We start from the raw sequence: 57671 nt of genomic DNA, 5'->3' as shown, positions 1-57671 counted from the left end.
GCCCTGCACATATTTGCTACAGGCCGATATGAATTGCGGCAATTTCCGCTGCAACAACGCGCTTGACATCGCATTCGATCTCAACGACCGTAACATGCAAGCGTCGGGCAAGGCAGCCCGTCAACGCGACGAGTTCAAACCATTTCCAACGCCACGCATGAGCGTGTTTGGTTGGCGGCAAAAGCGCCCTCGGCTTGACAGCCGGCGGGTGCTTTTTTGTTTTTGGATCGAGTGATGACGCGGAAGCATTATCGGGTCGGTGTGATGTTCTCGACGACGGGCTCCTACAGCGTCGTCGCGCGCTCGATCCTCAATGGCGCGCTGCTGGCGTTTCAAGAGGTCAATGCGAGCGGTCTCGATATCGAGCTCGAGCCTGTCGTGGTCAATCCGTCCGGCGACCTCGCGCGCTATCGTTCGCTCAGTCTCGAGTTGCTCGGTTCCGGCATCCGCCAGGTGGTCGGCTGCTACACGTCATCGAGCCGCAAGGAGGTGATCCCGTGCTTCGAGAAGTTCGACGGGCTGCTGTGGTATCCGTCCCACTACGAAGGCTTCGAGAGCTCCGATAACGTCATCTACACCGGTGCCGCACCGAACCAGCACGTGCTGCCGCTGGTCGATTATCTGGCATCCCGAGTCGGCTCGCGCGCCTTCTGCGTCGGCTCCAACTACATCTGGGCCTGGGAGAACAACCGCATCTTCCGCGAGGCGCTGATTGCGCGCGGCGGCACCGTGCTCGCCGAGCGTTATCTGTCGGTCGGCGATACCGAGGTCGACCAGGTCATTGCGGCGATCATCGATCAGCGTCCGGACTTCGTCTTCAACAATCTGATCGGCACCAGCGCCTACGCGTTCTTCCGCGCGTTCCGCGCTGCCTGCCGGGCGCGTGGGATCGATCAGGCCGCGGAAATTCCCGTTGCCAGCTGTACATTGTCGGAACCGGAATTGCCGGAGATCGGCCCCGAGGCCGTCGACGGGCATCTGTCCTCAAGCGTCTATTTCTCGTCCTTGAATTCGCCGGAAAACGCCGCTTTCATCGATGCCTACACGCAATCTTTTCCGGATGGACCGGTCTCGTCGGCCGATGCGGAGTCGTCCTATATCGCCGTCAAGCTGCTCGCGTCCGCGTTGTCGCAGGCTGGGACCGACGACGCGCGCAAAGTGCGCGCCGCCGTGGCGGATCAGCGGCTGCGCGCGCCGCAAGGGGAAGTCCGCATCGACCGGCAGACTTTTCATGCCTGGCTCACGCCGCGGATCGGCCGTTCTTCTGCCAACGGGCAATTCGAAGTTCTGCTGGAATCCCGCGAGCCGATCGCGCCGGATCCCTATCTCGTCCAGTCGTCGCCGCGCTTTGCCAGCGCAATGCGCTCTCCGCTTTTGAAAGTGGTGCAATCATGAGCTCTCGACTGCTACAGAATTTCAAGGGCGGCCGCGCCATCGTCGTGACCCGGCGAGGCGGCTGGGAGAGCACGCTCGAAACGACGCTCGCCAAGCTCGGCGTCTCTACCGAATATCCTGAGATCATCGACGGTCGCGCGCAGATCGACGTGACGAGCCTCCAGGCCGACCGCGACATCCTGTTCGTCGACGGCGATCTCGAAGGCGCCGTCGCGATCGAGCTCAACCCGGCCTCGCATCTGCCGCCGGTGCCGGTGATCGGTCTCGTCGGCGTCGAAGCGCCGAGCCGGCTGAAGGCGCTCGTCAATCTCGGCGCGACGTCGTTCCTGCGCAAGCCGGTGCATGGCGGTGCGGTCTACACATCTCTGTTCATGGGCATCAACCAGTTCCTGCTGCGCGCCGAAATGAGCGAGCGCCTGCAGGACCTCGAGGAGCGCCGTCGCGGCCGTCGCGCGGTGATCCGGGCCGTGGTCCTGCTGATGCAGCAGGGCGGCCTCGACGAGGAGGGGGCCTATTCCCAGCTCCGTCGCGAAAGCATGCGCGCGCGGCAGAACATGGAACTCTATTGCGAGGAGTTTCTGAGCAAGCGGGCGAAGCCGCCCGACACGTCCGGCCGCACGACCGGCATCACGCTGCAAGGCGGCAACAAGCAAGCCATCTAGGAGAAGCAAAATGAGCAAGTCTGTATTGCGGGGGCTGCGTGCCGCAGCCCTCACGGGGACGCTTGTCCTCGGATCATCCATCGGATCACAAATTGCACTGGCGGCGGAAAACCCGATCAAAATGGGCGTGCTGGAGGATCAGTCGGGCGATTTCGCCGCGGCCACGATCGGCAAGGTCCACGCGATCCAGCTCGCCACCGAGGAGATCAACAAGGCCGGCGGCATCATGGGCCGGCCGATCGAGCTCGTTCCTTATGACACGCAGTCCGACAACACCCGCTATCAGGAGTTCATGCGCCGCGTGCTCCAGCGTGACAAGGTCGACGTGGTGTTCGCGGGCTTCTCCTCGGCCTCGCGCGAGGCGTACCGCCCGATTGTCGACCAGTTCAACGGCTTTGCCTTCTACAACAACCAGTATGAAGGCGGTGTCTGCGACGGCCACATGATCGTGACAGGCGCGGTGCCGGAGCAGCAATTCTCGACCCTTATTCCCTACATGATGGAGAAGTACGGCAAGAACGTCTACACGCTCGCCGCCGATTACAATTTCGGCCAGATCTCGGCGGAATGGGTGCGCAAGATCGTCAAGGAGAACGGCGGCAAGATGGCCGGCGAGGAGTTCATCCCACTCGGCGTGTCGCAATTCTCGCAGAGCGTCCAGAACATCCAGAAAGCCAAGCCCGACTTCGTGGTCACGCTGCTGGTCGGCACCGCGCAGGCTTCCTATTACGAGCAGGCGGCCTCCGCCAACGTCAACCTGCCGATGGCCTCCTCGGTCAACGTCGGACAGGGCTACGAGCACAAGCGCTTCAAGCCGCCGAGCCTGAAGGACATGTACGTCACCACCAACTACATCGAGGAGATCGACTCGCCGAAGAGCAAGGAGTTCTACGCCAAGTTCAAGGCGAAGTTCCCGAGCGAGCCCTACGTGAACCAGGAGGCGGAAAACTCCTATCTCGCCGTCTACCTCTACAAGCAGATGGTCGAGCGCGCGAAGTCGACCAAGCGCGAGGACATCCGCAAGGTGATCGCGATGGGCGATGTTTGCATGGATGCCCCGGAGGGCAAGGTCTGCATCGACCCGAAGAGCCAGCACATGTCGCACACGATCTACCTCGCCAAGGTCGGAGCCGATCATTCGATCTCCTTCCCGAAGACGTGGGAAGACATCAAGCCTTACTGGCTGGGTGAAGCCGGCTGCGATCTCACCAAGAAAGATCCGATGGCGCAGTACACGCCGTCGAATCCTCCGCCGAAGCCCTGACCCGGCGGATGATCGTCCCGGCGCTCGCGGCGCGCCGGGACGATCACGGACACCTGCGGCGGCAGTTTCTTTCCTCACACTGGTTGGTTCATGGACATCGCGACCCACGTCTTTTCGGCCCTCTATCAATTCGGCGACGCCTTCGCGTTCCTGGTGCTGTCGGCCTGCGGGCTTGCGGTGATCTTCGGCATGATGGGCGTGATCAATCTCGCCCATGGCGAGTTCATTATGTGCGGTGCCTATGTCACCGCCGCGACCGTGCATGCCGGTCTGCCGCTGCCGCTGGGCATCCTGGCGGGCACAATCGTATCGGCGCTGGTGGGCGTGTTGGTCGAGCTTGCGGTCATCAGGCATCTCTATGACCGGCCGCTCGACACCATCGTCGCGACCTGGGGGCTCAGCCTGATCGCCACGCAGGGTACGCTGATCATGGTCGGCTCGACCATGGCTGGCGTCGGCACGCCGTTCGGCAGTTTTCAGGTCGGTGATTACTCCTATTCGATTTACCGCATCGTGCTGTTCTGTTCGGCACTCGGCGTGCTCGCCGCGCTTTATGCGCTGTTCAACTGGACGCGTTTCGGCGTGCTGGCGCGCGCCACCATCCAGGTGCCGCACATGGCGGCAGCGCTCGGTGTCGATACGCGCCTGATCTACAGCCTCACCTTCGCCTGCGGCGCAGGCCTCGCCGGACTTGCCGGCGGGCTCTATGCGCCGACCATGACGTTGGTTCCGACCATGGGGGCGACCTTCATCATGGAGGCCTTCGTCACCGTGGTGATCGGCGGCGCCGATGTCTTCCTTGGAACCGCGCCCGCTGGCGGCCTGCTTGCGATCGTGAAGTCGGGGATGACGTCCTGGCAGGGACAGTTGTTCGGCCAGATCGGCCTCTTGGTCGCCGTCATCATTGTGGTCCGGGTTCTGCCGAAAGGCATCTCCGGCTTCGTGTTGCGCGAGCGCACCTGACGGAGTGATGGCGTCGTGACCGGTTTCGTTTCCTTCTTTCGTCGTCTCGAAGGCCCGCAGACCGTCGGTCGCGGCAGGGCCTTCTGGAGCCTGTTTGCCGTCGTGTTGCTGGTCGCGTTGGCCTATCCGCTATTCAGCGACGGCTACACCGTCGGCAACACCGTCTATTTCTTCGTCTGGGTCTTCATCGCGCTCAGCCTGTGCCTGATCTGGGGCTATGGCGGCTCGCTGTCCTTCGGCCAGACGGCGTTCTTCGGGATCGGGGGTTATGCCTACGGCGTCCTCACGCTCAATTTCGGATCGGCCTACGGCTTCACGCTTGTGGCGCTGGTGGTGGCGGTCGCGATCGCCGCGCTGTTCGCGGTTCTGCTGGGCTATTTCATGTTCTTCGGCCGCATCGCCGGCGTCTTTCTCGGCATCGTCACGCTGGCCGTGACCCTGATGCTGGAGCGTTTCATGGCGCAGACGGCGGGGCCGGAATGGCACATCGGCAGCGCGCGTCTCAACGGTTTTAATGGCATGAGCGCGATGCCGCCTCTGACCATCCCGTGGCCAGGCGAGCCGATCGTGCTGTCCGCCGATATCGGGCTCTACTACTTCGTGCTTGGTCTGCTGGTCGTCGTCTATCTCGCCTTGCGCATCCTGATGAACTCGTCGTTCGGCAACGTCATCGTTGCGATCCGCGAGAACCCTGAAAGGGCGGAGATGCTGGGTTACGACATCCGCAAGTATCAGCTCATTACCTTCGTCATCGGCGCCGCGCTGGCTGGAATCTCCGGCGTGCTCTACACGGTGTGGGGGCAGTACATCACGCCGTCGAGCATGGGCATGACGGCGGCGGCGCTGCCGCTGATCTGGGTCGCCGTCGGTGGCCGCAGCGATTTGACCTCGACCGTGGTCGGCACGCTGGTCGTGCTGGCTGCGTTCCAGGCGCTGACGATCTACGGCAGCCAGTATGCGCTCGTGTTCATGGGCGTGTTGCTCGTGCTCACGGTCCTGATCGCCCCGAACGGGCTGGTGCTCGGGCTGATGCACTGGCTCGGCCGCCTCGCGGTCCGTTTCAAGCAGAGGGCCGGCTGATGTCGCTGCTGGAGCTGCGCGAACTGAACAAGCATTTTGGCGGCCTGCACGTCACCAACGCCGTAAACCTCTCGCTCGAACCCGGCGAGATTCATTGCCTGATCGGCCCCAACGGTGCCGGCAAGAGCACGCTGTTCCGCCTGATCCTCGGCGAGCATCACCCCGGCAGCGGTGACATTCTCTTCGCCGGCGAGAACATCACGGCGCTGAAATCCTTCGCCCGGATTCACCGCGGCCTCTCGGTCAAGTTCCAGGTGCCTGGTGTCTTCAAGGGCCTGTCCGTCCGCCAGAACCTCGAGATCGCCCTGCAAAGCCGGCATCGCGGCGCCGAACTCGAAGCCGAGATCGGCCGGCTGCTGACATTCCTTGGCCTCGAATCCGAACAGGCGCAGATGGCGGGAAATCTCAGCCATGGCCAGAAGCAATGGCTGGAGATCGGCATGGCGATCAGCCTGAAGCCGCGCCTCCTGCTGCTGGACGAGCCGACCGCCGGGATGTCGCCCGAGGAAACCCACATGACCGGCGAGATGGTGCAGCGGCTCAATGTCGGCGGAATGACCGTGCTCGCGATCGAGCACGACATGGCGTTCGTGCGCCAGGTCGCCCAGCGCGTCACCGTGCTGCATCTCGGCCAGGTGTTTGCCCAAGGCTCGATCCAGGAGATCGTGGCCGACGAGCGCGTGGCGGCGATCTATCTGGGGCAGGCCCATGCTTGATATCGCACGTAAGGAAGTCATCCTCTCGACGCTGGCTCTGCGCGCCGGTTATGGCGGCAAGCCGGTGCTCCAGGGCCTCGAGATCGAGGTGCGGGAAGGCGAGATCGTCGCCGTGATCGGGCGCAACGGCGTCGGCAAGTCGACGCTGATGAAGAGCCTGATCGGGCTCGTACCGGCGATGAGCGGCTCGATCGTCTATCGCGGCGAGGCGGTAGACTCCCTGCCGGCGCACAAGCGGGCACGCCTCGGCATGGGTTATGTGCCGCAGGGGCGCGACGTGTTTCCACGCCTGACTGTCGGCGAGAACGTCGCGGTCGGCGCGGCGATCAAGGGCGGCGGCATTCCCGAGGCGGGCCGACGCAAGATCGTCGAGGCCTTTCCGATTCTCGAAGAACGCTGGAATCAGCGCGCCGGCACCATGTCCGGCGGCCAGCAGCAGCAGCTCGCGATCGGACGGGTCCTGATCGCCGATCCCAATCTGATCCTGCTCGACGAGCCCTCGGAGGGCATCCAGCCCAACATCGTCCAGGACATCGCGCGCAACATGGTCGAGCTCAATCGCAGGACCGGCGTGACCATCATCCTGGTCGAGCAGAATCTCGACATGATCCGCGCCATGGCGCAGCGCTGCTACGTCATGGACAAGGGGCGCATCGTCGCAAGTCTCGATCGTTCGGCGCTCGACGACGTGGCGGAGATGCGCCGCCATCTGGCGGTTTGAAAAGAAACGACGCCCAACCAAGGAGAACGGCAATGGCCTGGCAGAACGATTCCATCATGGCACGCAAAGGTGTCGCCAAGGGCGAGCGCGGCAAACAGTACTCTCTCACGGAGAGCGAACAGGGCAAGTACCACTACGTCTACGGTCCCTATGTGGGCCCGGTGCTGACCGTCGACCCCGGCGCGGTCGTCGCCGCCGAGACGCATGACGCGTTCGAGGGCGCGATCAAGCACGAGACGGACAGCCCGTCGAAAATCCTCAACTTCCCGTTCCTCAACCCGCAAAACGGGCCGATTCACGTCAACGGTGCGGAGAAGGGCGACACGCTCGCGGTCTATATCGAGAGCATCGTGCCGCGCGGGCCGCAGCCGTGCGGCACCACCGTGGTCATGCCTGACTTCGGCGGCCTGGTCTCGACCGGCCAGACCGCGCTGCTCAATCCGGCGTTGCCGGAGCGTGTCAAGAAGCTCGTGATTGACGCCAAGACCGGCACCAAATGGAACGACAAGATCACGCTGCCTTATGAGCCGTTCATCGGCACCATCGGCACTTCGCCGGAAATCGAGGCAATCTCCTCGCTGGTGCCGGATTATTACGGCGGCAACATGGACCTGCCGGATGTCGGCGTCGGCGCGGTCATCTACCTGCCGGTCAACACCAAGGGCGCGCTGCTCTATCTCGGCGACTGCCATGCGGCGCAGGGCGACGGCGAACTCTGCGGCGTCGCCATCGAGCACCCCACAGTGACCACGGTGCAGATCGACCTGATCAAGGGTTGGAAAATTGCATGGCCGCGGCTCGAGACCAAGGATTTCATCATGACCATCGGTTCGGCCCGGCCGATGGAGGATGCAGCCCGCATCGCCTATCGCGAGCTGTGCCGCTGGATGGCGGCTGATTATGGCTTCGACGAGATCGACGCCTACATGCTGTTGACCCAGGCTGGCCGCATGCGCGTCGGCAACATGGTCGATCCCAAATACACGCTCGGCGCCTCCATCAAGAAGTCCTATCTCGTTTGAGGCAAGCCGGATCATGCCCACCACCCACAAGGTCGCCGCCGTCCAGTTTGAGCCGACAATGTTCGAGCAAGAGCGCAACATCGCGCGCCTGCTCGAACTCTGCGAGCAGGCGGCGGCGGCCGGTGCGAGGCTCATCGTCACCCCGGAAATGGGAACGACGGGCTATTGCTGGTTCGACCGCGCCGAGGTTGCGCCCTTCGTCGAAGCGATCCCGGGGCCGACCACGAACCGTTTTGCGGCGCTGGCGCGCAAGCACGGCTGCTTCATCGTCGTCGGCATGCCGGAGGTCGACGAGGACGGCATCTATTTCAACAGTGCCGTCCTGATCGGGCCCGACGGCGTCGTCGGCCGTCACCGCAAGACGCATCCCTATATCTCCGAGCCGAAATGGGCCGCGGCCGGCGAATTGCACAACCAGGTGTTCGAGACGCCGATCGGGCGAATCGCGCTGCTGATCTGCATGGACATCCATTTCGTGGAGACCGCGCGGCTGATGGCGCTGGGCGGCGCGGACGTCATCTGCCACATCTCGAACTGGCTGGCCGAGCGCACGCCGGCGCCGTACTGGATTAGCCGGGCCTTCGAAAACGGCTGCTACGTTATCGAAAGCAACCGATGGGGACTCGAGCGCAGTGTGCAGTTCAGCGGCGGCAGCTGCGTGATCGCGCCGGAGGGGCAGGTGATGGCAGTGCTCGACAAAGGCGATGGCGTGCTGATGTCCGAGATCGATCTTGATACCGCACGCGCGCGCCGCGTGCTCGGCGAGACCGTGTTCGCGCAGCGGCGGCCGGAGCTCTATCCGGAGCTGCTCACCGACACATTCAGCTGGAATCCGCGCGACTTCTTCAGCCTCTACGGCCACGAGCCCTGGCCAACCGGAAAGACGTCGCAGGTCTCTGTCGCGCAATTTGCGCCCGGCGATCATGTCAGCCAGAATCTCGGGGAGATCGCGGCACTCGCGGGCAAGGCCAAAGCCGGAGGCGCGGAGCTCGTCGTCTTTCCAGAGCTTGCGCTGACGGGGCTTGCCGATCCCGCGACATCCGCGCAACCGATACCGGGAGCTGCGACGGACAGCCTTGCCACGCTCGCAAGAGAGCTAGATCTCCACCTTGTCTGCGGCCTTGCCGAGCGCGACGGCGATCTGGTCTACAACAGCGCCTGCCTCGTCGCGCCCGATGGAACCATCTCGGTCTATCGCAAGACGCATCTCGCTGCCGACGAACGCGGCTGGGCCACGGCAGGTGACGGATGGACCGTCGTCGACACGCCGATCGGTCGCATCGGACTGTTGATTGGTCACGACGCATCTTTTCCGGAAGCGGGCCGGGTGCTGGCGCTGCGCGGCTGCGATCTCATCGTCTGTCCCGCCGCGATCAAGGGGCGCTTCAGTTCGTCGCATGCCGGCACGGAGGTGGGGCAGCCGAAGCCTATTCCGACCGGCCCGGATCCGCATCACTGGCATCATTTCCGGGTCCGTGCCGGCGAAAACAACCTGTTCTTCGCCTTCGCCAATGTTGTCGACCCCAGACGCGGTTATCCCGGGCTGAGTGGCGTGTTCGGCCCTGATACGTTCGAATTTCCGCGACGGGAGGCGATCGTTTCCGGCGGCACGGGCCTTGCTACCGCCATGGTCGATACCACCAATCTCGACAGCGCCTATCCGACCAATGTCGTGCGGCGAAAGGATCTGGTCTCGATGCGAATGCCGCACAGCTATCGCGGATTGGTCAAGGCGACCGCGAGCAACTACTGAACCAAGAAAAGGAAACAGGCCATGGATCTGGGACTCAAGGGCGCAAAGGTTCTCGTCACGGGAAGCACCAAGGGAATCGGCCGCGCAATCGCCGAGACGTTTGCGGCCGAAGGAGCCGATGTCGGCGTCTGCTCGCGCAATCTGGCCGAGGTCGAGAGCACTGTCGCCGCGCTCAAGGCCAAGGGTGTTGCGGCCTATGGCGGTGCGGTCGACGTCGCCGACGCAGCCATGCTGAAGGCCTGGGTCGCTGACATGGCGGCAAAGCTCGGCGGCATCGATGTCGTCGTCGCCAATGTCAGCGCGCTCGCGATCGGGCAGGACGACGAGAGCTGGGAGAAGGAATTTTCAACCGACATGATGGGTACGGTCCGGCTCGTGAACGCGGCCATGCCCCATCTGGAGAAGAGCGCCGCCGGCGCGATCGTCACCATATCGAGCGTCTCCGGACGTGAGGTCGATTTCGCGGCCGGTCCCTACGGCACCTTCAAGGCGGCGATCATTCATTACACTCAGGGGCTGGCCAACCAGCTCGCGGCGAAGAACATCCGCGCCAATTCGGTCTCTCCGGGCAACACCTATTTCGACGGCGGCGTCTGGAACATGATCAAGGACAACAACCCCGAACTCTACAACACCGCGCTGGCGCTCAATCCGACGGGGCGGATGGGCACGCCGCAGGAAATGGCCAATGCCGTCGTCTTCCTCGCCAGCCGCGCCGCCAGCTTCATCACGGGCACCAACCTCGTGGTCGACGGAGCGCTGACGCGCGGCGTGCAGTTTTAGGCGAACGTATTGCCGCTGCCATGAGGGAGATCGCGCAAGCCATGCGTGCGGTTTTCCGACAAGGGCGCAAGACGGTGCGCGCAGGGTGACGATCGGGCGATGGTTGTATTCTGCTCCTGTTTTGCCCGACGTGTCAAAGCGATCGACGTGGTAAAATTCGCAAGCAAAAACAACCCTGTTCTACTGTGCATGGGGTTGTTTTCGCTTTTTTTGTTTGGTCACCCTCAGCCCTGGCGTCGCAGGAAGCCCGTGATCGTGACCTTTTCCCAGATGCCGGCTGCGGCAAATGGATCTGCATGATTGAAGGCCTCGACTTCGCTGCGGCCCGGCGCCTCGATCAGGAACAGGCTGCCGATCATGCTCTCGCCGTCGTCGGAGACGAGGGGCCCCGACATCACGATCTTGACGCCGAAGCGCGAGGTGTCACTGAGGAAAGCCTTGTGGGCGTCATAATGATCGAGCCGGGTCGGCAGCGCACCGGCGCGGTCGACGGCGTGAATTGCGAATAGCATGATGTCTCCGTTGTCTTGGGACGGCCGCAAGGGCGACCGTCCGTGCTTGTCGTGATGGACTGATTTACTTGGCGCCGAGCTTGCTGGCTTCTTCAAAGGTCGGGCACGTTCGCTGTTCCAGCGGCACGTCGAAAGGCTGGTAATTGTCCTTGGTGATAACGGTCGGCTTCAGCACGATCTCGGCGATGACAGGCTGGTTTCGCAAGGACCGGATCGCCATCATGGTGCCGAGGCAGCCTTGCGCAAAGCCGTTGTAGTCGCCGCTTGCGAGCAGCTTGCCGGACTTGATCGCGTCGATCGCCTCCTTGGTGCCGTTGATGCCGATCACCTGGGCTTTCCGGTTCGCGCCGTCGAGCGCCTCGATCGCGCCGACCGCCATGGCGTCGTTGGCGGCGAGCACGCCGTCGATTTGCGAATTCGACTGCATCAGGTTTTCCATCACCTGGAGCGCCTGGAGCCGCTGGTAGTTGCCGGGCTGCGAGGCCAGCAGCTTGGCGCCTACGTTCTCTTTCAGCGCGTCGTTGAAGCCGCGGACGCGGTCGACATTGGTCAGCGAGCCCTTGACGCCCTCGATGATGACGATGTTGCCCTTGCCGCCGAGCGTCTTCAGCATGAAGCGTGCCGTCTCGAGCCCGAGGCTGTAGTCGTCGGCACCGACGAAGGAGAGGAATTTTCCGCCCGCCGAGCGGTCGGTGATGTTGACGACTGGAATCTTGGCCTCGTTGATCTTCTCGACGCCCGGCACCATCGCTTTGTAGTCGACCGGCGTGAACACGATCGCGCTCGGCTTCTTCACCACGACGTCCTCGATCTGGCTGAGCTGCTCGGGGATGCTGTCAGGCTTGGTCGGGATGTACTGAAGTGTCTTCGCGTTCAGCGTCTTCGCCATGTTGTCGGCGCCGACCCGCACCGTCTGGAAGAACGGATTGGTCTGGTTCTTGGTGAAGACGGCGATGGTCTCGCCGTCCGCACGCACCTCTGTGGTGAACGCTGCGGCCATCAGCAGCGGCAGTGCGAGGTAACCCAGTTTCTGTTTCATGTAGTCTCCATCCCTCATTTTGGTTTGTTTAATTTTGCAAAGAACTCATGACGTCCGGCGGCGGGTCTTCATGTCGAGCCATACCGCGAGGATGACGATGATGCCGGTCACGAGCGGCTGCCAATTGGCGCTGACCGAGAGCAAATTCATGCCGTTCAGCACCAGCGTCAGGATCAGCGCGCCGATGAAGGTGCCGAACACGGTGCCGACGCCGCCGAACAGCGAGGTGCCGCCGATCAGCACGGCCGCGATGGCCGGCAGCGTCAGGCTCTCGCCGATATCGGCCTCGGCCGAATTGAGCCGCGACAGGAAGATGATCGAGGCGAGCCCGGCCATGGTCCCTGAGACCGCGTAGACCAGCAGCAGACGCCGCGCGACCGGGATGCCGGAGAGCCGTGCCGCGACCGGATTGGCACCGATCGCATAGATCTCCTGGCCCCAGATCGTGCGCTGCGCGAACAGTGTTCCGATCCCGAGGAACACCAGCAGCAAGTAGACCGGGATCGGCAGGCCGAATAGATAACCGCTGCCGATCTGGCGGAAGCCTGCGGGAAAGCCGTGAAGTGTCTCGCCCGCCATGTACCAATAGGTGAGGCCGTTCAGCACCCAGAGCATGCCGTAGGTGGCGATGAAGGAGGGAATGCGGAGCGCCGTGACCATCACGCCGTTTAGGAGCCCGACGAGGCCGCCGCAGGCAAGCCCTGCGAGGATGCCGAGCGCCGGCGAGCCGGTCTTGTGGATCACGGTGCCGGCGATGCAGGCCGACAGCGCGACATTGGCGCCGACGGAGAGGTCGAGGCCGGCTGTCAGCACCACCAGCGTCAGGCCCGAGGCGATGAAGAAGGTCAGGCTCGCTTGGCGCAGCACATTGAGGATGTTGCCGAGGCTCAGGAAGGAGTCGCTGAGCACGGCGAGCACCGCGCAGATCAGGAAAGCCGCCAGCAGGCGATAGAACACCTGAATGGCATCCTGCGACAGGAACGAGCGGGGCGGCATCATCGCCTCTTTGGTGATGTCGGTCATGCGCGGCTCCTGAGGCCATCGAGGAACAGGGCAACGATGACGAGGATTCCGACGCTTGCGACCTGCACCGAAGACGGCATCGAGATCAGGTTCAGCCCGTTGCGTAGCACGCCGACCGCGATCACACCGAGCAATGTGCCAAGCAGCCAGCCATTGCCGCGCTCGAACGAGGTGCCGCCGACCGCGACGGCGGCGATCGCATCGAATTCGAGGCCCAGGCCGGCGGTGGGATGGCCGGAATTCATCCGCGCGGTCATCAGCAGGCCGGCGATGCCGGCCATGGCGCCACCGAGCGCATAGACCGCGATCAGCAGCTTGTTCGGCGAGAGACCGGCATAACGCAGCGCCTCACGGTTGCCGCCGAGCGCGAAAATGTAGGTGCCGAAGCGGGTGTGATAGAGCAGGCCGTGGAAGGCCGCGTATGTCACCAGTGCCATCACGATCGGCACGGGGATGCCGAGCAGCGTCGACGAATAGATGTCGCGCACGCTGTGGGGGATGCCGACCACGCTCTGGCCATCGCTGACGATCAGCGACAGGCCCTGCGCCATGCCGAGCGTGCCCAGCGTCGCGACGAAGGGCGGAATGCCCAGGATCGCGACCAGCCAGCCGTTGGCGATGCCGAAGGCCGCGCCGACGAGGAGGCCGGCACCCAGGCCCAGCAGCATCGAGTGAGTGGCGAGCGAGACGATGGCGACGCAGAGCGAGGTCAGCGTCAGCACCGCGCCCATCGACAGGTCGAGCCCCTCGGTCATGATGATCAGCGTCATCGGCAGTGCGAGCATGGTCAGGATGGTGGACTGAACCAGCACGTTGGAGAGGTTGGCGACCGACAGGAAGCCGGGCGCGATCGCGCCGAACAGGGCGATCAGCAGCACCAGCACGATAGCAACGCCGGGAATGCGCTGCAGCGGATTGGGTTGAGAGACGACCGCGGCCTCACGCATGATGCATCCCCAGTCGCACGATGTTCTCCTCGGTCAGTTCGTTGCGGGTCAAGTGTCCCGCGATGCGGCCTTCGCGCATCACATAGGCGCGGTCGCAGACATGGCAGATCTCGACCTGTTCGGACGAAATCATCAAAGCCGCCGCGCCTTCGGCGACCAGCCGGTCGATCAGGGCAAAGATTTCGGACTTGGCGCCGATATCGATGCCCCGCGTCGGCTCGTCGAAGATAAAAAGCTTCGAGCCGGCCGCCAGCCATTTGCCGATCACGACCTTCTGCTGGTTGCCGCCGGAGAGCAGGCCTACGGTCTGGCGTGCGCTGGGTGTCGCAATCCTCAACTGCCGGATCAGGCAGTCGGAGGCGCGCTGCGCTGCACGCTGGTCGAACAGACCGCTCGGGAACAGCTTTCGCAGCGCCGACACCACCAGATTGTCGCTCACCGATCGCAGCAGCGCGAGGCCCTCGCTCTTGCGGCTCTCCGGGATCAGCGCGATGCCGCGGCGGGCGGCAAGATCTGGCTCGCCGGACATGCTCTTGCCGTCGAAGATGATCTCGCCGGCGCTGGTGGGATCGGCACCGAAGATGGCGCGGGCGACCTCGCTGCGGCCGGAGCCGACCAGGCCGCACAGCCCGACGATCTCGCCCCGGCGCACCTCGATATTGATGTCGGAGATGCCGGTCGACGAACTCAAGCCCTTGACCTCGAGCAGCAGCTCGCCCGGCTTGTCGGCGAAATTGCGCGGATAGGTCATATCCACGTTGCGGCCGACCATCATGCGAACGAGCTGGTCCGGTGTGACGTCGGCGGGGCGGACGCCGTCGATGCGGCGGCCATCGCGAAGCACCGTGATGCGATCGCCGAGCGCGAACACCTCGGCCATGCGGTGGGAGATATAGACGATGGACACGCCGTCGGCCTTCAGCCGCGCGATCAGCGCGAACAGCAGCTCGGTCTCGCGGTCGGACAGTGCTGCGGTCGGCTCGTCCATGACGAGGATGCGCGCGTTCTGGCTGATCGCTTTGGCGATCTCGACCATCTGCTGCTGTGCGACGCCGAGCTTGTCGACGGTGGTGGAGGGATCGATGTCGAAGCCGATCGTATCGAGCACGCGCTTTGCCGCGGCCAATATCCCGCGGCGGTCGATGGTGCCGGGGATGCGGCCCTTCGGCTCGCGGCCGAGGAAGATGTTCTGGGCGATGTCGAGATAGGGGACCAGCGAGAATTCCTGGAAGATCACGGCAATGCCGAGCTTCTGCGCATCCGCGGTCGAGGCGATCGCGACCTTCTTACCCTCATGGTAGAATTCGCCGGCATCGGCGCGATAGGCGCCGCACAGCACCTTCATCAGGCTCGACTTGCCGGCACCGTTTTCGCCGAGCAGCATGTGGACTTCGCCGGGGAAGATGGCAAAGGACACGTCGTCCAGCGCCTTGACGCCTGGAAACTCCTTGCTGATGCCGCGCAACTCCAGCAGCGGGACAGGCGAGGTGACCTCAATCGCGAGCGCGTCGCTCATGCCATCTCACTCATGTTTTGGCTCCGCTCGCAAAGATCTTTCCGGGGTTCATCAGGCCATCAGGATCGAGCGCGGCCTTGATCGAGCGCATCACATCGACGGCCTCGCCGAGTTCGTCGGTGAGGTAGTCGATCTTGCCGAGCCCGATACCGTGCTCGCCGGTGCAGGTGCCGTCCATAGCGATGGCGCGGGCGACCATGCGGGCTTGCAGCGCCTTGGCAGCCTCGGACTCCTCGGGCTTCGCCGGGTCGATCAGGATCAGCATGTGGAAATTTCCGTCGCCGACATGGCCGACGATCGGCGCGGTAAAGCCGTGCGCGTCCGCATCGCGCCGCGTTTCGGTCAGGCATTCCGCCAGCCGCGAGATCGGCACGCAGACATCGGTGATCACGGCGCGTGCGCCAGGTCGCAAGCCCAGGCCCGCATAGAGCGTGTTGTCGCGGGCGTGCCAGAGCCGGCTGCGGTCCTCCGGCGCTTTGGCCCAGGCAAAGCCATGCCCGCCATGGTCGGCGGCGATCGCCTGCGCGGCCTCGGCCTGCTCGGCGACTGATATCTCCGAGCCGTGGAATTCGAAGAACAGGGTCGGTGCCTCGCGATAGCCGAGCTTTGCATAGGCATTGATGCCGCGCATCATGACGTCGTCGACCAGCTCGATGCGTGCCACGGGGATCGCGGACTGGATCACGGAGATCGCAGTGTCCACGGCGTTGTGCAGGGTGTCGAAGCTGCAAACGGCGGCCGAGATCGCCTGCGGCACGGGGTGCACCTTCAGCGTGATCTCGGTGATGAGTCCGAGCGTGCCTTCCGCGCCGACGAACATGCGCGTCAGGTCATAGCCGGCGGCCGATTTGCGGGCGCGCTTGGCGGTGCGGATCACGCGTCCGTCGGCCAGCACCACCTCGAGCGCCATGACATTGTCCTTCATGGTGCCGTAGCGCACCGCCATGGTGCCGGACGCACGCGTGGACGTCATGCCGCCGATCGAGGCGTCGGCGCCGGGATCGATCGGGAAGAACAGGCCTGTATTGCGCAGCTCCGCATTGAGTTGCTTTCGCGTAATGCCGGGCTGCACCACGACATCCATGTCGCTGTCGTGCACCGCCAGCACCTTGTTCATGCGTGCGAAGTCGAAGCAGACGCCGCCGGCGACAGCGGCCGCATTGCCCTCGAGCGAGGTGCCTGCGCCGAACGGGACGATCGGCATATTCGCACCCGCGCAGAGCTTCACGATCTCCGCGACCTCCTGCGTCGTCTCGGGGAAGACGACGATATCGGGCGGCAAATTGCGATAATGCGATTCGCTCTGCCCGTGCTGATCGAGCACGCCGCGCGCGACGCTCGCGCGCGGGCCGATCATGCCGGTGAGGCGCTCGGCCAATATGCTCGTGCTGACCCGCGGTCCCATCCCTAGCTCCCGTCTGCTCCCTGTTGCCGGACTCTTGTCTGGTCCGTCGCCGCCTTAGCTTAGGCGGCCCTTGCGCTGCTCGCGACCTGCTTCAGGCCGAAATCGTAATTGAGGTGAAAATAGTCGCTGTCCACCATGCGACCATCCGGCGCACGGCCGGCGGGATGCCCAGCGAATTCGCGGATCAGGCTGTCCTTGACGCCGAACACCACGTCAGAGTCGAGATATTTGTCGCCGGCGACGAACACATGGGTCACGAGCTGCTCGAAGCCCGGCGCCGAGATCATGAAATGCACATGTGCCGGGCGCCAGGGATGGCGTCCCTGCACCTCCAGCATGTCGCCGACCGGGCCGTCATGCGGGATCGGATAAGCGGCCGGCTTGATCGACCAGAAATTGAAGCGGCCATTCTGGTCGGTGTGGAAGCGTGCGCGCATCGCGAGATCGCCGATCTTGTCGAGCTGCTGCACGTCGTAATAACCGTCATCGTCGGAATGCCAGACGTCGACGATCGCACCCGCGAGCGGACGTCCGTCGATGGTCGAGACCGACCCCGTGACCAGCATCGGATCGCCTTCCATCGGGCCAGAGATATCGTCGCCGTTCTGCTTCTCGGGCGAGGCCTGGACGAAGAACGGGCCGAGCACCGTGGTCTCGGTCGCGCCCTCCGGAACCGGATGGTTGATCGCGTCGACCAGCATGGAGACACCGAGCGTATCCGACAGCAGGATGAACTCCTGGCGCTTGTCGTCGCACATGTGCCCGGTGCGGGTCAGGAAATCGATGCCGTATTCCCATTCCTTCTGGGTCGGCCGGACCTCGCGGACGAAGGCATGCAGGTGACGCACCAGAGCTTCGCTAACCTGCTTGATGCGTGGATCGGTTGCCCCCGCGATCCGCTCCAGCACCGCGTCCGTGATGGTGGTCTCGTTGAAGTTGCGCATCTGTGCCTCCGCCGATCAGAGTTTGGGCTCGCCAAGCCCGGACAGCCGTTCCAGATGCTTGACGGTCGCGATGAAGTCAGTGTCGCCGTCGCCCTGCGCGACCAGCGAGCCATAGGTCTCGCGCACTTGTGCTGCGAGCTGAAGCGGCACGCCGACCGCGTGGCCGGCGCCGAGGATGAGGTCGAGGTCCTTGGCCATCTGCTTGCAGGAGAAAGTGGATTCGAAATCACGCGTCCGCAGCGGCGCGGTCTTGTACTTGACCATCGGTGAAGCGACAGCGCTGTCGTCGAGCACCTTCAAAATGTCCTGCCAGGCGATGCCGCCCTTGCGCGCCAGCGCCAGGCTCTCCGCCATCATCGCCGCCGACACCGCGATCATCAGATTGACCGAGAGTTTTGCGTAGCGCGCTTCCTCAGCCGGGCCGAGATAGGTCTGGGCGCGCGTGAAGGTAGCGAACAGCGGCTTTGCATTCTCGAAGGCGTCCTTCGGCCCCGAGACGAAGCAGCTCAGCGCGCCCGTGTGAACGATGCTGGCATTGCCGGAGACCGGCGAACGCAGATAGGCAATGCCGTGGGCCTGCGCGGCGGTCGCAACTTCGGTAGAGGCCTCGACGCTCACGGTGCTGGTCTCGATCAAGACGGCGCCGGGCGCCATCGCGGCGATAAGGCCGTTGGGACCGAGCAACGCTCCGCGCAGGGCCGCGTCATCGGGCAGGGAGGTCACGACCGCGGCCTTGCCGCTCACGGCCTCAGCCAGCGAAGCGGCAATCGAAATGCCTTGCGCGCGTGCTTCGTTGATCCGTGCCGGGCTCTGATCGAATGCGGTCACCGCATGGCCGGCCTTGGCGACGAGGGCCGACATCGGCAGGCCCATCTTGCCGATCCCGATGAAAGCAACGTTCTTCGAAGTGTCTGTCATTGGTCTTGTCCTTGGGCGCCTAGGCGGCACGTCCCTGTCGTTCGATGTCCTGCACCAGCCGCCGGCCGGATTGCACCAGCAGCTCTTTCTTCGTCTCCAGCCCTTCGACCAGCAGTCGGCCGTTCCGTTTTTTCCAGACGCCGCCGATCATGACAGACTCGACGTTGGCGAGGCTCGTCTGCATCACGACGGTGGCAACGGGATCGTGCACCGGGACAAGGTTGAGATCGGAGGCATTGATAATGACGAGGTCGGCCAGTTTCCCCGGCGTCAGCGAGCCGATCTGATGCTCGCGGCCGAGCATGCGGGCACCTTCCGTCGTGACCCAGCGCAGCGCTTCGCGCACCGGGATCGTGGTCGTGGCCGGAATGCTGCCGCTCTCTTTACGCGACTCCGCATTGTCCAGCGCCCGCTGCATCGACAGTGCGACGCGCGCCACGGAAAGGAGATCGCCGGCCAGCACGGATTCCAGATCGATACCGATGGTCGGCCGCACGCCGCGCTTGAGCAGGCGACCGGTGATCGGGAAGCCGTGGCCCTGGATCATCTCGTTCTCGGGCGTGACCGAGAACGACACACCGAGATCGACAAGACGATCAAGCAAGTCATCAGGCAGATCATTGCCATGGACGATGTTGATGCCGGCGCCGACGAGGCCGGCCTCGATCAGCTTTTCCCAACCATCAGGCGTCTTCGCCGGACCGCCGCCCTGATGCATCGACGCGATCAGCTTCAGCTCCCGCGCCAGGCGAAAATCGTGCATGGCGACGTCGAGTGTCGAGTAATGCGGGCCAAGGATAGCAAGCCCGAGGGTGACGAGCCCGTCGCGATCGGCGAGGGGACCGGCCAGCAGCCGCTCGACCTCGCGGCGCGGATGTGGGATCTCGGAGAAGTGCGGTTCGCCCGGCTTCGGCTCGGGTTTTGGCGAGCCATGGAAGAAGGCGGCGCGGATGCCGCTCTCGATCAGGCCGCGCACGGCGGCGTCGGTATGATCGGGCGTCGGGTTGTTGTGACACCAGTCGACCAGCGTCGTGGTGCCGCAATTGATCTGGTTCAGCGCGCCAACGAGAGTCGCGATATGAATATCCTCGGGCCGGAATACGGTGGCGAGGCCTGCATGCATGCGGCGGAAATATTCGAGCAGCGTCCAGTTCGCAGCATAGCCGCGCAGTGCCGTCTGCCAGGTGTGCATATGCGCATTGATCAGGCCCGGGATGACGATGCGCGTCCTGCCGTCAACGATCTCGGTTTCCGCCGCGCCGCTGCCGAGATCGATCGATGGGCGCACGTCGACAATGCGGCTGCCCTCGACCAGCACATCGCCGCTCGAAAAATCGCCGATCGCGTCATCCATGCTGATGATCGTGGCAGATTTGATCAGCGTGCGCCGCATCGCCTTACGCCGCCGCTTTGATGGTAACAGGCGGCTCGCCGGCCCAGGCGCGCGCGATGAGGTCGCGGATGGCATTGCGCTCGAGCGGGCGCGGGTTCCAGTAGGCATTGGTGACGGCAAGATCGGCCGCCTTGTCGATGCCGCTCTCGGGCATACCGACGTTGCGCAACGCCATCTTCGCGCCGAGCCGCTTGGCGAGTTCGAAAAGTCCCTGCGATGCATCGGGCGCGCCGATCGCGCGCGAGATACGGGCCATCGCATCGGGCACCGCCGGCGCGTTGTAGGCCAGCGCATGCGGCAGCACGATCGTATGGGTCTCGGCATGCGGCAGATCAAAAGTGCCGCCGAGCGTGTGGCAGAGCTTGTGATGCAGCGCCATGCCGACAGTGCCGAGGCAGACGCCGCACAGCCAGGCGCCGTAGAGCGCCTCGGTGCGGGCTTCGCGGTCATCGCTCTTTGCGGCAATGGCGGGCAGGGCGCGGGCGAGCGCGCGCATGCCTTCTTCCGCCATCAGCGACGTCACGGGATTGGTGTCGCGCGCGTAGAGGGCCTCGACCGCATGCGCGATCGCGTTGATGCCTGATGTTGCGGCGAGGCCCGCCGGCAGCGTCAAGGTGAGATCGACATCATAGATCACAGTCTCCGGCAATATAGCCGCGTCGCGCACTGTGGTCTTCAGGCCGTTCTCGGTCTGGCCGACGATCGGCGTCATCTCCGAACCGGCATAGGTGGTGGGGATACAGAGCTGGTTGATTCCGGTGCGCAAGGCCAGCGCCTTGCCAAGGCCCGTGGTCGAGCCACCGCCAAGCGAGATGACGCAATCGGCCTCGTACGCCTTCATCACGGCGAGCGCGCGCTCCGTGACGTCGACAGGCGTATGCATGGTCGCGCCGGGAAAGATGCCGGCATAAAGCGAGCCGAGTGCCGCGCCCAGGCTTGCGCCTTGCGCCTCCTGCTGCGGCGTGGTCAGCACCAGCGCGCGCTTGCCGCCGAGCCGCTCGACCTCGGCTTTTGCTGAGGCCAGCGTTCCGCTGCCGAACACGACACGGCAAGGCAGGTTTTCAAAGGTAAACGAACCGATCATGCGCCGGTCTCTTTGATGGGATAATCGACCTGGAAGCGCCCGATCCGCAAGTCGCCCAGCGCCTCGCGCACGCGCAAATGTTCCGGGTGGGTCGCGTAGGCCTTGAGCGAGGCCTGGTCGGTGAATTCGGAGAACAGCACGACGTCGCAGGCGTAGTCGACATCGCTGACATCGAGCCCGACTTCGATATGGGTAAGGCCGTCGATCCGGCCGCGCAGGCCCTCGAACAGGGTTTTGACCTTGACCCGGGCGGCGGAGCGCTCCGCAGGGGTCTCCCCGCGCAGCCGCCACATCACGATGTGCCTGATCGCGCCCGACATTTCCTGATTTCCTCGCCTGCCATTGTGCTTTGTTGCCGCTATTTTGCCTTGCAGAAATCGGAAATAAAGGCCAAACTTTGTAAGTCTCTTTTCCGATTTATGCAAAAATGGACCGGCTGCTCCAACTCGAAGTCTTCGCCAAAACCGCCGAGCTCGGCAGTCTGTCCAAGGCCGCCGAAATCTTGCGGATGTCGAACGCGGCTGCCAGCCGTCACCTCAGCGCACTGGAGGAACGGCTTGCGGTCCGGCTGATCGAGCGCAACACGCGCCGGCAATGGCTGACCGAGGCAGGGCAGGAGTTGTTGCAGCGTTGCAGCACACTTCTGAATGAGTTCGCCGAAGCGGAAGACGCCGTCTCCGACCGTGCGCTGTCGCCAAAGGGCATGCTGCGCGTGACGAGCTCGCTGTCCTTCGCGATGATCTATCTCGCGCCGATGCTGCCCGCCTTCCGTGCGCTCTATCCTGATCTCAGCGTGCAGATCATCAGCGCCAACCGCTATCTGGACTTCATCGAAGCCGGCATCGACGTCGCGATCCGTACGCGCGAGCAGGAGCCGGATTCCAACATCATCGTCCGCCGCATCGGCCAGATGCACCGCGTGCTCGCGGCGGCTCCGTCATATCTGGAGAAGCACGGTCACCCGGAGCACCCTGCCGATCTCGCCCGCCACAACATGCTGATCTACAATCTCGCCAACGATCCCTATTCGCTGCGGCTGAGCCAGGGCAGCACGACGCAGACCGTCCGGATCGCGCCGACGCTCGACAGCAATGACGGCCAGATCATCTGCGGCGCCGCGCGCGCAGGGCTCGGCATCCTGATCCAGCCACTTTACATCGTGCAGAATGATATCGCGGCCGGCCGGCTGGTGCCTGTTCTGATGGGCTGGGAGCTGCCACTGCTCACCATGAACATCGCCTACCAGAACCGCGTCAGGCTGCCCGCCAAGATCAGGGTCTTTTCCGACTTTCTCGTCACCCACATCCGCGAGCATTCCGAGCCGGGGATCTGGATCGACGCGACGAAGTGACGACATTTTCGAGCTCAGGCGGCTTCACGATCGCTAAAGCGCGATGACATTGGGATGAATCGTCATCGCGTTTTAGATTATTGTTTGCGCATGATCTTTTCGGAAAACCGATTCGCACTTTTCCGGATCATGCCTGAGAGTGTGCGGCCCGGCGGTTCCGGAATCTGGCAAAAGCCTGTTCGGCCTCCCAGCGTCTGCGACGGGTGCTCTCCAAACATCGCGAAATAATACTGCGAAAAGCGCCCCAATTCGTAGAAGCCTTGCTCCATCGCGACCGCCGCGATCGTCGTCAAGCCTGGAGCGCTCGCGTGCAGAATGGAATGCACCGCACACAGGCGCTTTTGCCGCAGAAAGGTGACGGGCCCCAACCCGAACACTTCCTGGAAGGCGCGATGAAGGGTACGGCGTGACACTCCCATCGCGGCGCAGATCTCGGAAACGTGGACCGGGCGCATGTCAGCCTCGTCAAGGTGCTCCTCAACCCTGCGGGTCAGTCGTCTCGCCGAAGGAAGCCAGCCGGAGTCGTCGGGTGGCAAGGACGACATGACGTTAATTGCCATGCATTCGACGATCGCTCGCTTCCAGTATTCCGCAGTCGATGGCGTCAATCCATCCTTGTGCGCGTGGAGATGTGACATGATTCCGCCCAGACGGTGGTTCGCGATGGCACCGGTTGCTCGATCCGCCCGGTAATGGCGACGGCTGCGCCAAGTGTCGGGATCGCTCAGCCTCGCTTCGCCGCCGAACAGGGACGCGACCTCGCCGAGGTCGAAGCGCATGGCGGCGTAAGCGGACGCGCCGCGAAAAATGCCGTCATGCTCGAGCAGCGGCGGAATCACGAGCACGTCGTTGAGCTGCATGTCGAACGACCAGTGGGCGACGCGCTCCTCGGCCGCGAGCAGCATGCCGATGATCAGCTTGTCGTCGCTGGAGACGCGCTGCGTGCGCATGCCGACGTTGAAGGTGCCGATGCTGAGCGAGAAATCGCCGATGCCGACATGCGACAACGTTCCGCGCAACCGCCCGCGTCCGAGCTGCGTGACGTCGACGTGCGACCCGTGAACGGCCTGGTGAAGGCCTTCGAAGCCGTCGAGCTGACGCGAATCAACCAGAAGGAATTGCCCCATGGCCGTACCCTGTTACTCAAGCGCGACAATTCTGCGGCAGGCCACAGCGAAATACCACCACAACGCGAGGTGGATGTGGCAATTTGACCTCGCGTTCTGAGGCAAATCATCGCCGAATTTGATGTGAGGTATGCGCCGGATAACGCTGCGAATTGAGGAATTTGCGACATGTGTCGTTAAGCCTCGCCGATCGGCACGCCGTGCTGGCACAAACTGCACATCACAGCCGTCCAATCTTCGGATACCATTTGCAACCTCAGCGATACGGGTTGAAAGCGCTCTGCGGATGCAGAGCGCACGCGGCAGGTGTTTGCCGCGTGCTTGAAAAAACGTGCGCGCAAAAAGGGAAGAGATGCTGACGCGACGCTGCATCTTCATCTCCAGCCCCGAGCGCCAAGAAGAGGGGACCAGACAATGCGTCCAACGTCCTGGGCAGTGTGCCGTCGTCGAAGTCCGCTGAAGTCCGCGCCGTAGCGTCAGGTGGAATGCGCGTATCGGAGTTTCCATCATGCTGCGGGCGGACTCGGGTCATTGCGAGTGGTTGCCGGATGATGTGAAGACCGGCGAGATGGTCTTCATTCCCGGCGGGACCTTCCGCATGGGATCCGATCATCATTATCCCGAGGAGGCGCCGAGCCATCGCGTCTCCGTCGATGGCTTCTGGATCGACCGCACCTCCGTCACCAACCGGCAGTTCAAGCAATTCGTCAACGCGACCGGCCACGTCACCGAGGCGCAGATCGTTCCGGACCCCAGGGACTATCCCGGCGCACTGAAGGAGATGCTCTACGCGGGATCACTGGTGTTCTCGCCGCTGCCGCGCATCACCGATCTCACCGACTGGAGCCAATGGTGGAGCTTCATGCGCGGCGCCAACTGGCGTCATCCTTATGGCCCCGGGAGCAACATCAAGGGCCTTGACGATCATCCGGTCGTGCACGTCTCCTACAGCGATGCGGCTGCCTATGCGCGCTGGGCCGTCAAGGATCTGCCGACGGAAGCGGAATGGGAATTCGCGGCGCGCGGCGGTCTCGACAGCGAGGAGTTCGCCTGGGGCGATGCGCTGATGCCGGGCGGAAAGCACATGGCCAACATCTGGCAGGGGAACTTTCCTGTCCAGAATCTCCGCGAGGATGGGTTCGAGCGTACCTCGCCGGTCATGGCGTTCCCTCCGAACGGTTACGGCCTCCACGATATGATCGGCAATGTCTGGGAGTGGACGTCCGACTGGTGGTCGGCACAGCATCAGGCCGACGCCGCAAAAGCGTGCTGCATTCCGAGCAATCCTCGCGGGGGCCGCGAGGAGGCGAGCTTTGATCCATGTCAACCAACCATACGCATTGCGCGCAAAGTCTTGAAAGGCGGCTCGCATCTGTGCGCCCCGAATTATTGCCGCCGCTACCGTCCCGCCGCGCGCCACGCCGAGCCGGTCGATACCTCGACCAGCCATGTCGGGTTCAGATGCGTGGTGCGGGGGCCTGCTTCTCCGACGTCACCGATGTCTTCTTGAAAGTAGGGAGTGTCACATGAGCGATGATGTCAAAGACCGGGATATCGCTGCGGCAAATCCGGCCAAGGGCAGCCGAAAATCGTTGCTTCGCGGGTTGCTAACGGCGGCGCTGGTTGCGACGAGCCTATCGCCCTTCGTCAAATCCCCTGCAATCGCGCAGCAGCCGAACACGGCGAAGCCCAACATCCTCGTCATCTTCGGAGACGACATCGGCCAGTCCAACATCAGCGCCTATACGCGCGGGGTCGTCGGATACAAGACACCGAACATCGACCGCATCGCCAACGAAGGCATGATCTTCACCGACTATTACGCGGAAAACAGCTGCACCGCGGGCCGCTCCACTTTCATCACGGGGCAGGTCTGCCTGCGCACCGGCCTCTGCAAGGTCGGCATTCCCGGTGCGGCCGTCGGCTTGCAGGACCGCGACGTCACCATCGCCCAGGCGCTGAAGCCGCTTGGCTATGCCACGGGTCAGTTCGGCAAGAACCATCTGGGCGATCGCGACGAATATCTCCCGATCAAACATGGCTTCGACGAGTTCTTCGGCAATCTCTATCATCTCAACGCCGAGGAAGAGCCGGAGCGTCCCTACTATCCGAAGAACGACGCTGCGTTTGTCAAAAGCAACTCGCCTCGCGGGGTGCTGAAAGCGTCTGCAGACGGCAAGATCGAAGACACCGGTCCGCTCAACCGCAAGCGGATGGAAACGGTCGATGATGAAACGACGGCTGCGGCCATCGATTTCATGCAGCGGCAGGCGCGGGCGAACAAGCCGTTCTTCACCTGGATGAACACGACCCGCATGCACGCATTCACCCATGTGCGCGCGTCGATGCAAGGGCAGAGCGGCATGCCGGGCAACGAATATGCCGACGGCATGGTCGAGCATGATGGCGACGTCGGAAAGCTGCTCAAGTCGCTCGACGATCTCGGCATCGCCAACAACACTATCGTGGTCTACACCACGGACAATGGACCCAACCAGTGGTCTTGGCCCGATGCTGCGACGACGCCGTTCCGTAGCGAGAAGGATACCAACTGGGAAGGTGCGTTCCGCGTCCCCGCAATGATCCGCTGGCCTGGCCGTATCAAGGCCGGTGAGGTCTCGAACGAGATGGTATCCGGTCTCGACTGGTTTCCGACGCTGCTTGCCGCAGCCGGTGATGGCGACGTCAAGGATCGGCTGGTGACGGGCACCGATCTCGGCGGCAAGACCTTCAAGGTCCATCTCGATGGCTATAACCAGTTGCCCTACCTGACAGGCCAGCAGCCGAAATCGCCGCGCAGCGAGTTCTATTACTTCAACGACGATGGCGAAGTGGTTGCGTATCGCTTCAACGACTGGAAGATCGTGTTCTGCGAGCAGCGGAAGCCGGGCGGCTTTGAGGTCTGGGCCAACCCCTTCACCTGTCTGCGGGCACCGAAAATCTTCAACCTTCGCATGGACCCGTTCGAGCGGGCTGACGTCGTGTCGGATCAATATTACGATTGGTTCGCCAAAAACGCCTATCTCGCGCAGTACGGCGTCTGGCGTGTCGCACCGTTCCTCGCAACCTTCAAGGACTATCCGCCGAGCCAGCGCTCCGCGAGCTTCAGCATCGATCAGATGGTCGACGGCCTCATGAAGACCCTGGACAAGACGGCGCCGAAATAGGGCGCCGGACGCCACCCGTCGGGCAAGAGGCAAACTGGATCCCGACCGATCCCGCACGCAAGTTCGGAATGATGTTTCGCCTCTACGGACCGAAGCAGGAATTTTTCTCGAAAGCCCGGACATCGCCGGACGTCGAGCGCGTCGCCACGACGATCGGAGGTGCCACGAAATAGCGGGTTCGTGGAACCCTTCTTGATTTCGATTTGGTGGATGCAGGAAAAGGGGAGACGACAATGACGGGACAAATACGAAGGGCCCGGTTTGCAACTGCATTGGTGTTGACCAGCTTCACCACCCAACCTGCGCTGGCTGACTCCTCCGGCGTCAGCTTCTGGCTTCCCGGCATCTTCGGCAGCCTTGCTGCTGTACCGGTGACGCCGGGTTGGGCCTATTCGACCATCTACATTCATCTGAACGAGAAAGCGGGAGGAGGGCAGAACTTCGTCACCAGCGGCGGCATACCCGGCTCGGTGACCGCCGGACTCAATGCCCATGCCGACGTGCTCGTCCAGGGCATCACCTATACCTCGGCGATGCCGGTGCTCGGCGGCCAGGCCGCCTTCACGCTGCTGACCGCGCCCGGCAATATCGGCGTCGGCATCGATGCGACGCTGACCGGTCCGCGCGGCAATGCCATCTCGGGCGGCGTCACGGACAATCGCACTACGCTGACGGACGTGTTCTACCAGGGCACGCTAAAATGGAATCAGGGCGTCCACAACGAGATGGTCTACATTACCGGCAACATCCCGAGCGGGACCTATGATTCCAGCCGGCTCGCGAATTTGAGCTTTGGCTTCCCCGCGATCGACGCCGGTGCTGGCTACACCTATCTCGATCCGAGGAGCGGCCACGAATTCTCGGTCGTCGGCGGGCTCACCTACAATTTCATGAACGGCGCGCTTCAATACCAGAACGGCATCGACTTCCATGTCGATTGGGCCGCCTCGCAGTTCGTCAGCAAGAACGTCCACATCGGCATCGCCGGCTATTTCTTCCAGCAACTCACCGACGACAGCGGTCCCGGCGCCAGGCTCGGCGGCTTCAGGGGCCAGGCGGTCGGCATCGGTCCTCAGATCGGGTTCATGATTCCTATGTCCGACGGCTATCAGGGCTATCTCAACGTCAGGGGATACAAGGATCTGGAGGTCGAGAACCGGCCCAAGAGCTGGTCGACCTGGGTCACCTTCTCGGTCTCGCCGGTTGCGCCTACGCCCGCCGCAGCGAAACCGATCGTACGAAAATACTGAGGAGAGGCTGCAACAGGTCCGATGACCGGAGACAGAATCAACAAGCGCGTCTTTCGCATCGGCTTCCAGACATCGATCATCACGGTGTTCGTTGGCGTCGTGCTGCTCGTGGGCTTGACGCTGGTTTACCTCAGCTTCGAACGCGTGACCGTCATCACGAAGACGGCGGCCTCCGGCTTCATCGAGAAGGTGGCGCAGCTCGGCGCCGACCATGTCGACGAGCAGTTCAAGAATGTCCGCGACAATCTCGACATCCTGTCCGGCCTGCCGCCGATCCAGGAAGCCGACATCGCGGACAATTCGCGGCTCTACAGCTTGATGGCCGCGATGCTGCGCAACAACCCTCAGCTGTTCAATCTCTATGTCGGCTATGAGGACGGTTCGTTCATTGAGATGGACGTGATCGATCGCGCCAAGCCGGCGTTCAGGGCGAGCCTGAAAGTCGATCAGGATGCGGCGTTCCGGCTGGTCGTGATCTCGCGCACGGCGGGCAGCGCGCCAGTCACGCAATATCTATCCGAAAACCTCATTCGGGTCGCGGAGGTCGCCGGCCCTGCCGGCTACGACCCGCGTCAACGGCCCTGGTATGTCGAGGCGTTCAAGAACGACAAGACGCTGCTGACCGGTCCTTACGTCTTCTACGCTACGGGCGAGCCCGGCTATACGCTGCGGACGCCGCTGAAGGAAGGGCGCCGCGGGGTCGCCGCCGGCGATGTGCTGCTGAACCGGTTCGAGGACATGTTGGCTCAGCAGAAGCTCGGGCCGTCGGGGCTCGCCTTCCTGTTCAACGATGCCGAGCGCATCGTCGGTCATCCCGAGATGAACCGCCTGATGACGGAGATCCCGGAGCGGCAGGATGACCTGCCGCAGCTCGGCGCACTCAGGCTTCCCGCGCTGGCCCCGATCATCCGGTCCTGGCGCGACGGCGGGCCGGCGCAGCAATTCTTCGATGACGCCGCGGGCCGGACCTATGTCGCGGCCGTCCACCGGCTCGAGACGGCCGGATCGGCCAATGTCCGGCTCGCGATGATCGCGCCGCTGGACGAGTTCTATGCGCAGATCATCGACGAGCGCCGCACGCTGTTCGCGCTGGCGCTGGCCTTCGTCGGCGCCACGCTTCCGTTCGCGTTCTGGCTGGGTTCGCTGATGGCACAGCCGCTGCGCAAGCTGGTCGAGCAGACCGACGCGATCCAGCGGTTCGAGATCGCGGAGCGGCCGCGCATCCATTCAGCTATTGCGGAGATCGAGGAACTCGGCCGTTCGGTGTTCACGATGCGCAACGTGGTGCGCAGTTTTGCCAGCTTCATCCCTCGACAGATCGTGCGGCAGCTGATCGAGACCGGCTCCTCGCTCAGCCTCGGCGGTAGCAGGCGCGAGGTCACTGTGCTGTTCACCGATGTCGCAGATTTCACGGCAAAGACGGAGAGGGCGGATCCGTCGCAGGTGATGATCTATACCTCGCGCTATTTTGGGGCGTTGTCGGACGAAATCATGCGGCACCAGGGCACGGTCGACAAATATATCGGCGATGCCGTGATGGCTTTCTGGAACGCGCCGGCGGACGACCCTGATCATACCCTCAACGCGTGCCGCGCCATCCTGGCATGTCTTGCGGCCAATGAGGCGCTCAACAAGGAGTTTCGGCGGGAGGGCTGGCCGCCTTACGACACGCGCTTTGGCCTGCATGTCGGCGATGCCGTGGTCGGCAATATCGGCTCGAGTGACCGGATGAACTACACGGCGCTCGGCGCCACCATCAACCTGGCGTCGCGGCTCGAGGGGCTGAACAAGAATTACGGCACGCGCGTGCTGGTCAGCGCGGCGGTTCGCGCCCGCGCTGGCGATGCATTCCTGTTCCGGAGCGTCGACAGCATCAGGCCGAAGGGATTTGCCGACGCAATCGAGGTCAGCGAGCTCCGCGGCGAGTTCGCCAGTTCGAACGAGGCCGACGTTGCGATGTGCCGCCGTTGGGATGAAGTGTTCGCCTCGATCGTTCGGGACGGGCCGGTCGAGACGACCCTGGTCCGGCTCTCCGGCTTCCTGCTCGACTATCCCAAGGACAGCATCGCGCTATTCCATGCTCAACGGTTTCGGTCCTCGGCCCAGGATACAGGGGCGGCCGCATGAACAGTCGAGATGTCAGTCGTCGGCAATTGCTGCGCCGTGGCGGGGCGCTGGTGGCGGTGTCGGCCTTCGCCGCACCGGCTCTTGCGCAGGCCCGCACCAAGATTCGGCTCGGCTATCTCCACGTCGTCGCCGTGGACGGACACATCTGGACCGGGCTCGATCGCGGCTCGTTCGACCGCGAGGGGATCGATTTCGAATTGCACGAGTTCAACACCGGCCCCGAGGTCTTCGAGGCGATGACCCGCGGCGGGCTCGACATCGTCTCGGCCGGCGGCGTGATCTCCAACTATCTGGCGCTCGGCCGCGGCCGGGGCTTTCTCGTCAACGACATCGAGGTTGCAACCGCCCAGCTCTGGGGCCGGCCGACGCTCGGGGTGAAGGAGATCGCCGATCTCAGGGGCAAGCGGATCGCGACGACGATGAAGACCACAGCGCATATCTTCCTCGATCGCGCGCTACGCGCCAACAACATCAATCCGTCCGAAGTCGAGATCGTCAATCGCAGCATGGCGGTCGCCGTCAAGGCGTTCATTGCCGGCGAGGTACCAGCCGTGGCGCTCTGGGTGCCGTTCAATATCGCCGTCCGCGAGGCATTGCCGGATGCGGTCAGGCTGGTGGATGCCTCTGCCTTCTACCCGCAATCCGCCGTGCTCGGCGGCTGGGCCGCGCGGAGGGATTATGATGCGGGGAATAGTGGGGTGCTGTCCCGGATCATCCGCGCGTGGGCGGATGCGAACGACCACATGGTCCGCAATCCGGCGGTCGCGGCGGAGGCGCTCCAGCGCCACTACATGCATTCGCGTCCCGCCGACATCGCCGAAGCCCTCAAGGCTCAGAAGCTTTACTCCTCGCGCGAATGGAAGCGGCTGTATGCCGACGGGACTGTCGTGAAGTGGCTCCAGCAAGTCAGCGATTTCTTCATGACGGATGCTGGCATTACAGACTCGCTACGGGCAGCGGACTATTTCGACACGCGGCTCTATCTTTCGACGATCGGATAAGGGCGCTAGGGCGGTGCGTTTGGCAAGGAGGTATCGCTTGCGCTCATGCATGGCGGCGGGGCAGATCGGCATCGCAGGTCAATGGCAGGATCCTTTGCCGCCCCTCATGATGCCAGTGCCAGGCTCGCCATCATCAGGCCGATGGCCGCGATCCAGCCTCCAAGAGCACGAACGGCGATAGCTCGCCACGACGTCACGCTGTCCGACTTCGTTCGCTTGAACACGACGGTCAGCGCCATCGTCAGCGTGATAACTCCGTAGCCGACACAGGCCAATCCCGCCGCAAACAGCAGCCGGTCGGTTTCTGGTCCGAGCTCGGCGCCGTTTGCGGCGCCCCGTATGACCGCGACTGCGAAGGCAATTGCACACAGGACGAGCGTGGGAACCTGTGCGGCTGCCGCGAGCAGCATGCCTATCGCCAGCATCATTGTCGCGTCCGCGAGCTGCGTGGAAACCGTGCCGAAAACTGGCACGAGAGACAAGCCGACCAGCAGTCCAATCGGAAAAACCGGGATGAGCCAGCGCCCCCTGGAGGCTCCGAGCGTGCCGGCCAGCACGCCGGTCGCGATCCAGAGAACGACATCCTGAAGATCGGTGAGGGGGTGCGATGCCCCCATGTAGAAATCGCCGAGGCGGGCCGCGACGATATGTGCATCGGCGCCACTCGTGCCAGTCAGCAGTATCGCCGCCGCCATCAAGGCCCGTGCAGGTTTTAGTTTCATGCGAGGGCTCCGAGGCCTTGAGCGAGGAAGTAGCAGCCGATCCCTGCGATACCGGCCCCAAGTCCTTGAATAACGCGCTCGCCCACAGGCCAGCGCGTCAGCGTGCCGATCGCGATGCCGAACAGGTGCAAGAGGCCGGTGGCGGTGACGAAGCCGACGCCGTAGGCCAGCGCATTTGCCGCGCGAGGAAGTTCGGCCCCATGCGCATGACCGTGAAAGATCGCGAAGATCGCCACGACGAAAGCGGCTGCGGGAAAGGGCAGGCGCAGCCGGGCAGCGACGGCGCCCCCCAGGATCACGGCCGAGACGGCAATCATCACTTCCGGCATCGGAAGCGGAACATGTAGCACGCCCAGCACCCCGCCGATGGCCATGATGAGCGGGAAGGTGATCGGCAGGATCCAGATTGCGGGCGCGCCGAGTTGCGCGCCCCAGATTCCGACGGCCACCATTGCGATCAAATGGTCGATGCCCGTGATCGGGTGAAGCAGGCCGCTGACGAGGCCGCCCGCTACGCCGGCCTGTTCGTGCGCGAGAGCCGGCTGCGTCAGTGCGACTGAAACGATCGCGGCCGTGAGGGCTCGGGGGACATGTAAAGACATTGTGTGCGACTCTCGCTCAGATCGCGGCGAACACGCGCGCCAGACGGCCGAAGAACCAGAACATCGATACCGACCCGATGAGGTAGGCCGGAACGGCCTCGCCCCAGCGCGGCACGACGGCATCGAGCCGTCGGTGCGCCCAGATCAATGCGAGCACGAGCAGGACGAAGGCAAGCTGTCCGATCTCGACGCCGATGTTGAAGAACAGCAACGCTGCGGGAAGGAGACGGTGTTCGAGACCAAGTCCGGCCAGCGCGCCTGCGAAGCCGATGCCATGAACCAGGCCAAAGCTGAATGCGACAATCCAGGGATAGCGAGCGGTGAGTCCGGTCTCGCCGCGCTGCTGCTTGACGATTTCCACGCCGACGAACGCGATGCTCAACGCAATGCAGGCATTGAGCGGGCGTTCCGGCACGCCGATCAGGCCGAAGGCTGCCGCGGCAAGCGAGGCGCTGTGTCCGATCGTGAAGGCCGTGATCGTCTTCACCAGACGCCAGCCGCCACCGACGATCCAGATCAGGCCCAGCACGAACAGCAGGTGATCGGCGCCGAGCAGAATGTGATCGATTCCGTAGTTCACATAGGTCTTGGCCAGTTCGACCCATGCCTCGAGCGTCGGGGCGCCGGTGCCAAGGACGGAGACGACGGGATTGGCCGTCGAGATCGTGTAGCTGCGCGGCTCGCCCTCGATCGGGATGATCTTGATCAGGACGACAGACATGTTGGAGCCGAGATTGGAGATGGTGATCGGACCGACCAGCCCCTTCTCGCCGCAGTTCATCTCGGGCAGGCGGAGAAAGCAGTGCGATGGCATTCGCAGATCGACCCGCGATGCGCCGATCGAGGGCTCGATGCTCCAGCGGCCGACAAATGCGCCGGGACGGACCTCGCGGAATTCCAGCACGCCCATTGCCGCTTCATGCGCATTGAGCGCCGAAGGCCGAATGAGCGCGGTCAGGGCCAGGGTCAGACCCAGCAGCGCCAATCGCAGATATCGGATCGCGCTCATTGCTCGTACCGCACTTGATAGGACGCCTTGAGCCGCTTCACTGCTTCCCAGGCCAACTTGCGGGTCTCTTCCGTATGCCAGATCCTGGCGGCGTCATCCCGAACCTTGTCGAGGCTGGCAAGATTTCCCGGCCGCCGGGAATCCAGCCGAGTGACGTGCCAGCCGTCCTTGGATTGCAGCATCTTCCACTCCCCCTCTGGCATCGTGAGTAGTCCGTCACGGAAATTGTCGCCGAAGGATGCCGTGAGACTCGCGACCGGCCGGGCGAGGATGGCACGCGTAAGATTTTGCAGCTCCTCGGACTCGCGCTGCTGGACGATGTCCTCGAGCTGACGCTGTGCCGTGGCCTGATCCGTGGGCGGGGTGATGTAGAACGACACGCGCTCCGGCTCGTCGAAGCGGGCGTGATTTTCCGCGAACCACGCCTGCAACTGCTCGTCCGTGGGACGCGGGACGCGGATCTGGTCGAAGATCAGCAATTGCATCTTGTAGGCGATCCGGTCGCGGATCGTCTCGTCGCCGCGGTCCACGCCGAGCGTCTTGCCTTCGCGGTAGAGGATCTCGCTCGCGACCCAGCTGTCAGCCATTTTCTGGAGCTGGTCGCTGGAAGGGGTGCGCTCCTTGTCCTCGTCGAAATTGTCGATGAAGGACTGGCGCATCGCCTTGGTCACCGTGATGACCTTTTCGTCCTTGACGGGCGGATGCAGTATGGCGTCGATGCCGAAGATGATCGCCCCGAGCAAGGCGAAGTGCAGCAAGGGTTCGCGCGATAGCCGCGCGAGCACAGAGACAAGGGAACGCGAAGGCTCCTTTGCGTTACGGGCGACATCGGCGTCCGGGTTCGAACCCCCGGTGTGCGATATCGGAAAGGACTGCACTTCAACTGGTGTAGCTGGTATTGACATGCGGTTGTCACAAACTCTCGCAGCGCGGCGTCGCGCCGTTTCGCGTGGCAGAGCATTTCGTCTGCCATCGTCTATCGCTCACACGACGCGCGAAAATGCAATGGACAAATGCAAGAGACAAGATGCCGCACGGACAAAGTGGACCTGCGACGGCCGAACATAAATCTTTCACGAAGCTGTATCGGAACTCTGGTCACTATCGCGGCGTGCAGGGAGGCCGCTCATGCGGCTGGGGCAAATGGTCTTCGTCTCTGCTGTTTCGCGATATCCGACTTGAATGAGGAATGAGGGCGATCGATGTTTCCATCTAGCAAGACGATCCTGTTGACCGCCGCATCGGCATCTCTGGCGCTGACGCAGAGCGCTGCAGCCGAGGGGCTGGGGCACAACGAGCGTCGCGGCAATCCGTATGTCGCCGGTGACATGCACAATCACAATACCTGCACGGACGGTTCGGTTGCCGCTGGCTACACGATCGACCGCGCGGTCGGGCGCGGCACCGCGTCCGCTGGTGGAAACAATTTCGATCTCGACTGGTTCACGCTCGGCAACCACGGCGGTTCCGGCAATCGCGACTGCCGCTTCAGCGACACCAGCGCCAATCTTCCGGGACAAACCACGACGACCTGGAGCCAGACGCTCGGCCAGACCATCGACGGAATCACGATCAGCAGCCTGAAGGGCACCCCGAACGGTACCGGCACCGGTGCGCAGATGTGGCGCTGGCAATCGATCCGGGAGGTCGAGTATCCGACGATCGTCGATCGCTCGGCGAAGTACGACAAGGTGCTGATCGAGGGTCTCGAGTGGATCGCGCCCGGCCATGAACACGTCGACGTCGCCGTCATCACCGGGCAGCATCCGATGCATCCGAGGAAGGGAACCGGCAACGCGGACAAGATGGCGGAATTCGAATACCGCTTCGACCGCGCCGACACCGATGCGATCGGTCCCGTCATCGACGCCGGCGGCAATCAGCTCTGGCCGGGCAAGGACAACGTCAACAACACGGGCACGGTGGGCCACCAGAAGGCGCTTACGGGCGTCAAGTGGTTGCAGGCGAACTATCCGCTGCAATCCTACATCATCCCGACTCACACCGAACGCCAGGGGCCGTTCAGTGCGACCGCCAACAAAGGTTACAACATCGAGCACTTCCGCGACTTCAACAATGCGGGCCCGACGGTTGCGTTCGGCATCGAATCGCCCGGCCACTTCGCCGAAGGCGGAGCCACTGGCGGTTCCGGCTCGTACACCACCAACGCGGTCGGCGGCGGCACCTACGGCATGAGCGGCATTTATACCGCGAAGGTCGGCGGCCTCTGGGACGGACTGCTTGGCGAAGGCCGCAACTTCTTCATTTATGTGAGCTCCGACTGGCACAGCCGTGGTGCGGGCGGTGCGCGCGACTCCTTCACGACTGCCGACTTCATTCCCGGCGAGTACACCAAGCTGTATGTTCCGAATGCCGGACGGTTCTCGTCGCAGCAAGTCATCGACGGCATGCGTTCGGGCAACTCGTACTCGGTCAACGCCGACCTCATCGGTCCGGATATGGTGTTCCGCGCCAAGACGCGCGGCGACGAGTGGAAGACCATGGGTGAGACGCTGGTCGTGAGGCCCGGCGAAAAGATCACGGTCGAGATGGAGCTGACCGTTCCGAACGAGAACAACAGCCCCTACAGCTTCGACAACCCGCTGCTGGTGTCGATGGGAATCAAGCAACCCCTCAACAAGCCGGCGCTCGACCACGTTGATCTGATCACTGGCCAGATCACGGGTGTCGTAGCGCCTGACGCGCCGAATTATGCGGTAGCGAATGTCGCAGGCACGGCCGGCGCGGCGATCGTGTACAATTCATCGGCGAACATCGCCCGGCAGATCCAGGCGACGCAGATGCAGCGCGGGCATGGGGGAGATCGTGACGGTGTGCGGCTGCGGTTCACGACCACGTTTGTCGCGGGGACCAAGCCGTTCTACATCCGTGCGCGCGGAACCAACATTCCGAATGGCACTCCGAACGTCTCCGATACCGCTGGAAACCCGCTGCTCGATGCGAACAACGCGCAGGTCAGCTGTATCGATCCGGCGTGCCCGGCGCATCTCGAGACAGTAAATGGCGCCAAGAAGGTGACCCACGACGTTCAGTCCTACTCGAACGTCTGGTTCTATGCCAACCCGATCTTCGTCAGGCCGGAAGGCTCGCCGAAGCTTCTGGTCGAGACCAACGCCGAGCTGGCGCGTCGGCTCGGACAGCGGGCCGACGGCGATCACGATCACGATCATGACCACGACAACGATCATCACGACCACCACTGACGTGATGTGAGGCCATCCGGCGGGGCGCAACGATCGGTGCGTCCCGCCGCACTCGTTTCGAAACGGGTTGGTTCTGCCCGGCACGACTGACATGCATCTGTTTCGTATCACCTTCTGCGCACTGAGCCTTCTCGCTGGCTTCGGTTGCGCTATGGCCGCTCCCGGTGTTGCCGTGCCGACCTTGGACGAACCGAGCCGGGAGGACTGCAACGCTGCGGTCGCGGAGGCGCGCGCATTAGCGGCGGCGTTGCCGGCTGACCATCTCTCCCGCTACTTCGCCGAACGGCACTTGCTTCAGGCCCTGGCCGAAGCCGGCAACGGCGAGTTCGACGAATGCCTCGACATGGCCGCGCGTGCTTCCGACGAGGTGCGTGAACGGCGGCACGAGCTGCGGCCGGGCGAGCGGCTGAAAGTGCTCGGGGCTGACGAGTAGCGGGACCCGAGAATTTTGGAGATGCTGCACGCTGTCATCGCAGCGTCATCTTTGCCCGGGCATTGTCTGCCCGCGTTTCAAGAACAGGTAAAACGTTGCGACATGGATCAGATCGAGCCGCTTTTTCCGATTCCCCTGCTGCGCTCGCCCGGGCTGCTCCCGCCGTCGCTGAACGAAGCCGCTGCGGCGGCGATCCGCAACACCCGGATCGAGGGCAATCTGCGCTCGGGTCAGCTCTTCCACACCGAGGTTGCCGACCCCAGTGATAACGAGCTGTTTCGCCAGATCGCCGAGCTTGCGGTTCCGAAGCTGGTCGATTTCGGCGTCCTTCTGTTCGGCGAGGAGCTGCGCTGGACCGTGAAGGAGATGTGGACCAACATGCTCGAGACCGGCGGCAACCAGACACTGCATTCGCACGCCAATAGTTTCGTCTCGGGCATCATTTATCTGACGCCCTCGCATCCGGCCTGCAAAACGGTCTTCGTGCGGCCGCCCGGCGGCTCCGACTTCTCCTTCCGGCACCACACGCGAAGCGCCGCCATGGGGCCCTTCAATGCCGGCAAATACGTCCTGCCGGAGGCCGAACCCGGCGATCTCGTGCTTTTTCCCAGCTACCTCTACCATGAAGTACCGAGGAATCAGGGCGAGCAGCGCATTACGATCGCCTTCAACGCCATTCCCGATCATCTCGACTGCTGGGGCTATCGGGTCAACTTTGCGCCGTGAGGCGGCCGGATCACTCGTTTCTCAGGCCGAATTCGCGAAGCAGCAAGTCCCGTGCCTCGCGGCGCGACGGCGCCACCTCGTTGATCTTGCGCAGCAGGCGAGCGGCCGCCGCGCGGTCCGAGCCGAGCAGGGATCTCGCCATCCCCATCAGCGGCCCATAGGCCGGATCGAACTCGGGGCTCCGGCGAAGCGCGTCGATGAGGCCCGGCGAAGCCGCCTCGATCAAGGCGACACCGCGAGGTTCGCCCGGCAGAGACGCTCCAGCTTCGAGAAAGCGGTTGCGCGCGGCCCAATAGGCATTGAGGCGCGCGCCCATGGAGTCGCGCTCGGCCGCGCGCGCGACGAGTTCATTCGGATCCGGTCGAATCTCTTTCGTGACGGCAAGCAGCAGTGACCAGGGTGCCGCCGTGAGCGCACGGACATTTCGCCGCGCATCGAAGGTCACGAATGGATAATCGTCCGTGTTGCGCGGGCCTTCGCCGGCAAAGGCGGAGAGAGCGTGTGGGCCAGCCAGATATTGGCCGAGGAGATCGATCGGGGTCTCGAACCCCAGTGGCTGTACGATCCGCGCGGTCGCGGGATCACGAAGCCGGGCAGCGAGCGCCCCGGTATCGAGATGGCGGCCATCCCGCGTTCCAATGAGCGCAAGCATCGGTGTGCGGACACTGTAGTGATTGAGCCACGCCGAGCCGTCGGGATAGACGTCGAGAAAGCCACGGACGATCGCGCGCAGGGAGGGAAGATCGAGCTGGTACAGCGGCAGCCATTGGCAAAAAATTCCGCCGGGCGCCAGGCGATGTTTCACGGCCTCGAAATGCTCCACCGTATAGAGCGCGCCGCTGCCGTCGAGTGCGGGATGAAACAGGTCGGCGATGATCACGTCGTGCTGGCTCATATCCGCAGCGACGTAGCGGCGGGCATCCGCCACGGTCACCCGCGGCACTGAGGCCGGTGCCGGATTGACGAACCAGGGCAGCAGCTCCACGACTTCGCGGGAGAGCTCGACGCCGTGCACGCTGACGCCTGGCATCTGCGCCCCGCCGACCATGGTGGCGCCGGTGCCGATGCCCAGGAACAGAGCGTGGCGCGGGGCCTCGTGAAGCAACAGCGGCAACATCGCTTGCCGGTAGTCGGATCGCGTCGAACTCGTCCCACCCATGCGGAAGTGGCCGTTGACCTCGAGGTAGCGCGTACCTGCGGCGTCATCGACGACGCTCGCCGTCGCCATCGGCCCTTCACGGACCGCAAGTAGCGCTCCATTTGCCGGCACGCGCGTCAACGATGGCGCGGGATTGAGCCACAGGACGAGCGTGGAGATTGCCGGTGCAGCGGACCACAGCAGCGCCGATCGGCCGGGCGGCAGCAGCAGCAGATAGCCCAGCGCAACGGCAAGCAGTGCCGTCCATGCACCAAGGGTGGGAATCAGGAATTGCGCCGCCACCAATGGCGCGATGCAAGCGCCAAGGCTGTTAATGCCTACCGCGGATCCGACGGAGCCGCGCTGATCGCTCACCCGTTGCGCCAGCAGGCCGAACAATGCGCCCATTGCGGTCGCGGGCACCAGGAACAGTGCGATCGCCACCGTCAGTTCGCCGAATACATCCGCGAAGGCTACGGTTTCGACCAAGCGGCCCGCATAGGGCGCTAGCACTGCGGTCGCGATGCAGGCGAACGCCGTTGTGGCGAGCAGGCCGCGGAGATTTGCATCATCCGCATTTCGCCCGGTCCGCTGCCACAGCAGGCTCCCCGCTGCGGTGCCGAGCAGGTAGGCAGCCAGCAGTCCGGCAAACGTGTAGACGGTATCCTCCATCACCTGCGCTGCGAGCCGGACCACGAGGACTTCGAAAGTGATTCCCAGCAGTCCCGTAGTGAACAAGGTGATGGTGAGCCGCAGGTCGCGAATTCGTTCCGGCCGCCGCTCCTCGACGTCCGCTTTGCTCGCCGCCGATCCGAGTGCGAGCGCGGCCAAGGCGCAGAACGCGTTGACGCCAGCGAGGCAGAGCAGCGTTCCCGAAAATCCGAGCGCCGGGATCAGAAAGAATGTTGAGGCGAGCGTGCCGGCCAGAGCTCCGGCCGTATTCGCCCCGTAGACGCCGGCCGTGACACGGCCCTCACCACGCGCTTGCCGCGTCATCCGTTCCAGGGCGGCCAAAGTTCCGCCCATGGCTATCGTTGCCGGTAGCAGCACGAGGGTTGGCAGCGCCAGGCTGCCGGCCCAGAGCAGGGCAGCAGACGGTTCGGTGCCGAGCAGAGGAGGCAGAGCCCGACCGGCCGCGGGCAGGAGCCAGACGCTGATCAGGCCCCAAACAGCGATGACGGCTTCCAGCATCGCATAGACGCGCCATGGCGATGTCGAGCGGCGGATCAGCCGATCAAGCGCGAAGGCGCCCAGAGCCAGGCCGCCGAAAAATCCGGCAATGACACCAAGCACCGCCATCATCTCGGTACCCAGCGCAAGGCTCAACTGGCGCGTCCACACGATCTCGTAGCCCAGACCCGCAAAACCCGACGCTGTCACGATCGGTACAAGGGCCCAGGCGCGGCTTGCAGCCTGACGAGCGCGCACCGGTGCAGCCTCGTTCTGGACTGCGCTCGCGAGCCGGTCCGCCGAGGCGATCGCGATGCTGTCCGGCTCAGATTGCATTAGCCTCACTCCTGTTTCGACACGACCAGCCGCGTGGGGCAAGCTGGCATTTCTTGGCCGATCAGAGCATCCGCTCTATGTCAGATTTTTTCAGGATTTGTGACGGCCAGTCAGCGCCCGTTGCCATTATGCCAATCGGCGCGCCTGATTGACGGCCGGCGCCGCCGTAATCAGAATCGTGCCGCCACGGTCAGCCGCACCGCGAGCGGCTCGGCCGGATGGACGTGGCGATCAGCAACGCCGTCGATGGGCTCTCCCGGCAGTCGCGACAGATAATAATACTCGATCTGGTTGGTCTGTGCGTTGAAGAGATTGAGCACGTCGAGCTGCACCCTGAGGCCATTGTCGAATTTGTACCCGGCGCGCGCATTGAAGATCAGCGATGACCGCGAACGGATGCTATCGTCCTCAATCAGAGGACGCGGACCGAAATAGCGCGCCTTCAGACTGCCGAACCAGCCGGTATCGCCGCCCAACGTGATGGCGCTGCTGGCCACCCACGCCGGTGCGCCGGGAATGTGGGCTCCGACGGGGTCGAAATCGGTGAAGCGCGCACGGGTCTGGGCGACGTCGAGATCGATCGTCATCCACGGCAATGGCTTGTACTGGTTCGTCCACTCGACGCCGACGCGGCGGCTGGGCCGGCTCGGCTCTGTGGTGCCGGCGTCCCCGACGAACAACAGCTCCGAGTCGAAGTCGAGCACGAATACTGCGAGCGAGCTGGTGAGACCCTCGATCACTTTGGTGCGAATGCCGAGTTCGGCGCCGCGCGAACGCACGAGCAGCGGCACGCGATCAAGCGGGGTCACCTTGTCGTTGGGATCGACGGTGATCGTGGCGCCGCGGACGTCGTTGCTGTGCAGACCGTAGCCGGCATTGCCGTAGAACTCGGTCTTGTACCAGGGGCCGAGCACGAGGCCGGCCTTCGGGCTCGCCATCGACGCTTGAGCATTGCCTGAATTCTCCGGCGTATCGCTGAAGACGTGTCCGGCGAAAAAATCCTCGCGGATGCCGACGGTGGTGCGCAGCCAGTCGGTCCAGCGCGTGGTCGTGTCGGTCCAGAGGCCGACATTGCCCTCCTGCACGCGGTCGTCGCGCACGGTCGAGAGCCACGAGCGCTGCTCGGTCTTGATCAAGCCGACATGGATATCGTCGTAGCGGGTCTGTAGGCCGACGCGGGTTTGCATTTCGAGAGCGGCGAAACGCCAATCGAACGTATGTCGCGCATCGACGCCGCCGAGCGTGCGAGCGTCGAGCTGGCTGAACTGGTCGCCATTGACGGGGTTGTCGAGAAAATAGGTGAAATTGTTGAACAGCCGCAGGTCGGAGCGCACGACATAGGCGCTGACATTGGTCTGTCCGTAGTCGCTCGACTGCGCCCAGTTGCTCGACAGGCTGAATCGGCTGGAGGTGCCGCCATCGGTTGGATCGAGCGTGCCGAGGCGATTGATCAGGCCCTGGTCGATCACGCGCTGGGCGACCTGGTCGGTCGAATTCCAGCCGTTGGAGTAGGCCATCGCCGTCAGCGTCAGGCCGTCGGTCGCGGTGCCCTGGCTGTAGCGCAGGACGCCGTTCAGCTTGCGGACGTCGTCCGGCACTTGCCACGGTCCGTCATATTTGGCCGCCTCGACCGCCGCCAGCAGCGTGCCATCGCCAATGCGGGTCGATCCCGCCGCCAATGCGCGGCGATAGCCGAAACTGCCGAAGGTCATCTCCGCGATGTTGTGCGGCAGCTTGTTGACGTAGTCGATCGCCACGGCACCGGCGGATGCGAAGTCACCCTGGTCGGCGAAATACGGTCCCTTGCGCACATCGACGGACCGGATCAGCTCGGGGATCAGGAAATTGATGTCCGCGTAGCCTTGCCCATGCCCATGGGTCGGCATGTTGACAGGCATCCCGTCGACGCTGATCGCCAGATCGGTGCCGTGATCGAGATTGAAGCCGCGCAGAAAGTACTGGTTGGCCTTACCCTCGCCGGAGTGCTGCGTGACGATCAGGCCCGGCACCACTTCGAGCGCCTCGCCGGGCCGCGAGAACGGGACCGCGTTCACGTCCGTGCCGCTGATGCGTACTGCACTGGCGGCGGTGGGCTGAAAGGCGGGCGTGCCAACGGGCGCCGCACCGGTCGCACTGCTACTCTGGGTCGGGTTGTCCGTGCGAGCGGCAGTCCGGTTGCGCGAATTCCCGCTTTTCGGCGGTCGTTTGTGTGAGTGCTGCTTGGGATGCCGATGTTCCGGCGCTGTAACGGCGATCGGCGGAAGCTCGCCGGACGCGACCGCGCTGAGCTCGTGAGCCACTGCAGGAAGCGCGCACAGGGCGGACGATGCGGCGGTGGACAACACCCTCAACAACGCCCCACGCACCGCTACGTCTCCGCCCGACAACCAGTTTCAGCAAAACCACCCTATAGCGGGCGAGTATGACGATCCAGCAACAATATCATACTGACGCTCGAGGGCAATCAGGAGGCTGCGGAGTACTGGAATCGCAATACGTCGTGGAAACATCGAGGAGGTGGCTGCCACTTCGCACAGATGTCACATCGGCAGCCGATAAGCCTTGCTCCCCTTGGCCCTGTGCTCGCCGAGCCCCGCTTGCCGCGAACGCAGGCTGCGGGCTTTTCCCGACCGAGAGTCCTCCGCGCGTTGCTGTGAACCGACCGATGAAGAGGGACATGAGAGGGCAGCACAAGGCGAGGCGGCAAATACTGGCGCGGTTCGCGTTCGTGCCGGCGCTTCTGCTCGGCGTTTCTGCCTCGGCGCTCCCGGCGGATTTCTCGGACGTCGACGTCCCAGTCACAGGTTTCACCGAGCCGGCGCCCAGCCGTCCATTTGGGGAGTCTCCGGCGAAATTGGCACCGGCGGATCCCGCGGCGCCATCGCGGTCTCCCGTCAATCGGGAGGCGATCCGCGGCAATCCGCTCTGGGCAGTCCCGCTTGCGGCACTGCCGGACACGAACGAGCGGCCGATCTTCTCGGCCTCGCGACGGCCCCCGCCACCAGTGCTTTCAGTGCCTGCGTTGCATGCGCCGCCAATGCAGCCGAGCCCGCCGCCGGTCGAGCTGCGGCTCGTGTTGGTCGGGACGGTCGTCGGCAGCGATCAGAGTGTCGGAATTTTTGTCGACGAGACAAGCAAGGCTACGCTGCGTCTGAAGCTCGACGACGATTATCAGGGGTGGAGGCTCGGCTCTGTGAATCGCCGCGAGGTGACGATGGTGCGCGGTGAGCAGATCGAGACGCTGACATTCCCGAAAGCAGGCGGAGCCACGTCCGCGACAGGAACGGCGTTGGCGGAAAGTGCGGTGAAGCGAGGCAGCTCGCACACCGCTCAATATGACTGAACGAGTCAGCTCCAGGAGGAGGTCGGCGCGCGGCGACGGAGGGCGTTGTCGAGCGAGTGCTCAGCGCGCCGGATCGCATTGCTCTGGCACATCGCGGCGCTGCGATGGTCGGGTGACCATATGTGGCGTCTGAGGCATTAGATCTCAGACCCAGCCGCCATCGACAATGTAGTGCTGAGCGGTGCAGGCGGAGGCCTCGTCGGAGGCGAGGAAGACGGTGAACTTCGCGACCTCGTCCGGCACCAGCCTGCGCTTCAGGCACTGTCGCTGCTGCAGTTCGATTTCGCCCGCCGGGGTCATCCATTTCTCGAGTTGCCGCTCGGTCATGATCCAGCCCGGCGCGATCGCGTTCACGCGGATATTGTAGGGGCCGTAATCGCGCGCCAGAGAGCGCGTCAGCCCGATCACGCCTGATTTGCTGGCGGTGTAGGCGGCCATGCCGCCTTGTCCGGCGATCCACGACACCGAACCGAAATTGATGATGGCGCCGGCATTCGCGGCCTTCATGTCCGGCAGCACGGCCTGCGACGCAAAGAACTGGTGCTTCAGGTTCACCGCGATGCGATCGTCCCAATATTCCGGCGTCATATCCTCGGTCTTGTGCCGTTCGTCATGCGCGGCGTTGTTGATCAGGATGTTGATCGCGCCGTGCGCCTTGCGTGCCTCGACTACGCCGACGCGCAGCGCGGGGATGTCGGTCAGGTCGACGTGCTGGAAATGCACAGCGAGTCCATGATCGGACAGCTCACGCGCCAGGCGTTGGCCTTCGTCGACCTTGATATCGAAGAACACGACCTTGGATTTCTGCTCCGCGAAGCGCCGCACGATCGCAGCGCCAATTCCCGCTGCACCTCCGGTGACGAGCACGACCTTGCCGGCGAGGTCGGAATAGATGGCAGCCATGGGCACCTCTCAGTCTGTTGCGGGCGACGCGACGGGCCACCCAACTCTCTTCCAGACCTTAGCGACTCCTCCCATGAGGTGCACAGATCAGAATTTTAGTTGCGCACCTCAAAAATCGAGGGCAGGATTGCAGCCAAAGAATAAGAGCCGGTTGGGAGGATGTGATGAGACTGCTCGGGAAGCTGAGACTCGCCGCTGCTGCATGCCTGCTTGGCACCAACGTCGCTGCTGCCGACACGACGGTGAAATGGCTCCACATCGAGGCCAATCCGGCCCAGGTGAAGATCTGGGAGGAGGTCGCGCGCAGCTATGAGGCGTTGCATCCGGGCGTCAAGGTCGAGATGCAGTTCCTCGAGAACGAGGCCTACAAGGCCAAGCTGCCGACCATCCTGCAATCCAGGGATCGTCCGAACATCATCTACAGCTGGGCCGGCGGCGTCCTGAAGACGCAGATCGAAGCTGGCGTCCTCGACGACATCACCGATCAGGTGAAGGGCTATAGCGACAGCCTCACGCCGGCGGCGCTTGCCGCGTTCACCAGCAATGGCCGCATCTATGGCCTGCCCACTGCGCTGTCGCAGGTTGGCTTCCTCTGCAACAAGGAGCTGATGGCCAAGGCGAAGGTTGATCCTGCCGGGATCAAGAGCTGGGACGATCTCCTCGCCGGGGTGAAGTCGCTGAAGGCGGCCGGTGTTACGCCGATCGTCGTCGGTGGCGCCGACAAATGGCCGCTGCACTTCTACTGGACCCATCTTGCGGTGCGTGTCGGCGGCAAGGCGGCGTTCGATGCGGCGCTGCGTGGCGAGAATGACGGCTTCGCCGGCGAAACCTTTCAGAAATCCGGGGAGCTGTTCAAGCAGCTCGTCGATCTCCAGCCGTTCCAGAACGGCTTTCTCGGCTTCAAGAACCCCCAGGCCGTTGGCTATTTCGGCGACGGCAAGGCGGCGATGACGCTCGCGATCAGCACCGTCTATCATTTGCAGCGCGCGCTCGCCGCCGACAAGGTTGGATTGAGCGAAGACAAGATCTGCTGGTTCGATTTTCCGGTCGTATCAGGCGGCAAGGGCGCGCCGACGGACACACTCGGCGGCATCACCGGCTGGCTGATCACCAAAGGCTCGCCGAAGGAAGCCGTCGATTTCCTGAAATACTTCGTCTCGAAGGACGTGCAGACGCGGCTTGCGGCGGGCAACTACATTATCCCCGTGGTCCAGGGCGCGGACGCCGGCCTCAACAATTCCTTCATGAAGTTGATCGCCGCCAATCTCGCGAAGTCGAATTACCACCAGAACTTCTATGACCAGAGCCTCGGCCCCTCGGTCGGCCGCGTCGTCAACGACGTCACTGCGGAGATCGCCGGCGGCAGCATGAGCCCGCAGGACGCTGCGAAAGCGATCCAGGCGGCGTGGAAGCAGGGCAATTGACGGTGGCGCGGCGGATCGCGATCGTGTCGGCGATGGGCGTTGCCGGCGAGACGGTCCCGCAAGCTGCGATCCGTGGCCCGAGCTGGGACGGCCGCTTCACCGTCCTGATCCTGTTCCTGCCGCCGGCACTGCTCCTGTTCACGTTGTTCGTGGTGCTGCCGATCGGCGAGGCTGCCTGGTATTCCGGCTTCAACTGGAACGGCTTTGGCAAGCCGACCAACTGGATCGGCTTCGACAACTACCGTTTCGTGCTGGAAACGCGCGCATTCTGGCTCGCGCTGCGCAACAACGGGCTGATCATCGCGGTCTCGCTCGCGGTCCAGCTGCCGCTTGCGCTGACGCTGGCCTTGATGCTCGCCGAACGATTTCGCGGGGCGGTGGCGCTGCGCATGCTGTTCTTCATGCCCTACATCCTGGCCGAGATCGCGACCGGGCTGATCTTCTCTTTCGTCTATGACGGCGACTACGGCCTCGTCGCCTCGATCTGGCGCACCTTCGGCGCCGAGCCGCCGCATCTGCTGGCCTCGACTGACACGGCGATGCTGGCGGTGCTGATCGTGATCGTCTGGAAGTACTTTGGCTTCCACATGATGCTGTTCATCGCGGCGCTCCAGAGCCTCGACAAGAGCCTGATCGAGGCGGCGCGGATCGACGGCGCAACGCGCTCGCAAGCCCTGCGGCATGTCGTCATCCCCTTGCTCTATCCGACGATTCGGCTCTCCGTGTTCTTCGCCATCGTCGGCTCGCTTCAGCTGTTCGACCTCGTCATGCCGCTGACGCGCGGGGGGCCTGCGGATTCCTCCAACACGATGGTGAGCTTCCTCTACAACAACGGCATTTCGCGCATGCGGGTCGGCTATGGCAGCGCCATCGGCGTCATCCTGTTCGTGATCTGCGTGACCTTTGCGTTCACCTACAAGCGATGGTTCATGCGCGATGAGTAACGCCGAGATCACCCGCACGCCGCTCGATTCCGCCGCGCTGTTCAAGACGGCGTTCCTCGCCGTCGTTGCCGTCTTCGTGCTGGTGCCGTTGCTCGCGACCCTGCTCGGCGGCTTCAAATCGCTCGGCGAACTGCGCGTCAATCCGTTCGGCCTGCCGCGTCAATGGGAGTGGCAGAATTACGCTGACATCCTGTTCTCCGGGCGTTACTGGCAGCTCCTGCGCAACTCGCTGATCATCTCGACGCTCACGGTGATACTGACCTTGATCACAGCCTCGATGGCGGCGTTCACCTTCGCCCACGTCAAGTTCTACGGCAGCTCGATGCTGCTGAGCTACCTGACGCTCGGCCTGCTGTTTCCGGCAGCGACCGCCGTGCTGCCGTTGTTCATCAAGGTGCGCGATCTCGGACTGCTCGATACCTATTTCGGCGTCGCGCTGCCGCAGGTGGCCTTCAGCCTCGCCATGAGCGTGCTGCTGCTGCGGCGCTTCTTCAAGGACATTCCCCATGAACTGCTCGAGGCGGCGCTGGTCGATGGCTGCAGCTACATCAAGTTCTTCCGCTACGTGACGCTGCCGTTGTCCCGACCGATCCTCGCGACCGTCGGGACCATCACCTTCGTCAACAGCTGGAATGCCTATCTGTTGCCGCTGGTGATGCTCAACACCGATGCACTCTATCCCTGGCCGCTCGGCATCATGATCTATCAAGGCGAATATTCGTCCGAATGGCACCTGATCCTGGCCTTCATCACGCTCACCATCCTGCCGACGATTATTCTGTTCCTACTGGCCCAGAAGCACATCGTCGCCGGCCTCACCGCAGGCGCGGTCAAGGGATGAACAAGATTTCACGGAGATCAAAATGAGAAAAGTCGGCGTCGGAATCATCGGCTGCGGCAATATCAGCACCGCCTATCTGAAGGCGGCCCAGCGCTTCCCGGTCATGGAGATCAAGGCGCTCGCCGACATGCGCAGCGACGCTGCCGAGCGCCAGGGGGCCGCCTTCGGTCTGCCGGCGATGCGGGTCGACCAGCTGCTCAAGCGTGACGACGTCGAGATCGTCATCAATCTCACGGTGCCGCTCGCCCACACCGACGTCAGTCTCGCGGTGTTGAATGCCGGCAAACATGTCCATTCTGAGAAGCCGCTCGGTATTAACGTCACGGAAGCCCGCAAGGTGATGGAGCTTGCCGCGCAGAAGGGCCTGCGCGTTGGCTGCGCGCCTGACACGTTCCTCGGCGGTGGGCACCAGACCGCACGCAAGCTGATCGACGACGGCGCGATCGGCACGCCGGTCGCGGGCAGCGCTTTCTTCGGCTGCCCTGGCCACGAGCGCTGGCATCCGGCGCCGGGATTCTACTATCTGCGCGGCGGCGGGCCGATGCTCGACATGGGCCCATATTACATCACCGATCTCGTGCAGCTGCTCGGCCCGGTCGCGAGCGTGATGGGCTCGACCGCACGCCCGAGATCCGAGCGGCTCGTCACCAGCCAGCCGATGAACGGCACCTTGATCCCGGTCGAGGTTTCGACCCATGTCGCGGGCACGCTCGAATTCGAGCGCGGGGCGGTCGTCTCGATCGCGATGAGCTTCGATGTGCCGAAGCACAGGCATGCGCCGATCGAGATCTATGGTGACAAGGGCAGCATACTGGTGCCGGACCCGAACCGCTTCGGTGGCGAGGTGCAAGTCGCGAAGACCGGCGGCGAATGGGAGACGGTGCCGTTGACGCACGGTCATGTCGAAGGCGAGTTCCGTTCCATCGGTGTCGCCGACATGGCCGCCGCGATCCTTAACAACCGGCCGCATCGTGCCAGCGGCGCGCTCGCTTTCCATGTGCTGGAGGTGATGGAGGCGTTCCAGATCTCTGCCGACGAAGGGCGTCGCGTCAAGATCGAGAACCGCGTCGAGCGGCCGGCGATGCTGCCGGCCGGACGTGAAACAGGACAGATCGACTGAGGGAATGACCATGCGCAAGGCTTTGATTGTATGGGGCGGCTGGCCGGGACACGATCCCGATCTCTGTGCCTCGATGATCCGCGGTTGGCTGAAGGCGGAAGGCTTTGAGGTGCGGATCGAGACCACGACGGCAGCCTTTGCCGATCCCGCGATCCACGATCTCTCCCTGATCATTCCGATCTACACGATGTCGAAGATCGAGAAGGCGGAAGCGCTCAATCTCTGTGCGGCGGTGCGTAGCGGCGTCGGGTTCGCCGGCCATCATGGCGGCATGTGCGATGCGTTCCGCGAGTCCGTCGACTACCAATTCCTGTGCGGCGGGCAGTGGGTCGCCCATCCCGGCAACATCATCGACTACAAGGTCGACTTGACGAAGCCGGATGACCCTATCATTCAGGGCCTGAAGAGTTTCGAGCATCGTTCCGAGCAATATTACATGCATGTTGACCCCGCCAATGAGGTGTTGGCGACGACGACCTTTACCGGCGAGCACGCATCCTGGATCGATGGCGTGGTGATGCCGGTGGTCTGGAAGAAGCGATACGGCGCGGGCAGGGTGTTCTATTCCTCGCTCGGCCACCGCGCCTACGAGCTCGACGTGCCCGAGATCCGAACGTTGATGACCCGCGGCATGCTGTGGGCGGCGCGCGAATGACGGCTGGCGCGATGCAGTCGGCGGTTCGCGCCACGCTCGAGGACGTCGCGCGTGCGGCGGGCGTTTCGCTTGCAACCGTCGATCGTGTCGTCAACCGGCGCGAAGGTGTGCGGGCCAAGACCGTCGCGCGTGTCGAGGCCGCCGTTGCCAAGCTCGGCTACGTCGCGGACGTCGCGGCCGCCCGGCTCGCACGCGGGCAGAGTTTTCGTTTCGCTTTCGTGCTCCCGACCGGCAGCAACAGCTTCATGACCAACTTGACCGAACAGGTCCAGCGCACCGCGGAGTGGCTTGCGGGCCAGCGCGGCTTCATCGATATCCTCCATGTTGACGTGTTCGATCCGGATGTGCTGGCCGGCGCGCTGGAAGACCTATCGCCGGCCTATCAGGGTGTCGCCGTCATCGCGCTCGACCATCCCAGGGTGAGGGCTGCGATCGACGAGCTCACCGCGCGCGGGGTCGCCGTGGTGACCCTCGTGTCGGACGCGCCGAGCTCGCGCCGCTTGCATTATGTCGGCATCGACAACCCGGCCGCGGGGCGGACTGCATCGACACTGATGGGACGTTTCCTGGCCGGGCGCGAGGGGACGGTCGCCGTGATCGCGGGATCGCTGTCGCTGCGCGATCATACCGAGCGGCAGTTCGGCTTCAACCAGATCCTGTCCAGCGAGTATCCGAACCTGATCGGACTACCGGTCATTGAGGGCCGCGACGACAGTCAGCGCACGCGGGAACTCACTACCGCGTTGCTCGCGCGCCATGCCGATCTCCGCGGAATATATTGCTGCGGCGCGGGAAACCGTGGCATCGCCGATGCGCTTGAGGCCTCGGGCCGCGCCCGCGAGGTGGTCTGGATCACTCATGAGCTGACTCAGCACACGCGGCGTTTCCTGGTTCGCGGCACGCTCGATGCCATCATCAATCAGGATCCCGGCCACGAGGCACGGTCCGCTGCGCGCGTCTTGCTCGCGCATTGTTCAGGCGAGCCAATCAGTGCCGACCAGGAGCGCATCCGCATCGACATTTTTCTGCGGGACAACCTGCCGTAATTTCGGCTCTACCTATGTAAACCCTATGGGACGTTCGGGAGGAAAGCTCATGAAGTCGATAAAGGGCCCAGCCATTTTCCTGGCGCAGTTCGCCGGGGATGCCGCTCCGTTCAACTCGTTTGACGCGATCTGCGCGTGGGCATCGTCGCTCGGCTACAAGGGTGTGCAGATCCCGACTTGGGACGCGCGTCTGTTCGATCTGAAGAAGGCGTCGGATTCAAAGACCTATTGCGACGAAATCAACGGGGTCGCCGCACGGCACGGCCTGGAGGTCACCGAACTCTCCACTCATCTCCAGGGGCAGCTCGTCGCGGTCCACCCCGCCTATGATGCTGCCTTCGATGGCTTTGCGGCGTCGGAAGTGCGCGGTAACCCGTCGGCACGTACCGAATGGGCGATCGACCAGGTGAAGCGCGCGCTTCGAGCATCGAAACATCTCGGCTTGCAAGCGCATGCCACCTTCTCCGGTGCGCTGGCATGGCCTTATATCTATCCGTGGCCGCAGCGTCCGGCCGGACTCGTGGAAGCGGCGTTCGATGAGTTGGCCAGACGCTGGACCCCGCTGCTCGACTATGCCGACGAGAACGGCGTCGACGTTTGCTACGAGATTCATCCCGGCGAAGATCTGCATGACGGCGTCAGCTATGAGATGTTCCTCGAACGGGTGAAGAACCACGCGCGGGCGAATCTGCTCTACGATCCGTCTCACCTCCTGCTGCAACAGCTCGACTATCTCGATTACGTCGACATCTATCACGAGCGCATTAAGGCCTTCCACGTGAAGGATGCAGAATTCAATCCCACGGGCCGACAGGGCGTTTATGGCGGTTTCCAGAGTTGGATAAACCGGGCAGGGCGGTTCCGCTCGCTGGGCGACGGACAAGTCGATTTCGGCGGCATCTTCTCCAGGCTGACAGCCTACGATTTCGACAGCTGGGCGGTGCTGGAGTGGGAATGCGCGCTCAAGCACCCCGAGGACGGCGCGCGTGAAGGCGCGGAGTTCATCAAACACCACATCATCCGCGTGACCGAGCGCGCCTTCGACGATTTTGCCGGGGCGGGCACCGACGACCTGGCGAACCGCAAGATGCTCGGCCTGGCTTAGGAGGTTCGCATGGCGATTGAAGCAAGCGGTTACGACAGCACAGGTGGCCGCATCAGACTTGGCATGGTGGGCGGCGGTCAAGGCGCATTTATCGGTGCCGTTCATCGCATAGCGGCGCGGATCGACGGGCAGTTCGAACTGGTCGCGGGGGCGCTGTCCTCGGAACCTGTCCGGGCGAAGGCGTCGGCCGTGGAACTCGGAATCGCGGCCGAAAGATCCTACGGATCGTTCGAGGAGATGGCGAAGGCCGAGGCCGCGCGCCCCGACGGGATCGAGGTGGTGTCGATTGTGACGCCGAACCATGTGCACGCGGCCGCTGCCCGCGCTTTCCTCGAGGCCGGAATCCATGTGATCTGCGACAAGCCGATGACGACCACGGTGGCGGACGCTGAGCGGCTGGTCGATCTCGTGGAAAGCAGTGGCAAGGTGTTCGTCCTCACGCACAACTATACTGGCTATCCGATGATGCGGCAGGCGCGCGCGATGGTCGCCAAAGGCGAGTTGGGTGACGTCCGCGTCGTGCAGGTCGAATATCCGCAGGACTGGCTTACCGAGCGCACTGAGCTTTCGGGAAGCAAGCAGGCCGAGTGGCGCACCGATCCAAAGCGGTCGGGAGCCGGCGGCTGCATCGGCGATATCGGAACACACGCTTACAATCTCGCTGCATTCGTCACCGGATTGGAGGCAGAAGCGCTCCTGGCACAGCTCACCACCTTCGTGCCTGGCCGCCTGCTCGATGACGACGTCCAGATCATGTTGCGTTACAAGGGCGGCGCGCGTGGCCTGCTGTGGACAAGCCAGGTGGCGGTGGGCAACGAAAACGCCCTCAAGCTGCGCATCTACGGCAGCAAGGGCGGGTTGGAATGGACCCAGGAAGATCCGAACTATCTGTGGTTCACCCGTTTCGGCCAGCCGAAGCAACTGCTCACCCGCGCTGGCGCCGGGGCGCAGCCTGACGCCGCCCGCGTCTCCCGCCTGCCGGGTGGACATCCCGAGGGGTATCTCGAGGGCTTTGCCACGATCTATGCCGAAGCTGCGCGGGCAATCCGCGCTGCGCGGACCGGCGCTTCACCCGATGCCGGAACGATCTATCCAACCGTGCATGACGGCTTGGCCGGCATGCGTTTCATCGAGGCAGCTGTAGCGTCTTCGAAAGCCGGCAACGTATGGACCAAGGTCGGATGAAGGCGCTCGCTGCCGATCTGTCCTTCACCAACGGAGTCCCGAGGCTGGAGGCGGTCGGGTTGTCGAAGTCCTTTGGCCCGGTCGAGGTCCTGAATGATGTCAGCCTGGCGGTGTATCCTGGGGAGGTTCACGCCATTATCGGCGAGAACGGTGCCGGCAAATCGACTCTCATGAAGCTGCTTGCCGGCCATTTGCAGCCGACGCGCGGCGAATTGCGGATCGACGGCGAAACCGCGACACTGACCGGGCCGGTCGACGCGGAGCATCGCGGGATCGTCCTGGTTCACCAGGAAATCCTTCTTGCGCCGGATCTCACGGTCGCCCAGAACGTGTATCTCGGCCGGGAATTGCCCAAGGGCATCGTCGTAGACGACCGCGCCATGAACGAAGGCGCGCGCCAGGCAATACGCAATCTCGGTGCCGACGTCGATCCCGACGTTGTGGTGCGACGTCTTTCGATCGCGCAACGTCAGCTCGTGCAGATAGCCAGGGTGCTTCTGGTTCCGCACCGCGTGGTGATCTTCGACGAACCGACCGCTTCGCTCACGCCAATCGAAACCAGGGCATTGCTCAAGGTCATCGCCGATATCCGCTCCAAGGGCGTGAGCGTCCTCTATATTTCGCACCGTCTGCCGGAGGTCAAGCAAATCGCCGACAAGGTCACAGTGCTGCGCGACGGCCGCGTTGTCGCCAGCCATTCGACGAGCGAATTGCAGCCGGTCGATATGGCGCGTCTGATGGTTGGTCGCGATGTGGCCAAGCTCTATCCTCATCGTCACGCCGCCGCTGCGCGGGAAACAATCCTGGAGATCGAGGATTTTTCCGTCTCCGGCTTCGCGCAACATGCGTCGTTCCAGCTGGGGAAGGGCGAGATCCTCGGCTTTGCCGGCCTGGTCGGCGCCGGGCGGACGGAACTGATGGAAGGCCTCGTCGGCCTGCGGCCGGGCCGCGGCGTCATCCGCATCAACGGAAAGCCGGTGCAGTTTCCGCATATCGACGCCAGCCTGAAGGCCGGCATCGCCTATCTCAGCGAGGATCGAAAGGGCAAGGGCCTGCTGCTGGCCGAGGATCTATGCGTCAACCTGACGCTCGCCTCACTGGACAAATTCCGGCGCGGGTTTCAGATCGACCGGGCCAAGGAGCGGGTCGCGCTCGACAAGGCGATCGGGGAGTTCGACATCCGCGCCAGCCGCAAGGACATGCTCGTTGGCCAGCTTTCGGGCGGCAACCAGCAGAAGCTGCTGCTCGCCAAGATGATGATGACCGACCCTTCCATCATTATCATCGACGAGCCGACACGTGGCATCGACATCGGCACCAAGGAACAGATCTACAAGTTCATCGCGGTACTCGCCGAGCAAGGGCGCTCGATCATCGTCGTTTCGTCCGAAATGCAGGAACTGATCGGCATTTGCGACCGCATCATTGTCATGCGCTCCGGGCTGATCGTTGGCGCGGTAACAGGCGAGCACATGAACGAGAACGAGATCGTCGTGCTGGCGACTGGCGTCAAATCCGGGGAGGCTGCATAAGAAATGACCGACTTCGCAGCAGATACTCAAAAAGTACGGAAGTCCTGGAAAGACATTGACCTGCGCGCTGTCGCCCCTTTCCTGGCGCTGGCCCTTCTTCTGGTACTCGGGACGATCGCAAACCCAAACTTCATCAGCATCGACAACCTGCTGAACGTCATTACCCGCAGCGCCTTCATCGCCATCATCGCCGTCGGTGCGACCTTTGTGATATCCGCCGGCGGCCTGGATCTGTCCGTCGGCTCCATGGTCGCGTTCGTCGCCAGCTTGACGATCATGTTCATGAACAGCGGCGTTATCGCTGATCCCGCGACCATGCTCGTCTTCGCGATGGCGCTTGCAATGGTCATTGGCGCTGTTTGCGGCCTTGCCAACGGTCTGATCACAACGGTCGGCAGCATCGAGCCATTCATCGCCACGCTCGGCACCATGGGGATCTATCGCGGTCTGACGACATGGCTGTCGCAGGGCGGCGCCATCACGCTGCGGTCTCCGGACATCCATTCCCTGTATCGCCCGGCCTATTTCGGCTCGGTTCTGGGAATTCCGGTACCCATCATCATCATCGTCGTCACCGCCGCCGTCGGCGCCTTCGTGCTGCACAGAACGCGTTATGGCCGCCATGTTCTGGCCGTGGGATCCAATGAGGACGTGGCGCGCTATTCCGGCATCTCCGTCGAACGCGTGCGCACGATGACCTATGTCATCCAGGGCCTGTGCGTGGCCGTGGCATGTCTGCTTTACGTGCCACGGCTGGGATCTACGTCCGCAACGACAGGACTCATGTGGGAGTTGCAGGCCATTACCGCAGTCGTGGTCGGTGGCACCGCGCTGCGCGGCGGCGTCGGCCGCGTCTGGGGCACAATCTGCGGGGCGTTCATACTCGAGATCGTCGGCAACATCATGCTGCTTTCGAATTTCGTCAGCGAGTATCTGATCGGCGCGATCCAGGGCGCCATCATCATCGTTGCGATGCTGGTCCAACGTTCCCTGGTACGGAAATCGTAAACGGCCGGGTTATCGGGTCGCCGGTCGCTGGTCACAAGACCCGCTCTTGGGAGGAAGATATGCGTAAGCGAATACTGGGCCTGGCCGTCATCCTGTCGGCTTTGATGGGCGTAGCTCACGCCGAAGACAAGAAAGTGACTATCGGCGTTTCGATTCCCGCCGCCGACCATGGATGGACCGCCGGCGTGGTGTTTCATGCCGAACGGATGGCGAAGCTGCTGATGGCGCAACATCCGGGCTTGAACGTCATCGTGAAGACGTCTCCCGATCCGGCAACGCAGGCAAATGCTGTACAGGACCTCGTGACCCGGGGCATCAACGCCCTCGTCATTCTGCCATCCGATCCGGATCCCCTGGTCAATGCCATCAAGGAGGTGAAGAACAAGAACATATTTGTCGCGCTTGTGGACCGGGCACCCAGCAACAACGACAATTCGGTTCGCGATCTCTATGTTGCCGGTAACAATCCAGCACTGGGCGCCACCGCAGGTGAATACATCAAGAAAAACACGCCGAATGCTCAGGTCGCCGTTATCCGCGGTCTGCCGATTCCGATCGACCAGCAGCGCCAGGACGGCTTCGACAAGGCGATCTCCGGCTCCAATGTAAAGGTTCTCGCAAAGCAGTTCGGCAACTGGAATCGCGACGATGCCTTCAAGGTCATGCAGGACTACCTGACCAAGTTCTCCAAGATCGACGTGGTGTGGTGTCAGGATGATGACATGGCCGTGGGCGTGCTTCAGGCCATCGATCAGGCAAAGCGGGCCGACATTCAGTATGTCATCGCCGGCGCCGGCTCGAAGGACATGATCAAGAAAGTCATGGACGGCGACAAGCTGATCCCGGTTGACGTGCTTTACCCGCCGGCAATGGTTGCCACCGCCATGGAATTGACCGCCGCCAACTTCTACAATCAGGCCCCGGTTCGCGGCAGCTACATCCTCGACGCGACACTCGTCACCAAGGCTAACGCAAAAGATTTTTACTTCCCGGATTCGCCGTTCTGAACGACCGCGTATCGCAGCAACTGACGAAGGGGCTTCGCGCCCCTCCGTCGATCTTCATCATGGGACATAAGCTCGCCTGATGCGGACCATCGGAGAGAATATCCGTAGGCACGCCCCCCGGCGTGTCGACCGCCTCGTATCACACCGGCCATGCCGCGACGGACCTTCTTCGCTCCGTCTTCGCGCTGCATCAAAAGCGCGCCGCTCTTGTTCGAGCATGTATCGCACGCCGGCCATTGGGGCGAACAATGCAGGGTTCAATTGGACATCAGCTTGTCAAAGATCGGTGCCGAGTCATCAACCTCAACAAGCCGCTTGCCCGTGATGACCCAAATTCGTGTCGCCACGGCTCGGACAAAGGCTCGATCGTGGCTGACCAGAAGACAGGCCGCGCCGTGTTCGATCAGCTCGCTCTCGAGCATGTCCTGGCCCTTGATATCGAGATGATTGGTTGGCTCGTCCAGCAGATAGAAATTCGGCTGCACCAACCGCAGAAGCAGCATTGCAAGCCGCGCTCGCTGGCCCCCCGAGAGACGTGTGATGGGTGCAGCTTGGGCGTCGATGCCGACCCCAGCGCCTGCGAGCTGGGAACGCGTCAGATGATCCGGGAGATTGCTCAGACGCTTGACCGCTTCCCAAGGCGTCGCAAACGTATCGAGCTGGGACAGCGCCTGATCGGAGTATCCCAGCTTGAGGCTCGTCGCCCCTCGTATGTCCGGGTCTGATTCCGCGAGAGCCGCCCGCAACCTCTCGACCAGCCGCGTCTTGCCCGTCCCGTTAGCCCCGAGCAGCGCCACCCGATCCCCGTTCTCGATCCAGCTTCGTGCGATACGGAACAAGATTCTCCCGTCCGGTGTGGTGATCGCTGTGTCGTTGATCGTCACCAGCGCCTTGGCGTGGCCGCCACTATTGGTCAGGCGGATCGCCCCTGCCGAGCGCTCTAGAGCGGTTCATCGATTGATTGAATCGGGAGGGATTCCGTCGGGCGGCGGTTTGTGATTCAAGATGCTGGCTGGATCGGAGGCCAGCATCAGA

Annotated in this window: 53 protein-coding genes; 32 read left to right on the top strand and 21 right to left on the bottom strand. The window is 63.3% G+C overall.

The genetic code is table 11. From position 1 onward, the window contains the following. Positions 1-234 precede the first annotated feature (234 nt). The 10 genes from BMW89_RS05375 (at position 235) to BMW89_RS05330 (ending at position 10359) form a co-directional block, all read left to right on the top strand. Positions 235-1395: a transporter substrate-binding domain-containing protein gene (locus BMW89_RS05375; protein ID WP_092023531.1), complete on the top strand. Its 1161-nt coding sequence runs from the start codon at positions 235-237 to the stop codon at positions 1393-1395. Further along, positions 1392-2057, top strand: coding sequence for an ANTAR domain-containing response regulator (locus tag BMW89_RS05370; RefSeq protein WP_092023529.1), 666 nt, complete (start codon positions 1392-1394; stop codon positions 2055-2057). Before BMW89_RS05375 ends, BMW89_RS05370 begins: the two co-directional genes overlap by 4 nt. Before the next feature lie 10 nt (positions 2058-2067). Further along, positions 2068-3321 carry an urea ABC transporter substrate-binding protein gene (locus BMW89_RS05365; RefSeq protein WP_092023527.1) on the top strand — a complete coding sequence of 418 codons (1254 nt, stop codon included), beginning with the start codon at positions 2068-2070 and terminating at the stop codon, positions 3319-3321. Between the two features lie 90 nt (positions 3322-3411). Continuing rightward, the gene (locus BMW89_RS05360) at positions 3412-4284 is read left to right on the top strand and encodes an ABC transporter permease subunit (RefSeq protein WP_015687146.1); all 873 of its coding nucleotides are present in this window, start codon (positions 3412-3414) and stop codon (positions 4282-4284) included. A 15-nt stretch (positions 4285-4299) separates the two neighbouring features. Beyond that, positions 4300-5364: a branched-chain amino acid ABC transporter permease gene (locus BMW89_RS05355; protein ID WP_092023525.1), complete on the top strand. Its 1065-nt coding sequence runs from the start codon at positions 4300-4302 to the stop codon at positions 5362-5364. Further along, entirely contained in the window at positions 5364-6080 is a 717-nt protein-coding gene (locus BMW89_RS05350; protein ID WP_092023522.1) for an ABC transporter ATP-binding protein, read from the top strand. Before BMW89_RS05355 ends, BMW89_RS05350 begins: the two co-directional genes overlap by 1 nt. Then, a complete protein-coding gene (locus BMW89_RS05345; RefSeq protein WP_092023520.1) occupies positions 6073-6801 on the top strand; it encodes an ABC transporter ATP-binding protein in 729 nt (242 codons plus the stop codon). The genes BMW89_RS05350 and BMW89_RS05345 overlap by 8 nt, the downstream gene beginning before the upstream one ends. 32 nt (positions 6802-6833) lie before the next feature. Continuing rightward, the gene (locus tag BMW89_RS05340; RefSeq protein ID WP_092023518.1) at positions 6834-7823 is read left to right on the top strand and encodes an acetamidase/formamidase family protein; all 990 of its coding nucleotides are present in this window, start codon (positions 6834-6836) and stop codon (positions 7821-7823) included. Between the two features lie 13 nt (positions 7824-7836). Beyond that, entirely contained in the window at positions 7837-9576 is a 1740-nt protein-coding gene (locus tag BMW89_RS05335) for a nitrilase-related carbon-nitrogen hydrolase (RefSeq protein WP_092023516.1), read from the top strand. 21 nt (positions 9577-9597) lie between these two features. Next, positions 9598-10359 (top strand): SDR family NAD(P)-dependent oxidoreductase, encoded by a 762-nt coding sequence (locus BMW89_RS05330; protein WP_092023514.1) that lies wholly within the window; start codon positions 9598-9600, stop codon positions 10357-10359. A gap of 224 nt (positions 10360-10583) precedes the next feature. Here the strand turns inward: BMW89_RS05330 and BMW89_RS05325 are convergent, their stop codons facing one another. The 11 genes from BMW89_RS05325 to BMW89_RS05275 all read right to left on the bottom strand — a co-directional run bounded on the left by BMW89_RS05325 (position 10584) and on the right by BMW89_RS05275 (position 21460). After that, positions 10584-10871, bottom strand: a complete 288-nt coding sequence (locus BMW89_RS05325) for a YciI family protein (RefSeq protein ID WP_092023512.1) — start codon at positions 10869-10871, stop codon at positions 10584-10586. A gap of 64 nt (positions 10872-10935) precedes the next feature. Further along, a complete protein-coding gene (locus BMW89_RS05320; RefSeq protein ID WP_177195844.1) occupies positions 10936-11910 on the bottom strand; it encodes a sugar ABC transporter substrate-binding protein in 975 nt (324 codons plus the stop codon). Positions 11911-11955: 45 nt separating this feature from the next. Further along, on the bottom strand, positions 11956-12933 hold the full coding sequence (locus BMW89_RS05315) for an ABC transporter permease (RefSeq protein WP_092023508.1): 978 nt from the start codon (positions 12931-12933) through the stop codon (positions 11956-11958). Continuing rightward, complete coding sequence (locus BMW89_RS05310) at positions 12930-13880, bottom strand: ABC transporter permease (RefSeq protein WP_092023505.1); 951 nt, start codon at positions 13878-13880, stop codon at positions 12930-12932. Before BMW89_RS05310 ends, BMW89_RS05315 begins: the two co-directional genes overlap by 4 nt. Further along, the gene (locus BMW89_RS05305) at positions 13873-15396 is read right to left on the bottom strand and encodes a sugar ABC transporter ATP-binding protein (protein WP_092023503.1); all 1524 of its coding nucleotides are present in this window, start codon (positions 15394-15396) and stop codon (positions 13873-13875) included. The genes BMW89_RS05310 and BMW89_RS05305 overlap by 8 nt, the downstream gene beginning before the upstream one ends. Positions 15397-15406: 10 nt before the next feature. Further along, the gene (locus tag BMW89_RS05300) at positions 15407-16801 is read right to left on the bottom strand and encodes an FAD-linked oxidase C-terminal domain-containing protein (protein WP_092023501.1); all 1395 of its coding nucleotides are present in this window, start codon (positions 16799-16801) and stop codon (positions 15407-15409) included. 59 nt (positions 16802-16860) lie between these two features. Then, positions 16861-17745 (bottom strand): intradiol ring-cleavage dioxygenase, encoded by an 885-nt coding sequence (locus BMW89_RS05295; RefSeq protein WP_092023499.1) that lies wholly within the window; start codon positions 17743-17745, stop codon positions 16861-16863. Between the two features lie 15 nt (positions 17746-17760). After that, positions 17761-18663, bottom strand: coding sequence for an NAD(P)-dependent oxidoreductase (locus BMW89_RS05290; protein WP_092023497.1), 903 nt, complete (start codon positions 18661-18663; stop codon positions 17761-17763). 19 nt (positions 18664-18682) lie between these two features. Then, complete coding sequence (locus tag BMW89_RS05285) at positions 18683-20056, bottom strand: amidohydrolase family protein (RefSeq protein ID WP_092023495.1); 1374 nt, start codon at positions 20054-20056, stop codon at positions 18683-18685. Positions 20057-20060: 4 nt separating this feature from the next. Continuing rightward, the gene (locus BMW89_RS05280; RefSeq protein ID WP_092023493.1) at positions 20061-21140 is read right to left on the bottom strand and encodes a maleylacetate reductase; all 1080 of its coding nucleotides are present in this window, start codon (positions 21138-21140) and stop codon (positions 20061-20063) included. After that, positions 21137-21460, bottom strand: a complete 324-nt coding sequence (locus BMW89_RS05275; RefSeq protein ID WP_092023491.1) for a Dabb family protein — start codon at positions 21458-21460, stop codon at positions 21137-21139. The genes BMW89_RS05280 and BMW89_RS05275 overlap by 4 nt, the downstream gene beginning before the upstream one ends. A 107-nt stretch (positions 21461-21567) precedes the next feature. Between BMW89_RS05275 and BMW89_RS05270 the strand changes: the two genes are divergently transcribed. Next, entirely contained in the window at positions 21568-22491 is a 924-nt protein-coding gene (locus BMW89_RS05270; RefSeq protein WP_092023489.1) for a LysR family transcriptional regulator, read from the top strand. A 77-nt stretch (positions 22492-22568) separates the two neighbouring features. Here BMW89_RS05270 and BMW89_RS05265 read toward each other — a convergent pair whose 3' ends face one another. Both BMW89_RS05265 and BMW89_RS37235 read right to left on the bottom strand, forming a co-directional pair. Next, a complete protein-coding gene (locus BMW89_RS05265; RefSeq protein WP_092023487.1) occupies positions 22569-23618 on the bottom strand; it encodes a helix-turn-helix domain-containing protein in 1050 nt (349 codons plus the stop codon). A gap of 12 nt (positions 23619-23630) precedes the next feature. Continuing rightward, positions 23631-23990 carry a hypothetical protein gene (locus BMW89_RS37235; RefSeq protein WP_143062718.1) on the bottom strand — a complete coding sequence of 120 codons (360 nt, stop codon included), beginning with the start codon at positions 23988-23990 and terminating at the stop codon, positions 23631-23633. A 136-nt stretch (positions 23991-24126) separates the two neighbouring features. On the opposite strand from BMW89_RS37235, the gene BMW89_RS05260 reads away from it, so the two are divergent. Genes BMW89_RS05260 through BMW89_RS05240 form a run of 6 tightly spaced genes read left to right on the top strand, consistent with a single transcriptional unit; the run spans position 24127 to position 31163 of the window. Further along, entirely contained in the window at positions 24127-25128 is a 1002-nt protein-coding gene (locus BMW89_RS05260; protein ID WP_092023485.1) for a formylglycine-generating enzyme family protein, read from the top strand. 16 nt (positions 25129-25144) lie between these two features. Next, on the top strand, positions 25145-26785 hold the full coding sequence (locus tag BMW89_RS05255) for an arylsulfatase (RefSeq protein WP_244547531.1): 1641 nt from the start codon (positions 25145-25147) through the stop codon (positions 26783-26785). Next, positions 26782-26958 carry a DUF1214 domain-containing protein gene (locus BMW89_RS37230; RefSeq protein ID WP_143062731.1) on the top strand — a complete coding sequence of 59 codons (177 nt, stop codon included), beginning with the start codon at positions 26782-26784 and terminating at the stop codon, positions 26956-26958. Before BMW89_RS05255 ends, BMW89_RS37230 begins: the two co-directional genes overlap by 4 nt. Positions 26959-27018: 60 nt before the next feature. After that, positions 27019-28035 carry a SphA family protein gene (locus BMW89_RS05250; RefSeq protein ID WP_092023483.1) on the top strand — a complete coding sequence of 339 codons (1017 nt, stop codon included), beginning with the start codon at positions 27019-27021 and terminating at the stop codon, positions 28033-28035. A gap of 21 nt (positions 28036-28056) precedes the next feature. Beyond that, positions 28057-30162: an adenylate/guanylate cyclase domain-containing protein gene (locus BMW89_RS05245; protein ID WP_092023481.1), complete on the top strand. Its 2106-nt coding sequence runs from the start codon at positions 28057-28059 to the stop codon at positions 30160-30162. After that, positions 30159-31163 (top strand): ABC transporter substrate-binding protein, encoded by a 1005-nt coding sequence (locus BMW89_RS05240; protein ID WP_092023479.1) that lies wholly within the window; start codon positions 30159-30161, stop codon positions 31161-31163. Before BMW89_RS05245 ends, BMW89_RS05240 begins: the two co-directional genes overlap by 4 nt. A gap of 104 nt (positions 31164-31267) precedes the next feature. On the opposite strand, the gene BMW89_RS05235 is transcribed toward BMW89_RS05240, so the two are convergent. From BMW89_RS05235 to BMW89_RS05220, 4 genes are read right to left on the bottom strand one after another with little or no spacing between them, the layout of a single operon-like run. Further along, on the bottom strand, positions 31268-31885 hold the full coding sequence (locus tag BMW89_RS05235) for a HupE/UreJ family protein (RefSeq protein WP_092023477.1): 618 nt from the start codon (positions 31883-31885) through the stop codon (positions 31268-31270). After that, positions 31882-32487, bottom strand: coding sequence for a HupE/UreJ family protein (locus tag BMW89_RS05230; protein WP_092023475.1), 606 nt, complete (start codon positions 32485-32487; stop codon positions 31882-31884). Before BMW89_RS05230 ends, BMW89_RS05235 begins: the two co-directional genes overlap by 4 nt. A 16-nt stretch (positions 32488-32503) precedes the next feature. After that, positions 32504-33496, bottom strand: a complete 993-nt coding sequence (locus BMW89_RS05225; RefSeq protein ID WP_092023474.1) for a HupE/UreJ family protein — start codon at positions 33494-33496, stop codon at positions 32504-32506. Further along, positions 33493-34167 (bottom strand): peptidylprolyl isomerase, encoded by a 675-nt coding sequence (locus tag BMW89_RS05220; RefSeq protein ID WP_349516529.1) that lies wholly within the window; start codon positions 34165-34167, stop codon positions 33493-33495. Before BMW89_RS05220 ends, BMW89_RS05225 begins: the two co-directional genes overlap by 4 nt. Positions 34168-34698: 531 nt before the next feature. Between BMW89_RS05220 and BMW89_RS05215 the strand changes: the two genes are divergently transcribed. The 3 genes from BMW89_RS05215 (at position 34699) to BMW89_RS05205 (ending at position 37879) form a co-directional block, all read left to right on the top strand. Then, positions 34699-36720: a hypothetical protein gene (locus BMW89_RS05215; RefSeq protein WP_092023470.1), complete on the top strand. Its 2022-nt coding sequence runs from the start codon at positions 34699-34701 to the stop codon at positions 36718-36720. 91 nt (positions 36721-36811) lie between these two features. Beyond that, the gene (locus BMW89_RS05210; protein WP_092024633.1) at positions 36812-37153 is read left to right on the top strand and encodes a hypothetical protein; all 342 of its coding nucleotides are present in this window, start codon (positions 36812-36814) and stop codon (positions 37151-37153) included. 102 nt (positions 37154-37255) lie between these two features. Beyond that, positions 37256-37879 (top strand): putative 2OG-Fe(II) oxygenase, encoded by a 624-nt coding sequence (locus BMW89_RS05205; protein WP_092023468.1) that lies wholly within the window; start codon positions 37256-37258, stop codon positions 37877-37879. 10 nt (positions 37880-37889) lie between these two features. Here BMW89_RS05205 and BMW89_RS05200 read toward each other — a convergent pair whose 3' ends face one another. Both BMW89_RS05200 and BMW89_RS05195 read right to left on the bottom strand, forming a co-directional pair. Further along, the gene (locus BMW89_RS05200; RefSeq protein WP_502686384.1) at positions 37890-40523 is read right to left on the bottom strand and encodes a spermine/spermidine synthase domain-containing protein; all 2634 of its coding nucleotides are present in this window, start codon (positions 40521-40523) and stop codon (positions 37890-37892) included. 170 nt (positions 40524-40693) lie between these two features. Next, positions 40694-42577, bottom strand: coding sequence for a TonB-dependent receptor (locus BMW89_RS05195; protein WP_244547529.1), 1884 nt, complete (start codon positions 42575-42577; stop codon positions 40694-40696). Between the two features lie 983 nt (positions 42578-43560). Between BMW89_RS05195 and BMW89_RS05190 the strand changes: the two genes are divergently transcribed. Further along, positions 43561-43866 (top strand): hypothetical protein, encoded by a 306-nt coding sequence (locus BMW89_RS05190; RefSeq protein WP_092023466.1) that lies wholly within the window; start codon positions 43561-43563, stop codon positions 43864-43866. 144 nt (positions 43867-44010) lie between these two features. Here the strand turns inward: BMW89_RS05190 and BMW89_RS05185 are convergent, their stop codons facing one another. Further along, the gene (locus BMW89_RS05185) at positions 44011-44769 is read right to left on the bottom strand and encodes an SDR family NAD(P)-dependent oxidoreductase (RefSeq protein ID WP_092023464.1); all 759 of its coding nucleotides are present in this window, start codon (positions 44767-44769) and stop codon (positions 44011-44013) included. Between the two features lie 164 nt (positions 44770-44933). Here BMW89_RS05185 and BMW89_RS05180 point away from each other — a divergent pair, with 164 nt between their 5' ends. The 11 genes from BMW89_RS05180 to BMW89_RS05130 are packed head-to-tail and all read left to right on the top strand — an operon-like array spanning position 44934 to position 56636. Beyond that, entirely contained in the window at positions 44934-46193 is a 1260-nt protein-coding gene (locus tag BMW89_RS05180; protein WP_092023462.1) for an extracellular solute-binding protein, read from the top strand. A 2-nt stretch (positions 46194-46195) separates the two neighbouring features. Continuing rightward, the gene (locus BMW89_RS05175) at positions 46196-47137 is read left to right on the top strand and encodes a carbohydrate ABC transporter permease (RefSeq protein WP_092023460.1); all 942 of its coding nucleotides are present in this window, start codon (positions 46196-46198) and stop codon (positions 47135-47137) included. Then, positions 47130-47978 (top strand): carbohydrate ABC transporter permease, encoded by an 849-nt coding sequence (locus BMW89_RS05170; protein WP_092023458.1) that lies wholly within the window; start codon positions 47130-47132, stop codon positions 47976-47978. Before BMW89_RS05175 ends, BMW89_RS05170 begins: the two co-directional genes overlap by 8 nt. A 22-nt stretch (positions 47979-48000) precedes the next feature. After that, the gene (locus tag BMW89_RS05165) at positions 48001-49098 is read left to right on the top strand and encodes a Gfo/Idh/MocA family protein (RefSeq protein ID WP_092023456.1); all 1098 of its coding nucleotides are present in this window, start codon (positions 48001-48003) and stop codon (positions 49096-49098) included. 10 nt (positions 49099-49108) lie between these two features. Continuing rightward, complete coding sequence (locus BMW89_RS05160) at positions 49109-49753, top strand: ThuA domain-containing protein (protein ID WP_092024625.1); 645 nt, start codon at positions 49109-49111, stop codon at positions 49751-49753. Further along, complete coding sequence (locus BMW89_RS05155; protein ID WP_092024627.1) at positions 49750-50799, top strand: LacI family DNA-binding transcriptional regulator; 1050 nt, start codon at positions 49750-49752, stop codon at positions 50797-50799. The genes BMW89_RS05160 and BMW89_RS05155 overlap by 4 nt, the downstream gene beginning before the upstream one ends. A 49-nt stretch (positions 50800-50848) precedes the next feature. Continuing rightward, positions 50849-51904, top strand: coding sequence for a sugar phosphate isomerase/epimerase family protein (locus BMW89_RS05150; RefSeq protein WP_092023454.1), 1056 nt, complete (start codon positions 50849-50851; stop codon positions 51902-51904). Between the two features lie 9 nt (positions 51905-51913). Next, entirely contained in the window at positions 51914-53089 is a 1176-nt protein-coding gene (locus tag BMW89_RS05145) for a Gfo/Idh/MocA family protein (RefSeq protein WP_092023452.1), read from the top strand. Then, on the top strand, positions 53086-54621 hold the full coding sequence (locus BMW89_RS05140) for a sugar ABC transporter ATP-binding protein (RefSeq protein ID WP_092023450.1): 1536 nt from the start codon (positions 53086-53088) through the stop codon (positions 54619-54621). Before BMW89_RS05145 ends, BMW89_RS05140 begins: the two co-directional genes overlap by 4 nt. A 3-nt stretch (positions 54622-54624) precedes the next feature. After that, positions 54625-55629, top strand: a complete 1005-nt coding sequence (locus BMW89_RS05135; protein ID WP_092023448.1) for an ABC transporter permease — start codon at positions 54625-54627, stop codon at positions 55627-55629. 59 nt (positions 55630-55688) lie between these two features. Beyond that, positions 55689-56636, top strand: a complete 948-nt coding sequence (locus BMW89_RS05130) for a substrate-binding domain-containing protein (protein ID WP_092023446.1) — start codon at positions 55689-55691, stop codon at positions 56634-56636. Positions 56637-56893: 257 nt separating this feature from the next. Here BMW89_RS05130 and BMW89_RS05120 read toward each other — a convergent pair whose 3' ends face one another. Continuing rightward, entirely contained in the window at positions 56894-57520 is a 627-nt protein-coding gene (locus BMW89_RS05120) for an ATP-binding cassette domain-containing protein (protein ID WP_244547528.1), read from the bottom strand. Positions 57521-57671: the final 151 nt, after the last annotated feature.

Origin of the sequence: Bradyrhizobium sp. OK095 (assembly GCF_900109945.1) — a bacterium.
GTDB lineage: Bacteria > Pseudomonadota > Alphaproteobacteria > Rhizobiales > Xanthobacteraceae > Bradyrhizobium.
This window is presented reverse-complemented; position numbering and strand designations above follow the sequence as displayed.

Coding starts and splice junctions, on each gene's coding strand:
- BMW89_RS05375 (WP_092023531.1), top strand. CDS start 235: ATGACGCGGAAGCATTATCGGGTCGGTGTGATGTTCTCGACGACGGGC.
- BMW89_RS05370 (WP_092023529.1), top strand. CDS start 1,392: ATGAGCTCTCGACTGCTACAGAATTTCAAGGGCGGCCGCGCCATCGTC.
- BMW89_RS05365 (WP_092023527.1), top strand. CDS start 2,068: ATGAGCAAGTCTGTATTGCGGGGGCTGCGTGCCGCAGCCCTCACGGGG.
- BMW89_RS05360 (WP_015687146.1), top strand. CDS start 3,412: ATGGACATCGCGACCCACGTCTTTTCGGCCCTCTATCAATTCGGCGAC.
- BMW89_RS05350 (WP_092023522.1), top strand. CDS start 5,364: ATGTCGCTGCTGGAGCTGCGCGAACTGAACAAGCATTTTGGCGGCCTG.
- BMW89_RS05345 (WP_092023520.1), top strand. CDS start 6,073: ATGCTTGATATCGCACGTAAGGAAGTCATCCTCTCGACGCTGGCTCTG.
- BMW89_RS05340 (WP_092023518.1), top strand. CDS start 6,834: ATGGCCTGGCAGAACGATTCCATCATGGCACGCAAAGGTGTCGCCAAG.
- BMW89_RS05335 (WP_092023516.1), top strand. CDS start 7,837: ATGCCCACCACCCACAAGGTCGCCGCCGTCCAGTTTGAGCCGACAATG.
- BMW89_RS05330 (WP_092023514.1), top strand. CDS start 9,598: ATGGATCTGGGACTCAAGGGCGCAAAGGTTCTCGTCACGGGAAGCACC.
- BMW89_RS05325 (WP_092023512.1), bottom strand. CDS start 10,871: ATGCTATTCGCAATTCACGCCGTCGACCGCGCCGGTGCGCTGCCGACC.
- BMW89_RS05320 (WP_177195844.1), bottom strand. CDS start 11,910: ATGAAACAGAAACTGGGTTACCTCGCACTGCCGCTGCTGATGGCCGCA.
- BMW89_RS05315 (WP_092023508.1), bottom strand. CDS start 12,933: ATGACCGACATCACCAAAGAGGCGATGATGCCGCCCCGCTCGTTCCTG.
- BMW89_RS05310 (WP_092023505.1), bottom strand. CDS start 13,880: ATGCGTGAGGCCGCGGTCGTCTCTCAACCCAATCCGCTGCAGCGCATT.
- BMW89_RS05305 (WP_092023503.1), bottom strand. CDS start 15,396: ATGAGCGACGCGCTCGCGATTGAGGTCACCTCGCCTGTCCCGCTGCTG.
- BMW89_RS05300 (WP_092023501.1), bottom strand. CDS start 16,801: ATGGGACCGCGGGTCAGCACGAGCATATTGGCCGAGCGCCTCACCGGC.
- BMW89_RS05295 (WP_092023499.1), bottom strand. CDS start 17,745: ATGCGCAACTTCAACGAGACCACCATCACGGACGCGGTGCTGGAGCGG.
- BMW89_RS05290 (WP_092023497.1), bottom strand. CDS start 18,663: ATGACAGACACTTCGAAGAACGTTGCTTTCATCGGGATCGGCAAGATG.
- BMW89_RS05285 (WP_092023495.1), bottom strand. CDS start 20,056: ATGCGGCGCACGCTGATCAAATCTGCCACGATCATCAGCATGGATGAC.
- BMW89_RS05280 (WP_092023493.1), bottom strand. CDS start 21,140: ATGATCGGTTCGTTTACCTTTGAAAACCTGCCTTGCCGTGTCGTGTTC.
- BMW89_RS05275 (WP_092023491.1), bottom strand. CDS start 21,460: ATGTCGGGCGCGATCAGGCACATCGTGATGTGGCGGCTGCGCGGGGAG.
- BMW89_RS05270 (WP_092023489.1), top strand. CDS start 21,568: ATGGACCGGCTGCTCCAACTCGAAGTCTTCGCCAAAACCGCCGAGCTC.
- BMW89_RS05265 (WP_092023487.1), bottom strand. CDS start 23,618: ATGGGGCAATTCCTTCTGGTTGATTCGCGTCAGCTCGACGGCTTCGAA.
- BMW89_RS37235 (WP_143062718.1), bottom strand. CDS start 23,990: ATGCAGCGTCGCGTCAGCATCTCTTCCCTTTTTGCGCGCACGTTTTTT.
- BMW89_RS05260 (WP_092023485.1), top strand. CDS start 24,127: ATGCTGCGGGCGGACTCGGGTCATTGCGAGTGGTTGCCGGATGATGTG.
- BMW89_RS05255 (WP_244547531.1), top strand. CDS start 25,145: ATGAGCGATGATGTCAAAGACCGGGATATCGCTGCGGCAAATCCGGCC.
- BMW89_RS05250 (WP_092023483.1), top strand. CDS start 27,019: ATGACGGGACAAATACGAAGGGCCCGGTTTGCAACTGCATTGGTGTTG.
- BMW89_RS05245 (WP_092023481.1), top strand. CDS start 28,057: ATGACCGGAGACAGAATCAACAAGCGCGTCTTTCGCATCGGCTTCCAG.
- BMW89_RS05240 (WP_092023479.1), top strand. CDS start 30,159: ATGAACAGTCGAGATGTCAGTCGTCGGCAATTGCTGCGCCGTGGCGGG.
- BMW89_RS05235 (WP_092023477.1), bottom strand. CDS start 31,885: ATGAAACTAAAACCTGCACGGGCCTTGATGGCGGCGGCGATACTGCTG.
- BMW89_RS05230 (WP_092023475.1), bottom strand. CDS start 32,487: ATGTCTTTACATGTCCCCCGAGCCCTCACGGCCGCGATCGTTTCAGTC.
- BMW89_RS05225 (WP_092023474.1), bottom strand. CDS start 33,496: ATGAGCGCGATCCGATATCTGCGATTGGCGCTGCTGGGTCTGACCCTG.
- BMW89_RS05215 (WP_092023470.1), top strand. CDS start 34,699: ATGTTTCCATCTAGCAAGACGATCCTGTTGACCGCCGCATCGGCATCT.
- BMW89_RS05210 (WP_092024633.1), top strand. CDS start 36,812: ATGCATCTGTTTCGTATCACCTTCTGCGCACTGAGCCTTCTCGCTGGC.
- BMW89_RS05205 (WP_092023468.1), top strand. CDS start 37,256: ATGGATCAGATCGAGCCGCTTTTTCCGATTCCCCTGCTGCGCTCGCCC.
- BMW89_RS05200 (WP_502686384.1), bottom strand. CDS start 40,523: ATGCAATCTGAGCCGGACAGCATCGCGATCGCCTCGGCGGACCGGCTC.
- BMW89_RS05190 (WP_092023466.1), top strand. CDS start 43,561: ATGCAGCCGAGCCCGCCGCCGGTCGAGCTGCGGCTCGTGTTGGTCGGG.
- BMW89_RS05185 (WP_092023464.1), bottom strand. CDS start 44,769: ATGGCTGCCATCTATTCCGACCTCGCCGGCAAGGTCGTGCTCGTCACC.
- BMW89_RS05180 (WP_092023462.1), top strand. CDS start 44,934: ATGAGACTGCTCGGGAAGCTGAGACTCGCCGCTGCTGCATGCCTGCTT.
- BMW89_RS05170 (WP_092023458.1), top strand. CDS start 47,130: ATGAGTAACGCCGAGATCACCCGCACGCCGCTCGATTCCGCCGCGCTG.
- BMW89_RS05165 (WP_092023456.1), top strand. CDS start 48,001: ATGAGAAAAGTCGGCGTCGGAATCATCGGCTGCGGCAATATCAGCACC.
- BMW89_RS05160 (WP_092024625.1), top strand. CDS start 49,109: ATGCGCAAGGCTTTGATTGTATGGGGCGGCTGGCCGGGACACGATCCC.
- BMW89_RS05155 (WP_092024627.1), top strand. CDS start 49,750: ATGACGGCTGGCGCGATGCAGTCGGCGGTTCGCGCCACGCTCGAGGAC.
- BMW89_RS05150 (WP_092023454.1), top strand. CDS start 50,849: ATGAAGTCGATAAAGGGCCCAGCCATTTTCCTGGCGCAGTTCGCCGGG.
- BMW89_RS05145 (WP_092023452.1), top strand. CDS start 51,914: ATGGCGATTGAAGCAAGCGGTTACGACAGCACAGGTGGCCGCATCAGA.
- BMW89_RS05140 (WP_092023450.1), top strand. CDS start 53,086: ATGAAGGCGCTCGCTGCCGATCTGTCCTTCACCAACGGAGTCCCGAGG.
- BMW89_RS05135 (WP_092023448.1), top strand. CDS start 54,625: ATGACCGACTTCGCAGCAGATACTCAAAAAGTACGGAAGTCCTGGAAA.
- BMW89_RS05130 (WP_092023446.1), top strand. CDS start 55,689: ATGCGTAAGCGAATACTGGGCCTGGCCGTCATCCTGTCGGCTTTGATG.